Origin of the sequence: Vibrio sp. LB10LO1 (assembly GCF_010092875.1) — a bacterium.
Lineage (GTDB): Bacteria > Pseudomonadota > Gammaproteobacteria > Enterobacterales > Vibrionaceae > Vibrio > Vibrio campbellii.
This window is the reverse complement of record NZ_JAADJW010000001.1, coordinates 115,343-173,013: the sequence shown is the minus strand read 5'-3', so window position 1 is coordinate 173,013 and position 57,671 is coordinate 115,343. Positions and strand designations below refer to the sequence as shown.

Sequence of the window (57,671 nt, the reverse complement as noted above, 5' to 3'; positions counted from 1 at the left end):
TGATTGGCGATGTTCATCACTGAAACGGCGCCATCGTATCGTGCTGCACTAAGCGTGAACCCCGCAGCACGATGGAAATTGGTAAGAACTAAGATTGGCTCTTTCACTTTGATAGGGCGAACTTCAGTCAGCCCCCGAGCCTCATCGTCAAGTAAGATAGCGCGAATAACGGCATCAAGATCGCCTTTCGTGCCGTGGCCATTGTTATTGAACACGGTTGCTACTCGGGCTACGTATCCCGGCGTAGGGTTTGACGTCACAAAGCGTTGGATGAGCAGCTTAGAGACAAAAGGAGCAATATTATCGTGGCTCATTAAAATATCGATCACTCGCTCAAGCTCTTCCTCCGCGGTTAGACCTGCAGGAATGGTAGTGCCCAGTACCGTTTTTTCATTCGTATCATGGCGGTTCTTAATTACCCGCATCGGCAAAACGAACGCAGTATCCGATTTATTCCAACCAGTTAGCGCACGAGCTAGCTCTTGGATGTCGGTTTGCGTGTAAGTTGCGAGAGCATGCCCCGTTTTTTGATCGTATTTAATGCTCCCGTCTAGGTTGAGCTGATACAAACCAATACTGAAAAGCTGCATGAGTTCGCGAGCAAAGTTCTCGTCTGGAAGCGCACCAGTGTTTACGTTTTCTTTGGCGCTGCCCATCATCGACAAATAGTTCCCCATAACAGGGTGCTTTGCCGTTTTTAGCAGTAACTCTCGGTAGTTCCCAAACGCGTTTTCAACCAGTAGATCATAATAATTCACGAGACCTTCAGGCTTGCTGCTCAGAATACCACCATGCTTAGAAACAACCAGGATTTGGCTAAGGGCAAAGGCCATGCGTTGTCTGAGTTGATCCTCTGCGGTGAGGGCGATTTGATACCAAGCGTTTTCACGGTTTGCTTGAGCCCCTTTACTAAAGGGCGTGAAGTAAAGATCACTGTGATAAGTCGGTGGGAGAAGAATTTGTTCTGAAATCCAGTCCGAGTAATTGGTCTGGTTGACTTGGTCGATTAAAGCAGGAGTAGGACCAAATGTGGTTTGATATAAAAAGCGTGCAGTAGGTAGATCTGGATCGTCTTCGTCAGCCGATACTGGCCCAACAAAGAAAAGCAGCATGGCAACAAAGCCTAATACCCAGCAAGAAATCTCATTCTGTTTCTGACGTCTCATAGTTAACTCGCTTACCCAAAGGAACGACTTAAATCCATTTAACGGGAGTAATGAAGCTCATGGTGAGCTAATTAATAAATTTAGTGAAATCAAGCAGCTGCAGAACGGATTATAGACGGTAAAATTTGCTATCAAAGTTGTTAATTACAGAAAATAGTCGCGCGAAAGCTTAATTGTTTACAAGAAATAATGATAAGTACTTGAATCGTAATCGAGTATTTTGATGTGAGTTGGCTCAAATAAAATATGAAACTTTTTTGAATTCATACTTTGGTGGCGAGAACGTTTTCGTCAAGTTTGAGTAAGGTACGTTAAATGATATAACGCTTAGTTGTCTTGGTGTGAGCTTTTAAAGGAATTTTGAATAAGGAATGACTCAACCCAGTGTTACTGAGGGAATACTGCTCGCCAAAGGCGGAATGTTCGTGGTTTCTGGTTTTTTATACAGTATTTAATTAAGTCTATTAGGTATGTAATAAAAGAAGCCACTCAATGAATGACAAAGAGTGGCTTCCCTAGATTTCAGGCTGTTACTTTCTTGCTAGCTTATGATGGGCACGAGAGAAATGATCGGCACAGAATGCACCAACAATTGAAAGCTCTCCTGCCAAACACAGACCAGCAGCGACTTCTGCTAACGCCTTTGCTTTGCCATTGCCGTGCAAGCCAAGGATATCCAAACACGCTTTTTGAGTTGGCAAGCCAGTACCACCGCCTACAGTACCAACCATGATGTTTGGCAAAGTTACGGAGGCATATAGATTGCCGTTAGAGTCCACGTCCATTCGAGTAATTCCAACCGCAGATTCCGCTACGCAAGCCGCGTCTTGGCCGCATGCGATGTACAAAGCGGTGAGGGCATTGGCGTAGTGTGCGTTAATACCTATGGTGCCACTTAGTAAGCCACCAACCGTATTCATCTTGCCAAATTTGACCATAGCTTCTGGCGTGGTGTGCAAGTATTTCTCAACCAAAGCCGCAGGAATCGTCACTTCAGCGGATACTTTTTTACCGCGAACGGAGCGCAAGGTGTGAGCGTTGGCCTTCTTATCACCAGACAAGTTGCCGTCAAGGTAAGCATCAACCGGAGCGATAGGGCTGTGTTCGAGAATGTAGTGGAATACCTTGTGTGTCGCGATGGTCACCATGTTCTGACCGGACGCATCGCCCGTCACGTATTCAAACACCAAGTAAACATGATTACCTTCAATATTCACGTTGATGTCTTTTAGCTTGCCGTGCGTGGTGGTGGATTCTGCTTCTTTACGGAAGATATCGTATTGAGTCACCACCCAACTTACGAACTGCGCGGCTTCTGCAAGAGATTGAAAACCAAACACAGGTGTACGGCTAACACCTTCGCTGATCAAGAGGGTACTTGCACCACCGGCGGCAGTAATTAAGTTTGCACCGCGGTTGTAAGAAGCTACCAATGCAGCTTCTGTTGTTGCGAGAGGGACTAAGTAGTCGTCGTTCGCGTAAAGGCCGTTAATACGCAGAGGGCCGGCAACACCAACAGGAACATTAACGGTACCAATAAAGTGTTCGATGTTGTTGGCGTATTGGTCGTAATGCGATTGAGTAAAAGGATCCAGAATAAGATCTTTGTCCGTCATGGATTCTAGCACCTTCCAACGGCGCGCAATGTGCTTTTCCGTCAGACCTGCACTGAGGCAAAGTTTCTTTTCTGGCTTGTGGTATTTCGGTTCTAATGCCGATTGTACTTTTTCGCAGGTTCCATTCTCAGAGAGTGCAGAGCTATTCCTTGCGCTGTCTAAATTTAATTTCGGCATACAAACGTTTCTTTATTCATTTGGTTTGGAATTGTAGTGATACAAAACGTGATTACAATCCCGCGTATACGTTTTGCAACAAAAGGTTGCTCAGCTTCAAAGGGATAAGCATTCATCTTGAACCGAAGATTACGAGCTATCGGCGTGACAAAAAACAAACAATACAATTGCGATCTAGATTAACTAATTGAAAATATTAACTTTAAATATGGCTTGGTACGGGTGGTTAATGAGTAAGAAATGAGCGGCAGTCTAAATTCTTATTATTGTTAAAATTGCGCAAGGTGGGTGAATTACTCTAATTTTGAACATCAAAATGATGGGGTTGAAATGTTCGGGCATGGCGTAAAATGGTAAATAACTTGGTTTGCGCCACGGCATAATAGCCCCACGTTTTCAATTGAGGGTAACGTATGATTGTTTACTTTCGAGTTCAGGACGTAGAAGTGCTGTGTGATGAAATAGACCTCGCAACACTGATGCAAACCAAGCTCAAGCAATTAACTAATACCAAGCCTCAAATGGACTGAGCAGTATAACGTCACGAAGTGCTGGATGCGTTCAGCGCAATAGACTGTTTATACACTTTAGGAGATAACCCGGACACTCTTTTAAATGCGCGTGAAAAGTGCGAAATGCTGGTGTAGCCAAGTTGATTGGATATATAGGTAAGAGAGTGTCCTTCTTCCATAAGCTCGCAAGAAACAGAGAACATCAATGACTCTTTAATATGTCGAAAAGAAGTCCCTTCATTCTTTAACTTTCTTTGAAAGGTTCGAACAGAATAGCTCAGCAACTGAGCCGCTTCTTCTATCGACAAATTACGCTCTCTTACATAGGGGCGAAGGAGTTCAAACACGCTATCGGTGAAACTCGTATGCCACTGGAGCTGACTAGGTTTAGCGCCTAATTGCGAGTCTGATATTTGGATTGGCACGTTAAGAATTTCATCGGGGATATAAACACCAGCTTTGTCTTGACCCACGAAGATCTGGCACTGGCTAGGCACGACACTTTTTACGATATCGCTGTTGCTGCCCTGCAGACGTACTTTGCTCGGGTACCAAGTAGTTTTGGTCAGTATGCTGATGAGTTCTGTGATGTAAATGATCGCGAATGCTTCTGACCAGTCGGCGATTTGCGTGTCTTTTTGTTCGGAGAAACGACAAAACCAAGCATGACCATGATGGGTTTCGAAAGAAACGTTACTGCCTGGCGAGTCTAAATGGAATATCTCGTCAATGTGCTGCATTGATTCACCAATGGTTTGAAATGGCAAAAACTGATGCAAGACATTGGGTATAACGCGGCGACGAAAGACCAACACCAATAAGTCGGTGAATTTCGTCACGCCAAGTTGAGATGAAGTTAAGTGAATCAAACGTTTTACCGATTCAGACGGAATGTAGTCGCTCTCGGTTTGGAACAAGTCTGCAGGTAAACCAGCATCACTGAGTAATTTGTGTTTATCCAACCCATAGTCGGCAAAGACTTCGACCAAGATACGCGCGTAGTTGGTCTGGATGACAGGTAAGTGGAACGTTTGATTCGGCATTGCTTTGATACTCCTTTATCAAGGATCCATCTTAGCGCATAACGCACGGTTTTTGATATAGCTCGCTAATTATTCTTCAATTAATGGCAGATTGGACAGAACGATATATTCTTAAAATGTTCAATCTATTCAATGGTAAGGGGATAACATGTCCGAGAGCGAAAAAGAAAAACAGCCAACGGAAGTGTCGGAAAACAAAGAGACAAACAAAAAAGACAAAGTGAAGACGGTCACCAACTATTTGCTTTTGTTTATTGTCGTCATGCTCGGGTTCAGCATTGTGTCAGACCGTATTATTCCAGTGACCGATAATGCGCGTGTTAAAGGCTACATTGTGCCGATTAAGCCGCAGGTCTCTGGCAACGTTTTAGATATTAAGGTTCGTCCGAACCAACTTGTTGAAGAGGGTGATGAGCTCGCCGTTCTCGACAAGTCAGATTATGAAATTGCCGTGAAGCAAGCCGAAGAGAATCTGGAAATTGCTGGGCAGAACGTTGGTGCGCAAACCGCGTCCATCGCTTCGGCTCAAGCAAGATTAACTTCTGCGATTGTTGAACGCCAAAACACTGAAGCGCAAGCCAACCGTGTTCTTGCCATGGCAGAGAAAGGCGTAGTGTCGAAATCAGACGCTGACAAAGCGAGAGCATCATTGGCAACCGCGAGAGCGAATGTAGTAAATGCAGAAGCGGATCTTGAAAAAGCAAAACAACAACTTGGCGCAGAAGGTGAAGAAAACAGCCAAGTCAAAGCAGCATTGCTGGCTCTTGAGCAAGCTCAACTGAACCTAGAACGTACCGTGATTCGTGCGCCCACTCAAGGCGGCGTATCAAACTTTAGCTTAACCGAAGGTTTCTACGCTTCAGCAGGTCAGCCAATCATGACGTTTGTGTCGACAGAAGATATCTGGATTGAGGCTTACTTCCGTGAAAACAGCCTAGGTAATGTCAGCATTGGCGATGAAGTAGAAATCGCCCTCGATTTTGTGCCGGGCAAGGTCATCAAAGGCAAAGTGAGCAGTATCGATTGGGGTATTGATTGGGGACAAAACCAGCAGGCAGGCAAACTGGCTCAAGCAAACCAGCAGACGGGGTGGTTGCGCCAGACGCAAATGCTACCAATCGCTATCGAGTTTGATCGTGAAGAGGTAACGGGAATGCTACGTGTTGGCGGTCAAGCAGACGTGATTGTTTACAGCGGTGACAACTTCGTGTTCAACACCCTTGGCAAACTTTGGATTCGTCTACTGAGCGTATTGTCTTATGTCCGATAACCTGAGCATTGATAACGCAACTCAACGCCGGATTCTGCGCTTCACCATTGGTGTAGGTCTGGCGGTGTTTCTCGCTGCTTGGATTAATTGGCAACTGGCGTTTGTCGCGCCAGTGTTTACTGCGAAGTTCTTGGTCGATAAACCAAATCTTCATAGAGAAACGATTTACGAGTTGCTGCTGGCATTGATTGCCACCATGGGATTGGGGCTGCTTCTTTCAGGAGGCATTACTCAATACCCAATTGTTCTGCTGATTGCTGTCGGTTTGATGATGGCATGGGGTTACTACTTGTTTACTGACCCCAAATGGAATCTGTTCGCGACCATTTTGTTGATTGCGGTATTGATGTTGCCATTTATGGCAATAAATAACCCTGCGATTTCCTTGGTTCTCGCGAGTGGCTTGGCGATTTCTGGAGCGGTATCGGTAGCGATTTTTACTCTGGTCCATATTTATCTACCAGAGCCAGATAGCGAGTTCGCTGGCTATGCAGATCCACCAATTGGCAAGGAACAGCGTTGGCATGCGTCATTTCGAGCCATGCTGATTTCGTTTCCTGTGGTGTGCTTCTTCTTTGTCTTTCAGGTTTCAGAAGCACTGCTCACCATGATGTTTGTCGCGCTGCTGTCTTTGATGATAACCGCAGAGAAGTCAGTGAAATTAAGCGCGTTCTTAATCATCAGTAACGGTATCGGCGGGATGCTCGCCATCTCGGCGTTCTCGATACTCGCCATAGTGCCAAACATTTTCTTTTATACCGCTTTTATCGCGTTATTGGCGGTATGGATAGGGAAGAAAATTTATACCGTGCCAGAAAAGGCTCCGATATTCGCCACCGCGTTCAGTACGTTGCTTGTTTTAATTGGCAGCACGCTTATGAGTTCGGGCGATATCGACAGCAACACATTTATCCGAATCTTCCAATTGGTATTGGTCGGGACGTACATGATTCTCGCGTCGTTATTCTTAGAAACACGGCAATGGAAGTTTTTGCAAACATAACCGCTTAAATACGAAAAGGTAACGCTATGATAGCTTCAAATGATTTCTCTAAACAGGCGATAGACGCCGCAATCAAGATCGGAGCAGTAGCGTTACTGATCTGGTGGTGTTTTTCAATCCTCAGTCCATTCATCATGCTAGTGGTGTGGGGTGGCATTATTGCTATTGCTCTCTATCCAGTCATGATGACGCTTCATAACCGCTTAGGCATTTCAAAAGGCAAGGCGAGTGCGCTCCTCAGTACCATCGGTGTGCTGTTACTTTTAGTTCCCCTTATTGCACTTTCATCCGGTCTATATACCAGTGGCACTGAGGTCGTCACCGGGTTACAGGATGGCACCTTAGTTGTACCTAAGCCACAAGAAAGCTTAAAAGAGATCCCTGTCGTGGGGGACAAACTGTTCGTTGCGATTAACTACGCATCGACCAACATGGAAGGCTTCTTAGTTAAGTATGGCGAACAAGTGAAAGGCTTTATTTCTCAAGCTGCCTCAATTGTTGGCTCGGTAAGTGGTGGTTTTGTTCAATTCATTATTTCTACCATGATTGCTGGGGCGTTCATGAGTAATGCAGAAGCTTGCCAGAAAGGTTTTACCAAGTTGGCTGACCGCCTCACCAACAATAAAGGCGAAGCGTTGATTGATCTTTCAAAATCGACCGTTCGCAGCGTGGTGCAAGGCGTAATCGGTGTCGCACTGATTCAATCTGTTATGGCGGGTGTTGGTATGGTCGCGGTTGGCGTTCCTGCTGCTGCGCTTTGGATGGTTGCCGTTATTCTGATTGCGATTGTTCAGTTGCCGCCGATTCTGGCATTAATTCCTGCGATTATTTACGTGTTTAGCGTCGAATCAACACTGGTTGCTGGCATCTTCCTAGTTTGGTGTATTTTGGTGAGTGCGAGTGATGCGGTACTGAAACCAGTACTTCTAAGCCGTGGCTCTGACACACCGATGCTTGTGACACTGTTAGGTGCACTGGGTGGTATGGCAATGTCTGGCATCGTTGGTCTGTTTGTTGGTGCCGTAGTACTGAGCCTGACTTACCAGTTGATGGTGAACTGGTTAGATGAAGATGACACTGAAGCAAACAAAGCACTGAACATTGACCAAAAAGCGAAGGAGGAAGACAAAGTAGAGGTGGCATCATGAAACCGATGACCAGGGAAGATAACTTTTACTTTTTGTTTTTCGCGCTCATTGCGCTGTTCTTCGGCTGTGCTGTGATGCATCAGTTTTATCCAGATGGGCAGGAATTTGTTCTTGCTCTTTTGGTGGTGACATTAGGAGCTTCGATTGCAGGTATCAACAAGAAGAACAAATCCAACCGAACATGGTATGGCGTGTTACTGATTGTGGCCGTCATCTCCTATGGGATGTCTTTCTTAGAGCATTTAGATCTGTCCATTTTAACGCTAGGTGCATTACTGGTTTTCTTGTTTTCACATATATACTCGGCGCTAAAGCAGGTGGTGTTAACCAAGTCGGTCACGACAAACCACATCATCGGTTCGATTTGTATCTATCTGCTACTGGGGCTTGCGTGGGCGGTGATTTACTTGTTGGTGTTGGAGTTTTTCCCAAGCTCTTTCACTGGATTAGAAGCAAAACCTTGGCTGTCGAACTTGTTTAATGCTTTGTACTTTAGCTTTATCACATTAACGACAGTGGGCTATGGTGACATTTCACCAACGGTTCCAGTGGCTCAGTTCTTCGTTTTCTTTGAAGCGATAGTCGGGAGCTTTTACTTGGCCATCATGGTGGCAAGTTTGGTGAGTATTCGTTTGGCCCAAGCACAGAGTTAGCAAACAAATGAATGGTTTAAATGGCGGAGCTGAAAAGTCTCCGCCATTTTTGTTTTAAGATGAAATGAACTTAGCCATTAAATGCACGAGCAACACGACCTTCACAACTGATCGTGTAGTTTCCTACATAAGCAGGGATGAAAGCCGATTGCCCTTTGCCAAGTACTAATGTTTCGCCACTTTCTGCAAGTAGCGTTACGTCTGCATCAATTGGCATCAAAATTTCCGCACTGCTCATCTCGACTTGTTGATCTTTTGGCTCTTGGAATACAGAGAACTTGAAGTCTTGAACAGGGACAGGGAAGTGATGCTCACAGCCTTTGATTTCTGCTTTAGTTAGCAGCGTGTTCATTGGCTTTGGAACGAAGTCGGTACACTTAACCAGTTCTTCCACATCCATGTGTTTTGGTGTCAAACCAGCGCGAAGAACGTTATCTGAGTTCGCCATGATTTCCAGCCCCGTACCTTTGATGTAAGCATGAGGCGTTCTTGCGCTTAAGAACATAGCTTCACCGGGTTTAAGCGTAATAACGTTTAGTAGCAAGGGCGCAAACAAACCCACATCATCCGGGTATTGCTCAGCAAGGTCTAAAATCAAGTCACACACAGGGCGCGCTTGGTTCATTGCTGCATAGCTTAATAGATGATCCACCGCGTTTACTTTGCGAACTTGTTCCATGGACAGAATTTCAACGAAGAAGTGGCACAATCCGTCTTGGTTAGGGTTACGCTCAAACTGTTCTAGGTAGCCGTTAATCTCAGGAATGTCACACAGGCGGAACTCAGCGATGATTTCATCAAAGGGACGAAAGCCGTTCATCGCTTGATATTCCGTTAGGGCGTAAACCAGTTCTGGCTTGTGGTTGGCATCTTTGTAATTACGATTAAATGCATTCAGCGGTACACCTAGCTGTTGTTCTTTTGTATAACCAAGCTCTGCATCTTGCTTGTTTGGATGCACTTGAATCGACAACGCTTTATCTGCGGCAAGAATCTTGAAGAGGAAAGGTAAGTCACCAAAGGCTTCAGCCGTGCTTTGGGATAGAAATGCTGACGGATCCTGCTTGATCAATTCCGATAACGAAACAGTTGTACTCGAAGCAGCACTTCCTTGTTTAACGATAGAGCAACCATTTGGATGCGTGCCCATCCAAACTTCGGCTTGAGGTTGTTGAGCTTCGTTAGCAAAGCCAAACAAATCGTGGATTGCAGTGCGGCTTCCCCAGTCGTAGTTTTGGATCTTATTGTCCATTTTGAAGAAGCATTTTGATGAAATAGTGTTCGAATTCATGAATTTTACCCGTAGAAAACCCTCCGAACTGAATCGGAAGCAAAAAATAGTGGAGATTGGGCGGGTGAGTGGTTAACTCACCCTAAGAGGTGTAGAAGTCGCTTCTACAATCAGGTGTCTACAACCTAAGCTTGGGAGCGAGCGGCTTTCTTGAAGGTTGAGCCTGCAAGAACGGTAACAACAGCAAGCCAATAACGGCTGCGCATACCGAGATGGTGATAAAGAATCCAGTCCAGCTGTATTCTTCAAGAATCAATGCCAATGGGTAGCCAGAAAGTGCGGCACCCATGTAGGCAAACAAACCAACAAAGCCCGTTGCTGCACCAGCGGAATCTTTGTGTGAACATTCCGCTGCTGCCATTCCAATCAACATTTGTGGACCAAATACGAAGAAACCAATCGAGAATAGCCCAGCAGCTTGGAATGCGAAGTTGGTTAATGGCATCAACCACAGTGCTGCGACAGATAGGAATATGCCTGCGGCAAACAAGAGGTTCATTGGACCTCGGTTACCACCGAACAGTTTATCCGATCCCCAACCAGCCACTAGAGAACCAACAAAGCCACCGATTTCAAACATCGACAATGCTGCGTTGGCATTGATTAGACTGTAGTGGTGTTGTTCTGTCAGGTACAAATTCCCCCAGTCATTGATGGCGGTGCGCACGATGTAAACCAGTACATAGCTAAATGCGAGCAACCAAATGTACTTGTTGTTGAACACGTATTGTTTGAGGATTTCTTTATAACTCAGGCCTTGCCCGTGATTTTCTTGCGCCAGTTCTAACTTGTCATCACGCCATTGACCAACCGTTGGCAGTCCTTGAGTGGTCGGTTTATCGCGCAAGCGCCAACAAACAACCACACCAAGAATGACACCGATAACGCCCGGTACGATAAAGCCTTCTCGCCAGCTGTAATGGAATGTGAGAAAACCAACGAGTAGGGGAATTAACGCGCCACCTACGTTATGGGCGGTGTTCCAAATTGCCCACAAGAAACCACGTTCTGAGCGCGAATACCAAGTCGTAAGTAACTTAGAGCACGAAGGCCAACCCCAACCTTGGAACCAAGCGTTCATCACCCACAGGGCTGCGAGTGCAACCAAAGAGCTAGAGAAGCCAAACGCGATATTGATAAGGCCCGTCGCGATTAAACCGACACCCATGAAAAAGCGAGGGTTAGAACGGTCAGAAATGGTGCCCGAGATAAACTTCGATAAACCATAGGTGATGTAGAAAAGCGTACCAATCATCCCGATATCGGCTTTATCTAAACCTAAATCAGCAATCATCGCGGGCGCAGCGTAGTTGAAGGTTTTACGAGTGAAGTAAAAGCCCGCATAACCAAGATACATGCCCAGCATGATGTGCAGACGCCAATAACGATAACGTTCATCCACTTGGTCTTTGCTAAGGGGAGCTTGGTTGTAGCTCGGAGACTGAAATAATCCAAACATGCTCGTTACACCTTAGGTAATGTGATGGCGATTTGCGTGCCATCCACATGATCGTTCAATGAGTAGATATACATTTTGCCGCCGAGTGCTTGCACGCGTTCTTGCATGCCGCGAACGCCCATGCCTTTCATGCAGTCTTCGGTTTTGAAACCAATGCCGTTGTCAGCGATGTTCAACGAAATGTTCTCGTCAATAGACAGCTCGATTACGATAGACGTCGCATTCGCATATTTGGCTGCGTTGTTTAACGCTTCTTGGCACAAACGGAATAGGGTGACTTTTAGCGTGTCGCCCAAAGACTCATAGTCACCTTGCCAATCAAGTACAACGCGAGTGCCATGATTGTCGAACTCCATTTCACGGGTTAACTGGTGAACGGAATCTTTCAAATCCAGATCGTCGAGCATTTTTGGACGAAGTTTGCTCAGCAAATGTTTAGTGGTGTCATAAACATTAAGTGAGAGGTTTTCGATCATGTCGGCACAACGTGTGTTTATTTCTGCGTTATCAACGCGCTTAATGATGCTCGCTTGGGTACGAATAGCCGTGATGTTCTGACCAATCTCATCGTGCAGTTCTCTTGCCACGTCACGGCGCACTGACTCTTCTGCTTGAATGAGCTGTCGGGACAAGGTTTGGTTTCTCGACAATTCGCCACGAAGCTTTTGGTTAAGATCTTTTTGTTTCTGCACCGCTAAACCGAGCATGATGCCCGTTAAGGTTTGTGCTGAAAGGGACAAAAGTAGGTCAGTGATTTCTAGATTCGAAACACCACTTCGCGCGGCAATCAAAGCAATACTGTTTAACATGGTTGCAAGCAGAGCACCTTGCCAGCCGTAGCGCAGTGCCAAGACGATGATTGGGATCGCCATACAGAAAGGTGCAAATCGAGCCAGTTCATCCGGCAAGCTGGTTTGAACCAAAATGCTGGCAATCAACAGCACGCTATAAAGCAGGATATGACGAACTTTGAATTGAACTTCGTTGGCTAACAAATTTGAGGTCAGTGGCGACCAAGGGCTTTGGAAGAGGTAGTTCCAAAGCAAGTAACACATTGGCAGAACCAACAAACCGCCAGCAATGCTCGCTAACCATGCCATGTAGACAGATTGAACGTGATAACCAACCGCAAGTACGTTAATGCAAGATGTGACGAGCAACACGACGGCCATCACCGCTAAGTGCTGATTCTGATCGCCTTTGTAATACCGCTTGGCAAAGTAAACTACAGGAATGCTTAATACGCTGGCTACCAACACCATTAACCATTGCGGCTGTTCAAGCTGCAGAGCCAGTGCAACGGTCAATCCCCATTCGGCGAGATAAATCGTTGCCCAATACTTTGTGCGCGTGTGCAGTGTTAGACCCAAACGCAACGCGAAGGGAAACAACAAGATCGCCAGTTCGGCATCGTTTACAAAGTAATAAGCGATCACCCACAGACAGAACCACGAGCATCCTGTCATGAATAAACCGCAAATGGAGGTGATGGTGTAGCTACGCATTAAAACGACTCTTGCGAGAACAGTTTGGCGAGCTCAACGTTGTTCTTCACGCCAAGCTTATCCATGGCGTTTGCACGGTGAACGTGAACGGTTTTATGGCTTAAGCCAAGCTCAGTGGCGATTGATTTTACATCCAAACCACGAGCCAATAATTGGCACACTTCGTTTTCACGGCGAGTCAGTTGAGTTAGCGTCGCCGCTTTGTCACTTGGTGTCGCGAGCTTCAATGCAATATCCGGCGTTAAGTAACAACCGCCCGATGCACTGGTTCTTACGGCTTGAATCAACTCGTCAGGGCTACAACGTTTGCTTAGGTAACCTTTCGCACCGAGTTTAAGTGACTTTTCAACCATCGCGGGTGAGTCATGCACACTTAGCATGATACAAGCAATACCTGAGGGGATTTCGGAGAGTAGGGTAAGCCCACTTTCGTCTGCCATCGAGATATCTAGGATAACCACATCTGGCTTGCACGCAGGTAATCCCACTCGAGCTTCTGCTACCGAGCTAAATTCACCTACAACATTCATGTCTGTTTCAAGGCTCAACAACTGAGCAAATCCAGAACGAACAATGACATGGTCATCGACAAGCGCTACGTTAATCATCTTAAATACCAAACTTCAGCAATACACAAACGAAAATGAGCTCAATACCAATTGGCGCAAGATAGGAGACAATCCTTTGGCACCTTTGATATAGAGAGCTCAATAAAAACCTACAATGATACTAAATTGACCCAGTTTATTTAATGATCTCGCGCGCTTTGACTGGCAAAGCGCGCTGGTTGATTAAGCTTGGTTTTCTGCCATTTCAAGCCTCTTCTTGTTTTGACGAATCTTTTTCTCTTCTGCGATAGCAACGAAGGCAAGCAAAACAATACAAATCATTGCTGAGGTATCTAGGGCAGCGAACGTGCCTTTCCAACCCGTTAGACCAAAGATTGGTGTACCGTCTGCAATCATACCTAGACCCAACTTCGCGAAGCTGTCACCAATTAGGTAAGCGAATGTGCCTTTTACGCCATCTGCCACACTGATTGCTTTTTTAGGAACAAAGCCAACCGCAGCAACACCGATAAGTAGTTGAGGACCAAACACAAGGAAGCCAAGAACAAATAGTGACGCTAGGTACATGAACTCGCTGGTTGCGTGTTGGTAGAATTCAAGAGACACGATGATCAAACCCAAAGAAACACAAGCCACTAGCGCACGGCGACCATTCGCAAGGTCAGATAAGTAACCCCACATCAACGTACCCACAAGCGCACCCACTTCGAATAGGGTAAAGCCAGAGATTGCTGCTTCTTTTGATAGACCAAGTTCTTGGTATGCGTAAACCGTTGACCATTGGTCGATACCGATACGCACGATGTAAAGGAAGATGTTTGCGAAGCAAAGTAGCCAGATCACTTTGTTTTTCAGAACGTACTCAACAAAGATCTCTTTCTTAGTCATTTGATTGCCTTCAGCCGCTTCGTCTTCTTCGCTGACTGCTTCATCAAATAGCTCTTCTACTTTACCTAGACCATAGGCTTCTGGAGAGTCGTTACCATAGCGCATGCCAATGAAACCAACGATGATCGCAATGATAGAAGGGAACACGAACATGCCGATCACGTGACCGTCGAACAAGTAGTTTGCACCAAACAGAGCCACACCAGCAGCACCCGCGCCACCTACGTTGTGAGACATGTTCCAAAGACCTAGGTAAGAACCACGCTTGTTACGAGGCGTCCACTTAGTAATGGTCGAGTAACTAGAAGGACCACCAGTACTTTGGAAGAAACCACTTAGTGCGTAGAACGCCACCATCATGAACAAGCTCGCGCTGCCACCACCCATGCTGAAACTGAAACCAAGCATTGCCAGACCAGAAAGGATAAGCATGAAAGGAAGGAACTGCTTAGTGTTTTTACCATCGGCATAGTAGGAAACCACGGTCTTACCAATACCGTAAGTAATTGAGAAACCGAGACCAATCAAACCTAGATCGGTCATCGACAAACCGTAAGTAGAAATCATGTCGTTTTGTGCGACGTTGAAGTTTTTACGGATCAGGTACATGGTCAAGTAGCCAATGAATACCACTAGGTAAGATTGGATAAATGGTTTGAACCACATTTTTCTACGTACTTCGACAGGAAGATCGAGGGTAGGCTTCCGGACTTGTTCAAGGAATTTTAACATCGTGAACTCTCTTGTATTAGTGTGATGCACTTGCGTGCTCGCTTTCTTTTAACTGTCGGCAATTGTAGATAGTCCTATTTTGAACCACATGAGAGGAGGGCTTAGATCGACTAGGAAAAATTCCTATAAAACGATTGCTGATTAAGAAAGCGTGAAAATCATCACATTCATAAAAGTATAAATAGCGCTTTAAATAGTGCTTAAAACGCATCTGTGGCGTGAATTGGCAAGTATTTGAACAGGCAATGATCTATGTTGAAGACCAATGTGTGTTGGCTCTTCTGCTCAGAGTGAGTCGCCTCTCATTATCAAATTGCACTTGGATTGTGACTAATGACAGCCCGGAAGTTTGTGCTTAAACTAAAATAATCCTTGGTATTTTAAGATGATAGCTTGCATGCCCAACACTGATATTCCTTTGGTTCATTCGGAAGAAGTAAAGTTGTTCGCCACTATGCTCAATGAGCTGGATGGCGATATCCATTCCTTACTTGAATCCGCACGTATGCCACAGGATATCTTATCCACCCAATCCCCTGATGCGTTTGTGCCAGAGAGTGCATTAAAATCGGTATTCCAAACCTTAGGTGAACGAGCATCACCAGAGAAGTTTGCTTTGCTTACTTGGACGCTTTGCCACGATATCTACGTTCCTAGGTTTGCCAATCAAATTACCCAAACGCACTCACTTAAAGCGGCATTGGAAGAAGTCTCCCAACTGCTAAAACAGATATCAGATAATGTCAGTCTTTCGATCGTATCGCGGGGCGGCAAATGGTGGCTCGTCAGAGAAAAGCAGGACGCAGAAAGAGAATGGTTCCGCTACGCAGAAATGTTCTCCGCGATGTTTATGAATGAGTTGCTCAAAAAGCTTGTTGGCTCCCAATGGCGATTGGCAGAAGTCGGGATTCAAGATGTAGAAGCCGAGCCATTCAATCTATTACCGGGTATGAAGAGTGCGCAGTTCTTTACTGGTAGACCGGTTACTGCCATCTCGATTCCTAATAATTGGATTAACCAGCCGATTGCTTTCACGCCATCTCAGACGGCGCCAAGTACAAGTTTTCGTGGTGAGGATGATAAGTTCAGTGACGCATTAGCAAGGGCACTCACGCCTTATCTCTCGATGGGCAAGATCTCTATCCAGTTCGCCGGCGAGTTGATTGACATGAATGCTCGTACCATACAAAGGCGGCTAGCAAATGAGGATACGACGTATAGAGAAGTGATCGAAGGCTTGGTGCTTAAACAAACGCTGGAACTGTTAGCGGACCGAGACCTCAGTATTACGCACATTGCACTTAAAACTGGCTATTCAGACTCAGCTCACTTCACCCGCGCGTTTAAGCGAATGATGAATCTTACGCCTAAAGCTTACCGCCAATCTTTGTCTTAATTAGTTACACATAAAACCTCTGAATAATCGGAGGTTTTCGTCTCAACTCGCATTTCTTTCACAATATCCGCATGTTGTCGTGTAAAGGCAATTAAACCACCTTGAAAGTCGTCATTATTACTTCTATGTTTTTAACGTAAGTCGTCTGTTTCATAAGTGTTTTGATCTGATCAGTTGTTTTTGGTGATCACTGAAATGGATGCCCTCATAACGCCACTGTTTAAACAGGGAGGTTATAGGAAATGGACCCCAACTATCCAAAAACATAGGTGTAATAATGACAATTTCTAAGAAGAACCTTTCTTTCGTTGCGCTATCTTGTGCGTTTGCCCTCAATGCCAATGCAGCCTCAACGCTGATTACCAACGTCGATGTTTTCAATGGCACGGATGAAAAGCTACTGCAAAACCAGAACGTATTGGTTGTCGATAACTTAATCAAAGAGATTTCGGCTAAACCGATAAAAACCGACAAGCAAACCACAACGATTAATGGCGAAGGCTTAACCATGATTCCTGGCTTGATCGACATGCACTCACACATGTGTATTCAAGAAGGCATGTTGGTAGGTCGAGATGGTTACGACCAAATGGCGATGGGTGCACGTGCTCACGTTTCTATGATGCAGTACCTCGACCAAGGCTTTACCACAGCTCGTGACGCTGGTTGTAATATTCTTGGTATGGCAAAAGCCATCAACAATGGTTTGCTAGAAGGGCCGCGATTGTTCCCTGCTGGCGGTTTCTTGAGCCAGACTGGTGGTCACGCGGATACCGGTAGCTTTAACGATGTTCCAGGACGCGTTGACGATCTTGAACGCCACGGCTTCGGCTATATCGTCGATGGCGAAACAGAAGCTCGTCGTGCTGCACGTCAGAACCTACGTTCGGGCGCGACGCAGATTAAAATCATGGCTGGCGGTGGTGTTGCGAGTGAGTTCGATCCAATTCACATGACGCAATTCTCTAAACAAGAGATGGAAGCGATTGTAGGCGTAGCCGAAGATTACGGTACCTACGTCATGGCGCACGCTTATCATGATCGTTCGGTTAACCGTGCCATTGATGCTGGCGTAAAAGTGATTGAGCATAACTTCCTTATCTCTGAGGAAACCATTAAGCGGATGAAAGAAAAGGGGGTGGCACTTTCTGCACAAGCAGTGATGTCTCTCGAAGCCTTTGCCGAACCTGAAAAGATCACCTTCTTCAGTCCGGATCAAAAAGCCAAAGCGACCAAAGTAAACGAAGGCGCGAAACAGATGTTTGAATGGGCTCGTAAATACGACCTTTTGATTGTTACGGGCGGCGATATGTTCGGTCCGGCTTACAACACACGCCAAGCAGACAACATGGTTTGGATGGAGAAAGTCGGATTTACACCATATGAGATCATGAAGATGGGCACATCGAACGCAGCAGAAGTATTGAGTTGGTCGGGCGGCATGAACCCATATAAATACGGTAAACTTGGCGTTGTGGAGCCTGGTGCTTACGCTGATGTGGTGCTGGTGGACGGAAATCCTCTGCAAGACATCACAATTCTTAACGATTACCAAGATAAATTCAAAGTAATTATGAAAGACGGCAAGATCCACAAGAATACCTTGTAGTAAACTCTTTCGACTATTTGGGGACGCTGGATGTCCCCAAATTTTTCTCTAAAAGACAAAAAACTATTCAAGGGAACGTATGAAGAAGTACCTATTGGCTGGCTTAGTTTTGCTGGCTTCATCAAATGTATCCGCCGATCAATTAAGCTGGGAGCAATTGTTGCCAGTGAATGTTCCTCAGATTGAAGACCCATTTGTAAAACTCACAGACCAACAACTTTTTGAACTGGGCTCTCTTGCAAGATATCGCGATTCTCAAAATCTTAATGAGCAACAAAAGCAAACCATGAAAGAGTTAGAAGACAGTTTAAAGGCTGACGACTTAGACATTGAATGGTTATTCAAAAAGCGCGAAGAGATTACTGAGCATCGTCGCATGCTTGCATCGATGCCAAACGCAACGCTAACAGAAGACACTTATGAAATTCCTGGCTTTGTAACGCCAGTAGAATTTAACAATGACGTTGTCACAAAATTTTTCCTTGTTCCAACCATGGGGGCGTGCATCCATACGCCACCGCCACCTGCAAACCAAATTGTTTTAGTCGATTATCCAAAAGGTTTAAAGCTAACTTCTCTTTACGAGCCAATTTGGGTGAAAGGGGATCTGCATGTGAAAAAGACCAAAGCAGATGTTTCATACTCTGATGGTGCTGCGAACGTAGAAACCATCTACCAAATGGACGAGGTTTCAATTCGACCTTACCGATAAGAGTACACCACCGAAAATACAAAAAGCAGTGAGCTGTCGCTTAATGGCAATTTTCAAAACGTTGAATCATTAAACTCTTTTTCTAGAAATCAATTTAATGAGAAACCAGACATGAAAGTAACTGTTCCAAAGCTTAGTTTTATCGCTCTTTCACTCGTAATGGCGTCATCGGTTAACGCCGCAAATTTCGGTAGCCCTGATACGGTAGACAATACCATTGCTGAAAATGCTCGTGAAAAACGCACTTGGCGAGAGTCATTAGCGGAAGATAATAACTTAACGTTTGGTTTGGATTACCAAGCGCTTGGCTTAACGGCTTCTGACCCACAAAGTGGTGGTGAAGATACCGCAAGCGCTGGTGTTGCTCGCTTTTATGGTAGCTGGAATCTGGTTGGTCTTGAATCTGGTAATACGGGCGGATTGGTTTGGAAAGTCGAACATCGCCATGCTTACAGTGATTTGTCACCGAAAGAATTTAGCTTTATCGGTAACGGTTTAGGTTACGCGGGCATGATTGGTCCTGCATACAGTGATCAAGGTGCTCGTCTAACTAACCTATATTGGAAGCAAAAGCTTAATGGTGGCAAAACCGCGTTCATGGTGGGTTTCTTAGATACCACTGACTATGTTGATACATACGCTTTAGCCAGTCCGTGGACCGGATTCAGTAACCTTGCATTCAGTACTGGTGGTGGTTCCATTGGTCTACCGGATGATGGGATTCTAGGTTTAGCCGTCGGTCACATGCTGACTGATAACTTCTATATGGTTGCTGGTGTGGCCGATGGCAAAGGGCGTTCAGATGAACCATTTGATGGCTTTGATACCTTATTCAACGATCATAAGCTGTTTACCACGTTCGAACTGGGTTGGACGGCGTCACAAGATCAAATCTATACCGATAATGTTCACCTAACCGCTTGGCATTTGGATGGTGGCACGCAGCATAACTTAACGAATAAAGACAGCGGGCAGGGTATTAACTTTTCAGCAAGCTACTTTGCTACAGAGCAATTAATGCCATTTGTTCGCGGCGGCTTTTCGGAGGGTGATGTGGCGCTTTATGAGCGCTCCCTAACGGTGGGGATTGGTTACTTTGGTTTAGGTAAACCAACCAATAACCTAGGCTTCGCGGTCAACTGGAGCCATGTTAACGATAACCTAGAGCACGCTTATGGTGTGGACGACTCTGAACAGTTCACTGCCGAGCTTTACTACAACATGCAGTTGAACGACTACATCCAAATCACACCGGATATTCAATACATCAAAGACCCAGCATTTTCGAACAAAAGCAGCACTTGGGTATTAGGTCTTCGTGCGAGAATATTCATCTAGATGATTATGTTTATTTGCCTTACCAAGAATAACTGTATATAAATACAGTTATTCTTGTTTTGGGTTAATTTTGCTATCGCAAAGAGAAAGGGAAAGGCAATGAACATCGTGTTAAGAGACAAAATCATTCAGGTGTGTAAGAAGAAAATAGAGCAGAAAGGCGACAATGTTGGCGTGTCCTTTTATGCCTTTTTCGCTAATAAGAATGACAACCCTGCGTTACTGATGGAAGCGGCGACTTGGTGGATTCAAACTCATCAACTCGATCACTTCGAAAAAGCGACCAAGATTATTCATTTAGTCGAATCCGAAATGTAGAAAGGGGCACATAATGTGCCCCTTTTTTCAGCCCTAAACTTAGATATTTATAATCAGAGATTAAGCTCTTGCGAACTTATAGGTACGATAACCGCCAAGTAGGTTACGTGCTTTAAACCCGGAGTTGACCAGTTGACGATAAGCGACGTTACCGCGCAAACCGACCTGACAGTAAATCACGATCTCTTTGTCTTTCGGCAGTTCATTCATGCGTTGGCGAAGTTGGTCGACAGGAATATTGATCGCGCCTTCAATGAAGCCGACAGATTCCAATTCTCCCGGATTACGAACATCAAGCAGCACTTGATCTTCTGACAGGTTGTCGATTTCATCAAAATGAATCGCTGTTGCGTCACCGTTAATGATGTTATTCGCAACGAAAGCCGCTTGGTTAATCACATCTTTCGCTGAACCATACGGCGGCGCGTAAGTGAGTTCAAGGTGTTGCAGTTGTTCTACCGTCATACCAGCACGCTGTGCAACTGCCATTACGTCGATACGTTTATCAACGCCATCTTTACCTACGGCTTGTGCACCTAAAATTTTGCCGGTTGCTGGATCAAACAGCATTTTGAACGACACAGTTTCTGCGCCAGGGTAGTAACTCGCATGGCTGGCTGTGTGGACATACACTTTTTCGTAAGCGATGTTTTCACGTTTAAGCTGTTTCTCGTTTTTACCAGTAGAAGCAACGGCCAAATCAAAGATCTTGCAGATCGCCGTGCCTTGCGTACCTTGGTAAGTTTCTTGGCGGCCAAGCATGTTGTCTGCTGCCATACGTCCTTGACGGTTTGCTGGACCAGCCAAAGGAACAAGAGTTTGTTCGCCAGTGACAAAGTCTTTCTCTTCAACCGCATCACCAACGGCATAGATTGAAGGATCGCTGGTTTGCATGTACTCGTTGGTGTAGATACCGCCTAACGCACCAATTTGAAGACCGGCTTCTTGTGCGAGCTTTATCTCAGGGCGAACACCAATCGCCATGATCAGGATATCGGTTTCAAGCTGGTCACCATTGTTTAGAGACAGCGTCAGTTTTCCTTGAAGGTGTTGGTGTGCGTCATCTTCACCCGCTTCTATGTTTGCGATAGATTGGTTCGCCACATATTCAACAGAAGATAGAGCAACGCCTAAACGTAGGTCGATACCTTTCTCTCGGATTTCGGCATGAGCAAAGCCTGCCATTTCTCGGTCAACGGGCGTCATCACTTGATCCGCCATTTCAACCAATGTTGTTTTTACGCCAAGCTGGTGGAACGCTTCCATCATTTCTAGACCTATGAAACCACCGCCAACGACCGTAGCGTGTTCAACTTTGTTGGTTTCGATCGTTTTAATGATGCGATCCATATCTGGAATATTGCGCAGCGAGTGCGTTAACGGGTTATCAATACCCGGAATAGGCGGCACTACTGGACCTGCACCAGGACTGAGTAGAAGAAAGTCGTAGCTCTCTTGGTATTCTGAACCATCAAGCAGGTTCTTAACCGTAACCGATTTGTCTTGGCGGTTAATTGAAACCACTTCGTTCATCACACGGACATCAACATTGAAACGCGCTAAAAAGCTTTCAGGCGTTTGAAGAAGCAGTTTGCTGCGTTCTTGGATATCGCCACCAATGTGGTACGGCAAGCCACAGTTTGCAAATGATACAAATGGACCGCGTTCAAACATGATGATTTCTGCGTCTTCACTAAGACGACGAGCGCGAGCTGCTGCAGATGCACCGCCAGCAACACCACCAATAATCACGATTTTGCTCATGGATTTCTCCTACTGAATGATCGAAAACGCCTACACCTTACTTAATTGAATTAGCTATGTCTAATGTTATTTGTTCTACATTAGTATTGACTTAATAATATTAATTAGTAATATCTAATAAAAGTTAACGTATTGATGAAGGGGCATAAGAATGGGCGACAGTATGCTACAAAGCGCGACCGAAGCGAGTGAGCTACTTAAAATAATGGCTCATCCAGAGCGCTTAATCGTGATGTGCAAGCTGATTGAAGGTGAAAAAGGGGTCGGTGAGCTGTTTGAAGGCTCAACATTAAGCCAATCTGCCTTTTCACAACACCTCACCGTATTGAGAAAACACAACATCATCAAAGCACGAAAGGTTTCTCAGCAGGTGTTCTATTCGATTTCTGATGGAAGAGTCGCTCCGCTGATCGAAGCGTTTAACCAAGTTTTCTGTAAGCAGTAATTCAAAACTTTATACAGGTGGTTGTTATGTTTGAAGTTCCTTGGGTGTCGCTTTTGGGCGGGGTCATGGTTGGCGCATCAGCGGTAGTATTGATGCTTTTCAATGGCAAGACCGCGGGAATCAGCGGGATCTTAAATGGTGCCGTTGAGAATGCCGACAGAGTTTGGCGAATTGTGTTTTTAATTACGATGGCATTGGGCGGTGTGTTTGCCGTTTATGTTCTTGGCGGGCATGTACCAACTGAGTACAGCGGCAATCTTGGTTTGGTTGTAGTAGCTGGTTTGTTTGTTGGGGTGGGTACGCGTATTGGTAATGGTTGCACAAGTGGTCATGGCATTTGTGGGATGGGGCGTTTCTCTGTCCGTTCCGTCGTTGCGACGTGTACTTTTATGGCCACAGCCATGTTAACCGTCTTACTGGTATCGTGAGGAATAGTGTCGTTATGAAAACTCACGTAATGAAAAGTATTAAGCAAATTTCCATTGTCGCATTTTCTGGTGCGCTTTTTGGCATTGGTATGGTGATTTCCGGTATGGCTGATCCGGCAAAAGTGATTGGCTTCCTTGATATTACCGGAGAATGGGATCCAAGCTTAGCCTTCGTCATGGGGGGAGCACTTGCGGTGTTCGTTCCTGCTTATCTGTTATTAATAAAGCCAAGAAGTGAATCTGTGTTTGGTAATGAGATTATTTGTCCAACTTCTAAAGCGATAGACAAAAGGTTAGTTGGCGGTGCGGCAATGTTTGGTATTGGTTGGGGCTTACTTGGCGTGTGTCCTGGTCCTGCGGTTGCCAGCCTCTTTACTGGCAACACACAAGTTCTGCTCTTTATAGCGGCAATGTTGGTTGGTTCGTTCACCGCTAAAAGAATGGTTCGCGGCTAAAGAGTTGTTTGATGCAAAAAAGAGAATCTCAACGTTAAAAAGAGATCTTAAACGCTAAAAAGAGAGCGTCGTTGAAACCGGGCAATGATCACTCAGCTTATAGTCGAGCACATCTTGTGTTTTGAAAACGGTTTGAACACCAGGCGACGCCTTTAAGTCACCACTCACAATGATATGATCGATCACAGAACGGAATTGGTGGGTTTTCTTCGGATTACGATTAGAACGTACTTTACATTCCGCTTTGGTATTTTTGGTCACTAGCTTTGCATCGGTATTGTCCGATAGCACTTCCCATAACCAATCTCCTCGATAACCCAAATTGTGGTTAAAGTCGCCAAGTACCACATATTGTTGTTTGTTGTCCTCACGCGCTTTTATCCACTTGGCTAGAGCCTGTCCTTGTTGTTTCACTATCTTACAATCGCGGTTATTGCGATATGCGCCACTGCAACCCGCCTTTAGGTGCACAGAGAGTAGGTGAGTTTCGTTATCTTGGTCTGGATTCAAAACAAGGTAGCTGGCGAAGCGGAGCTTGCTGTTGCCTCGTGTGATAGAAAAGTCTGGCTTGTCCAACACGCTCACACCATTACGTACCGCAAAACCTGTATATTGATTGGTGTCATTGAACTGAAGGTGTCGGTTAGAGGCGTTTGAACGATCGGAAAGATAAATAGTGAAGTCATTGCCAACGGCTTCTTGGACAGCAGCGGCACTCTCGACTTCTTGAAAAGCGAGAATGTCGGCTTGCGTTTTATCCACATAGTGGTTCAGCTTTTCAAAATCTTGTGGTGTTCTCGACACTTTTCCACCATCTATAGATAACCATTCAATATTCCAGCTGGTTAAGTTGACGGAATTTTGAGCAAATGAAAAAGAACTAAAAAGTAATATCGTCGTAACAAAAAGTGATCGCATTTTGGTCTGTTGCACTCCTATTATTTAGCGCATTCCTTTCCATCCTTTATCCTATAAGACCTCGAAAAAAAGCAAGTGGATTTCGCTCCAATTTTGCAATTTTCACAGTTTTCTTCGCAACTGAGATCAACGCCAATAAGATCGATTTGTTCTTGTTCGCTACCCATTTTTTATTGATCAAAATCAATGTTTTCAATTGGTGCTTCTCGTTAAATACGCCACAATATATTGTGTCATCAGAATAAGAAACAACCCCATATAGTGTATTTGTGGATAAGTCTGTGAGTATTTTGGGGTAAGGAGAAAAAGTGAAACCAATCGTAATCAAGCGTGACGGCTCAAGAGCTCCGTTCAACAGGGATCGTATCCAAGCAGCAGTAGAAGCCGCAGCGGAAAACAAAGACAAAGATGTCGCCATTTATGCACTAAATGTTGCTCTGGCAGTTGAGTTACAGCTTCAGGATCACGATGAAGTTCACATTCATGAAATTCAAGACTTAGTCGAAAATGAACTCATGCAAGGTCCTTACAAAGCCCTAGCACGTTCTTACATTGAATACCGCCACGATCGCGACATCGCTCGTGAGAAGCAAAGCGCACTCACTCGCGAAATCGAAGGTCTGATTGAAGAAAGTAACCTAGACCTAATCAACGAGAACGCGAACAAAGACGGTAAAGTAATCCCGACTCAACGTGACTTGTTGGCTGGTATCGTAGCGAAACACTACGCGAAGACACACATCCTTCCACGCGATGTGGTTCAAGCGCACGAAGTAGGTGACATTCACTACCACGATTTGGATTACGCTCCGTTCTTCCCAATGTTTAACTGTATGCTTATCGATCTTAAAGGCATGCTAACGCACGGCTTTAAAATGGGTAACGCCGAGATTGATACTCCAAAATCAATCTCGACTGCAACAGCAGTAACGGCACAAATCATTGCTCAAGTAGCGAGCCACATTTACGGCGGTACAACCATCAACCGTATTGATGAAGTTCTAGAACCGTACGTAATCACAAGTTACGAGAAACACCTAGAGATCGCAAAAGAGTGGAACATTGCTGAGCCAGAAGAGTTCGCAAAAGCACGCACTGAGAAAGAGTGTTACGACGCGTTCCAATCTCTAGAATACGAAGTAAACACGCTACACACAGCGAACGGTCAAACACCATTCGTTACGTTCGGTTTTGGTCTTGGTACAAGCTGGGCATCACGCCTTATCCAGAAATCGATTCTGAAGAACCGCATTGCAGGTCTAGGTAAGAACCGTAAAACAGCGGTATTCCCTAAATTGGTATTCGGCATCAAAGATGGCTTGAACCACAAATCAGAAGATCCAAACTACGACATCAAGCAACTTGCGCTTGAGTGTGCGTCTAAGCGTATGTACCCAGACATTCTTAACTACGACAAAGTAGTAGAAGTAACGGGTTCATTCAAAACGCCAATGGGCTGTCGTAGCTTCCTTGGTACTTACGAAGAAAACGGCGAGTTGATTCACGAAGGTCGTAACAACCTTGGCGTAGTAAGCTTGAACCTTCCTCGTATCGCTATTCGTGCAAACGGCAGTGAAGAGAAATTCTACGAGCTTCTAAACGATCGCCTACGTCTTGCACGTAAAGCACTAGAAACACGTATCTCTCGTCTAGAAAACGTGAAAGCACGTGTTGCTCCGATCCTTTACATGGAAGGTGCGTGTGGTGTTCGTCTGAAAGCAGACGACTCAATCGCAGATATCTTCAAGAACGGTCGTGCGTCTATTTCTCTTGGCTACATCGGTGTACACGAGACAATTAACGCGCTATTCGGTACAGAAGCGCACGTTTACGATGACGCTGTTCTGCGTGAAAAAGCAGTAGCAATCATCAAGCACCTGAAAGACACAGTAAACGGTTGGGCAGAAGATACTGGTTACGGTTTCAGCCTATACGCAACGCCAAGTGAAAACCTATGTAGCCGTTTCTGCCGCATCGACGCGAAAGAGTTCGGCGTAATTAAAGGCGTAACAGACAAAGGTTACTACACCAACAGCTTCCACCTAGATGTTGAGAAGAAGGTGAACCCGTACGACAAGATCGACTTTGAGATGCCTTACCCAGAAATCTCAAGCGGCGGCTTTATCTGTTACGGTGAGTTCCCGAACATGCAACGTAACGTTGAAGCGCTAGAAAACGTATGGGATTACAGTTACACCCGCGTACCTTACTACGGTACAAACACACCAATCGATGAGTGTTACGAGTGTGGCTACAACGGTGAGTTTGACTGTACAAGTAAAGGCTTCACTTGCCCAAGTTGTGGCAACCATGACTCAACCAAAGTGTCAGTAACACGCCGCGTTTGTGGCTACCTAGGCAGCCCAGATGCGCGTCCGTTTAACTTCGGTAAGCAAGAAGAAGTGAAGCGTCGAGTTAAGCACCTGTAAGGTTTACTTAAGCTCAAACCCAATAATGAAAATCAACCTGTCGTGGGTTGATTTTCTTTTCTAGCCAGCAAAACAAGGCACGATTATGAACTACCACCAATACTATCCAATTGACGTTGTTAACGGACCAGGTACACGCTGCACGCTATTTGTGTCGGGCTGTGTACACCAGTGCCGCGGCTGTTATAACCAGTCGACGCAACGTTTGGATTCTGGTGTGTTTTTCACGCAAGAAGCGGAAGACAAAATCATTACAGACCTAAACGACACGCGTATAAAACGTCGTGGTTTATCTCTGTCTGGCGGTGACCCTCTGCATCCGGCGAACGTGCCGCACATTCTTAAGCTTGTAAAACGCGTAAGAGAAGAGTGCCCAGGCAAAGATATTTGGGTTTGGACAGGTTACACGCTTGAAGAGCTCGACGATGCACAGCGCGAAGTGACGCAATACATCGACACATTAATCGATGGGAAATACGAGCAAGATAAACGAGACCTCAACCTAGAATGGCGAGGAAGCTCAAATCAAATCATCCATCGATTTACTGAGCTTTAAAGGTTCCAACTCAAGAAAAACCAAATATAAAAAGGGCACATTCGGATATTTCGAATGTGCCCTTTTGGTGTGAGTTCTTTAAAGCTATTTATTAAAAACAGAGAGTTATTATCTTAGCTCTTACTTGTATAAACATAGCACAACTTTATAGTTACGCCGTCACTCCAGAGTCATCTTCAACCATGTTGTTAATCCAACGCCTAGATTGGATTCGGTGTGTGGTCAGAATGCCTTTTACCAACTCTTCGATCAGTAGGGACATCAACACCCAGTGCAGCGGTAAACCTAACACCATCCCGGTGTAGTAAGTGAGCGGAATGCCAATCGCCCATTGACCAAATGTGTCAATGAAGATGCTATAGCGAATATCAGCGCCACTTTTCAACACGCCGCCAATACCGACCATGTTGAATACTCGAAGAATCATACCCAGTGCTAACACCAAGCATACATTCAGTGCCATTTGCTTATCGGTAAGCGGAGTCATCTCCAGCAAGTTCAAAATCAATGGTGAACATGCCCAAACAACTAAGAATAATATCGTTGCGAGTACAGCACTGGTAAACACATACCACCAAGCGGTTTTCTCTACACGGTCATATTCTTGAGCGCCAATGTCATTACCCAAAAGTACAGAGGCTGCAACAGCAAATCCCATAAAGGTTGAAATCAACACACCTTCAATTGGTGATAGGAACGAGATAATCGCCAGTTCAGTTACACCTAATTGACCATAAATGATGCTGTAGACAATCAAGCCGCCAGTCCACAACGCATCATGGATAAGCATTGGCATTGAGACTCTGAAATATTTGTTTCGGTACTTCTTTACTGTGCCTTCAAGCCAGTCTGAGCGAGTAGGGAGCAGATGTGAATATCGGCGACAAAAGAAGTAAACCAGCACCGCAGTTTGGAAAAAGCGTGAGATAAAAGTACCGACAGCAGCCCCAAACACACCCCATTGTGGAAATCCGAGTAAGCCAAAGATCAAAACGGCATTGAGGAAGACATTCACAACGATGGCGGCAATACTGACGTAAGTTGGCATCTTCGCTTCACCGACGGATCTCAATACCGACTCAATGGGAACAACGACAGCGGTACCTATGAGACTCAAGCCAGTCACTACTAAGTATTCTCTCGCATAGCCGACATACTCAGGATCGTCCGCCATAAAAGAGACGATCTCTTTGTCATAAACCACGTACAGCCAAATAAATGGCAAAGTCACCACTAGCGAAATAAACCAAGATTGCGCTAACGTTCTGCGTATACCAGAGAGGTTTCCAGAGCCATAATACTGAGAAGCTAAAACCGTCACTGCGCCGCACAATCCAAACACTACTGCGAGGTTAAAGAAAAAGATTCGGTTACCAACGCCAACCGCGGCTGTTGCAGATTCACCAAGTTGGCTCACCATAAAAATGTCCACCGCGCCGAGCAGTGAAAACAGCATGGATTGCAGTGATACAGGGACGCCGATCGCAATCAGTTTTTTCCAAAATGCTTTGTCTATGTATTGACGTGTTAAGAGCATCGCATTTCTCCTCTAAGAACAATGCGAGTAGTTTATCCGTATGATTTGGCGGTGTATTTTTCGAAGACATCCAAAAGTTTTGTCAAACTATCCAGTCTTTATCGGTGGTTTGGTAGAACACGTTTGCCGTGAGTGCATTTGTGAGCCATCGAATCATGGAAGAAAAGCAAGAACGTTACACCATTTCAGAAAAGACCTATCAAGAGTTCATCGACCACACTCGCGTACTTGCTCTTGAAGAAAGGGGGATCGTCCAATGCGGTATTGCCACTTGCCGAGATTTCTTTTCCGTTTATCGCAAAAACCAGAAAAAACACATGTTGCTCTATACAGTTCGCGGTAAAGGTTGGCTGGAGAGTGGCGCTTGCCGTTATGAACTGGAGCCAGGATCGTTGGTGATCGTGCCAGCAGGTATTGAAAATGGCTTTGGAATGGAAGACGAAACGTGGCAAATCGCGTGGGTGTTTCTTTCACAAGATAAAGAATGGCCGATGGTGAATGAAGAGATTGAGTATCAACTTACACCGGCACCAGAAGTGATGTATTTCTGCATTCAGACTCTATTGCGAAGTATCAATCTACCTATCGATTACGGCGGTGAAGTCGGTGCACACAGCGTTGCTCAGTTAGAGCTCATGCTGAATATGCCGCACTCAGATTCCATATCACGCAACCAGTTAAAGTTGCGCCGCGTGTTTGATTTGGTTCAGAGACAACTCCATAAAGAATGGACGGTAGAACAACTTGCAGCCTTGTACCCATGCTCCGAACCCCACTTGCATCGTTTGACCCAACAACAGTTTGGACGAAGCCCAATGGCACACCTAACTCGGATGCGAATGGAGTATGCTGCGCGTTTGTTGCGCTCAACAGAATGGTCAATTCAGCACATCGGTGAAATAGTAGGGTACCCAACGGGCGCCAACTTCAGTACACGATTTAAAGCTTGGTCGAGCATGACGCCACGTGAATTTAGGAAAAACGGCAAGCTAGATTCAAACTTCAATGAGTGAATCGTTCTTTTTATGACCGATTGAGCTCATAAAATTCCCCAGTCACCAGAATTTTGTACTCTAATTGGCGAAATGTGTGAAAAATCGTTTCGCCATTTATAACGAAAGTGTTACCGTGAGGTTCGATACTTGAATTTCAAAGGGTTATGACTTTCATGTTTTCTAATCTACCAACTCCCGTATTAGATCCTATTTTATCTCTTTCCGTCGCATACCGCGGCGATGAACGTCCAAACAAGGTTGACCTTGGTATTGGCGTGTACAAAAACAGCGCTGGTGAAACGCCAATCATGAAAGCCATTCATATGGCACAAGAAGTGGTTGTCGAAAACCAAAAGACCAAATCCTACGTTGGGCTTGCAGGCTGTGAAGAATTCAACCAAAGCATGATCGATCTACTTCTGACGGGCACGTCAGCAACAGATCGTGTGGCAGCGATTCAAACGCCTGGTGCAAGTGGTGCGTTGCGTATGCTGGGTGACCTAATGAAGGTTGCACAACCAGATACGACGGTTTGGATTTCAAACCCAAGCTACGTAAACCACAAGCCAGTGATGGAAGCGGCTGGGCTTAAGGTGAAGTTCTACCATTACTTCTCACCAGAAACGAAACAAGTTGATACGGCGAAAATGCTAGAAGACCTATCTAAAGCAGGTCCTTCTGACGTCGTGCTTCTGCATGGCTGTTGCCACAACCCAACGGGTGCAGATATTGATTTTTCTGCGTGGCAAGCGATTACAGAGCTTTCACAAAAGAACGGTTTTACCCCATTTGTGGATATTGCTTACCAAGGTTTTGGTGACGGTCTAGAGGAAGACGCAAAAGGTCTCCGCTTTATGGCTGACAACGTTGAAGAAATGCTGATTACAACCTCATGTTCTAAGAACTTTGGTTTGTACCGTGAACGTACTGGTGCTGCAATTGTGATCGGTAAAAACACGCAAGACGTGGCAAATGCAAAAGGTAAGCTTCTTACATTAGCTCGTTCAACTTACACTATGCCGCCAGATCACGGTGCTGCATTGGTGAAAACCATTCTTCAAGATGCCAACCTTACTTCAGTTTGGAAACAAGAATTGAACGAAATGCAGCAACGCTTGCTGAATCTTCGTCAAACTTTGTGTAACGAATTGAGAAACAACCATAATACAGATCAATTTGATTTCATTGAGAGTCACAAAGGCATGTTTACTGTGCTAGGCTTTAGTGAAAACCAAATGGCGCAACTGCGTGAAGATTATGGCATTTATGGTGTCGGTGATGGTCGTATCAACATCGCTGGTTTGACCGAAACTCATATTCCTTACGTTGCTGACGCGATCCAAAAAGTATCTCAACGTTAATTGGGAGAGTTAATGAAGAACTGGAAACTGATTCTGCCGCTAATGATGAGCGGTGGTCTTATTGCTTGTACGTCGACACCGACGACCACTGAGCCTGTTGAGCCAGAAAAACCAGTCGTGGAGCAACCGGTTGAAAAGCCGGAAGTAAAACCTGAAGTAGAGTCAAAGCCTGAGGTGAAGCCGGAACCAAAACCGGAAACGAAACCTGAGAAGAAGCCAGAGCCTAAACCAGAAAAGCCAGCTAAGGTACAGAAAACACCTGATGGCATGCTGATTCTAGGTGCGGAAGAGTGGGTGCACATTCCTGCTATTAACCAGACTTTCAAAGGTCGTGTTGATACCGGTGCAACAACATCTTCAATCAGTGCGACTGAAGTGGTTCCATTTGAGCGTGACGGTAAAGATTGGGTTCAGTTCAAAATTGACATCAACGGTAAGGCGAGCAAAGAGTTCAAGCTACCTGTTGAGCGCTGGGCTAAAATTCGTCAGTCTTCTTCAGAAGATGTCGACAAGCGCCCAGTTGTGGTTGCCTACATTCAAGTTGGCGACTTAAAAGAACAAACCGAGTTTACGTTAACAGAGCGTGGTCATATGAAGTTCCCAATCTTGTTGGGTCGTAGCTTCTTCCGTGACGTTGCGGTTGTGGATGTATCTAAGAAATACGTTCAGAACAAACCAAGCGGTAAGTAATCCAATACTCGGACGCTAAATATCGTATCGAATAACAAAAAGCCTCTCAACTGAGAGGCTTTTTTAGTTTATTCAATTGGTTAGCTCAGTATTAGTGCATGAGCTTGCCCAGTTAAACTTAGTAAGCGAAACGCGCTGACAACACAAGTTGCTGACCGTAAGTACCGTTGTTTTTAAAATCGGCACCAAGTGACAACTGCTGTGTCGAGTGGAAGCGGGCGCCAAGGTTATAGACGGTCTCAGAGTCATCATTATCGATTAACTGACCAATACGGCCGTGCAATTCAATGTTCTGCATGAACCAAATACGAGTACCGATATTTACTTCGGTTTTCCACTCGTCACCTTCACCATTGTCTTTTTTGATGTTGTGAACCAGCATTTGGCCGTAAATATCGGCAAACTGTCCAGCAGGTCCGTTAAAACCAATACCACCGGCAAGGTCCCAATCTCCGCTAAATTCACTGTCGGCACGACCAATGAAATGGGTGTTTTCGGTGAAGTAGGTTGTGACTTCACCACCAAACGTACCAGGGCTGGTACCCATGCGGAATTCCATCATGTTGTAGTTGAAGTTGTTTGCATGTGCAGAAAGCGGCAAAACAGCGCACAAACCAAAGGCTGCAACCTTTAGAGCTTTACCTAGCATGGGGGTCTCCGGGCAAGAAAATAATACGAACGAAAAAAAGGTCTGCAAAATGCAGACCAAGATTTACAAAATATCATTTTAGGCGTTTATAGTCACCCAATGCACTAGGACAAAGTGCTAACTGATCAATGTTTTGCTGCTCAATTGAGCGGCTAAGAAGTCAGGTTACATAACAACGAGGTGTTCTACTTCAATTTCAGGCTTGCTGCCGCCTTCAAACTCGCCAAATAGACGTACTTTTGTCGTTTGGTCGATTGGCGTCGTTAGTCGAATATCATCATCTAGCTCTACTATGATTTCACCAGAGCCGTCGCTGAAGATAAATTGATCCGCGCGCGTTTGACGAAGTAGGTTGCCTTCTACAACCACGTCTTTTTCGGTGAACATACTTGAGTCTTTAATCAGTGCATCGACTTTCTCAACCGTAACAGGGCCATTAAATTGAATGCTTGATTGGTCATGGTTGTGGTCTTTCGCCATTGCAACAGTAGGAGCGATAGCAAGTGCAGCGATAGTAGCGATAACAGTGTTTTTCATAATTTGGTTTCTCTATATAGGTGTTCGTTTTTGATGGTGCTATTAAAACAAACCTTATTTGAACCATTACTGATTCGAACATTCATATTCGATTCATTTTCTTGAGTCCTATGCTGAGATAACGTTATGATTGTTCACCTTCTTTTTTCTCTTATTAAACGTTCATGAAATCACCAATCCCATCATTAATGGTTCAAGGCACCACCTCAGATGCCGGAAAAAGCGTCCTTGTGGCAGGTTTATGCCGTGTCTTAGCCCGAAAAGGGATAAAGGTTGCCCCATTCAAGCCACAGAATATGGCCCTCAATAGTGCAGTAACCAAAGATGGCGGAGAGATTGGGCGTGCTCAAGCCGTTCAGGCACAAGCTTGCAATGTTGAGCCTACGGTTCACATGAATCCTGTTCTGATTAAGCCTAACAGCGATACAGGTGCTCAGATCATCTTACAAGGCAAAGCATTGTCGAATATGGACGCTGTCGGGTTTCATGATTACAAGAAAGTGGCAATGGGAACGGTGCTGGATTCATTTGCAAAACTGACGGATGAATACGAATCCGTCATGATTGAAGGCGCAGGTAGTCCTGCGGAAATCAACTTAAGAGAAAATGACATCGCAAATATGGGCTTTGCAGAAGAAGCCGACGTTCCGGTCATTATTATTGCGGATATCGACCGTGGTGGTGTGTTTGCGCACTTGTATGGCACTTTGGCGTTATTATCCGAATCAGAACAAGCACGTGTTAAAGGCTTCGTGATCAACCGCTTCCGTGGTGACATCGGCTTACTTGAATCTGGCCTTGATTGGTTAGAAGAAAAGACAGGTAAACCTGTGTTGGGCGTATTGCCTTTCTTGCACGGTTTAAACCTAGAGGCAGAAGACGCCATAACGGCAGAGCAAGAGCTGTCTTCACAAGTGAAACTCAATGTTGTAGTACCAGTACTAACGCGCATCAGTAATCATACCGATTTTGATGTGTTACGTCTTAACCCAGACATTAACCTTCGCTACGTTGGCAAAGGCGAAAAGATCGACAAAGCCGATCTGGTGATCCTGCCGGGAACCAAATCAGTTCGTGATGACTTAGATTATTTGCGCAGCCAAGGCTGGGATAAAGACATTCAACGTCACATTCGTCTGGGCGGCAAAGTCATTGGCATCTGTGGAGGTTACCAGATGCTTGGCAAATTAATTGACGACCCTAATGGTGTGGAAGGCAGTCCAGGGAAGAGTGAAGGACTTGGGTTGCTAGACATTACTACGACGCTAACCGACAGCAAACAACTGACCAACACACAAGCGCAGCTTTGTTTAAACGGTAAAACAGCAAATGTGAAAGGTTACGAAATCCATGTTGGACGAAGTGAAGTGCAAGACGCTCAACCTTTAAAGTTAAGTTCTGGCGAAGCAGAGGGTGCGATCAGTGAATGTGGCCAAATTATGGGAACCTACCTACACGGGTTCTTCGATGAGGCCGATGTATTAAGCCTCGTGTCTGAATGGGTAAACGGCACTCAAATCAAACAGCAAGATTTTGAACAGCTCAAAGAACAGGGCATTAATCGCATTGCAGATGCGATAGAACAACATATGAATCTTGACTTTCTGTTCAAATAAAACCAGTTTTTAACTGTTTGAAGCATAAATAAAAGTAGGCATTGTGCTCTACATTTTCTTTTTCTGCCTGTCTAGCACTGGAGTGTTTTTATGAAAGCATGGAAGATTCATGCTTGCCTAGCGGCAATATTGAGCGTTTCATCAGCAGCAAACGCAACGACTGATATTAAAGTCTACGCGGCCTCGTCAATGACTAACGCGATTGATGATATCGCGCAAAAGTTTGAGCAACGGTATGACGTAAAAGTCACGCCGGTTTACGGAGGCTCCTCATCCATCGCTCGCCAAATTCTAAACGGCGCACCAGCTGATGTGTTTATCTCTGCAAACACTAAGTGGATGAACTATCTAGTAAAATCAAAAGCAGTAAAGAGTGACAATGTCACTGAATTAGTTCACAACAGTCTCGTTCTTATTGCACCACAAGCTTCAACGGTTACTTCTTTCAACTTTTCAGATGCCAATGCATGGAGTCAAGCATTAGCAGGTAATCGCCTTGCGCTTGGCAACCCGGTCTCGGTGCCTGCTGGTATGTATGCTCGTGAATCTCTTACCAACCTTGGCGTTTGGAAGCAGCTTGAGCGACAAGTGGCGCCAGCAAAAAATGTTCGTCTTGCATTAGCGTTAGTTGAACGCGGTGAGGCACCACTTGGCGTTGTCTACAAAACCGATGCACTCTTAACGAATAAAGTAAAAGTGGTCGGCGAGTTTGCCAATAACACCCACGCGGACATTGTTTATCCAGCAGCAATCGTAAAAGACTCAACGCAATCTAAGCAGTTTTTTGAATACTTGAAATCCGACGATGCCAAACAAGTATTTGTGCAATACGGATTTCAATAAAAAGGGCACAGAGTGACAGAACTTGAATACCAAGCCTTAATACTAAGCCTAAAAGTCGGCGCCTATGCCGTTGTTTGGTTAATACCACTCGGCATTGCTCTGGCTTGGTTACTTTCTCGAAAACAGTTTATCGGTAAATCTATTCTCGACAGTCTGATCCATTTACCATTGGTATTGCCGCCTGTGGTGATTGGTTATCTATTGCTGATCTCATTAGGCCGACAGGGGGTTCTTGGCAGTTGGCTTTATGAACACTTTGGTTTGGTGTTCAGCTTCAACTGGAAGGGGGCGGTTATCGCTTGTATCGTTGTTGCGCTGCCTTTGATGGTGCGTTCCGTTCGCCTTAGCTTAGATAATGTTGATCCTAAACTAGAACACGCAGCTTCAACGTTAGGCGCATCACCTTTAAAAGTATTCCTTACTATCACGCTGCCTTTAACTATCCCAGGCATTATCACTGGTACAATGCTTTCTTTCGCTCGCAGCTTGGGCGAGTTTGGAGCAACGATCAGTTTTGTTTCTAACATTCCCGGCGAGACCCAAACCATTCCTTTGGCGATGTACAACTTCATCGAAACGCCGGGAGCAGAGATGGAAGCCGCGCGCTTGTGCATCATTTCCATTGCTTTGGCTCTCTCGACATTAATGATATCAGAATGGTTAAATCGCAAAGCTTCAGCGCGTCTAGGAGCTAAACGATGAGCATAGAAATTCAATTTAAACAATCACTTGGTGAAACTGATTTTGACATCGCTTTATCGTTACCGGGTAACGGAATAAGCGCGTTATTTGGCCGTTCTGGTGCCGGAAAGACCACACTAATCAATGTTATCAGCGGGTTGGTGACGCCAAAGCAAGGTAAAGTGTCGATTGGTGAACACGTTCTTTTCGATAGTGATGCCGGAATTAATTTACCGACACACAAGCGCAAGATTGGCTATGTATTCCAAGACTCTCGTTTGTTCCCGCATTACTCCGTGAAAGGCAACTTACTCTACGGCGTAGTCGAAAAAGATGATGATTATTTCGATAAAGTGACAGAGCTACTCGCTATTAAACCGCTACTGAAACGCTTTCCAATCTCTTTATCCGGTGGTGAGAAACAACGTGTTGCCATCGCTCGAGCATTGCTTTCAAAACCTAATCTGCTATTGATGGATGAACCATTGGCATCATTAGATATGCCACGTAAGCGCGAAGTGATGCCATTTTTGGAGGAGTTGTCTGAGCAGGTCAACATTCCAATCGTCTACGTTACCCATAGCTTGCAAGAGATCCTTCGTCTGGCACAGCACCTGTCGATTCTTGATAAAGGCAGAATCATGACGTCAGGTAAATTAGAAGAGGTGTGGGCTTCTCATGCCATGCGCCCTTGGCAGTCATTCTCGGACCACAGCAGCTTGTTTGAAGGAAAGATCGCGACTCACCACGAGAAATACGCGTTGACGTGTGTGAAGCTCGCACCAAGTGCTTGTCTGTGGGTGCAAAAAGTCGATGGCGAGCCAGGTACGCCAATCCGACTTCAAGTACGTGCAAACGATGTTTCTATCGCGTTAGAAAAACCAGTGTCTACGTCGATTCGTAACGTGCTACCAGCGACCGTTGCATCTATAGAAGAGCTGACTACGGGCGACGACAAGCAAAGTATCACCGTTTCACTTAAGTTAGATGAAGAATGCCACTTATGGGCAACGATAACGCCGTGGGCATTGGATGACCTGAACTTAAAAGTCGGTGATAAGGTTTATGCTCAAGTTAAAGGTGTGAGTGTCACGCAACGCGATATTGCTTTGGCGCACCATTAAATTGACTAAACCGCAGATACGCAAAAGACCACAGATACAAAAAAGGCCGCAAGTGCGGCCTTTATTATTACAGAGAGTGTCGGAATTACTTCACGAATACTTCTTTGAATTCACGCTTAAGAAGAGGGTCACGACGTGCTTTCTTAAGTTGCTTAACCATGTCTTTCACGCAGTTGTGTAGAACATTGTCTAGCAGTTGAGCACGGTAGTCTTCTTTATCTTCATCTGTCATGTTTTCTGGCAGGTTTAGAGTCGGGAATTCTTCCATTACGTTTAGACCAGCGAAAGCTTGGCCTACAGATACTAGAGCGTGGAATTGCTCGAAGTTGTCCAGAATGTTTTGTGCACTTGCTGGCATTTCATTCCAAGATTCACGAACAGCTTCTTCAGACACTTCATGGATAGAGGTAACCATCTCAAACATTTGCTCAGGAACTTCGTCAAATTCGATAACTTTACGTAGTTCTGGAGAAATAGTTTCTAGATCGATTTTTTTGCTTTCGTTGTTAGTTGCTTCTGACATGGTGAGTCCTGTTAGTACATAAAAGCGCACATTATTTATAGTGCATGTTGTAACGAGATTCGAGTGGCTCTTGCTACAAAAGGCGGGAATATTAATACCAAATGCATCAAATAGCTACCATAAGAACTATTTGATTACGTGACCGTTCAACAAAAAAATATAGCACGAAATTTGTCGCGTAATGCAACAACCGCGTGTGTATGATATATGTTTAATAAAGACTGATAAAAAGAATGGAACGCGCTATGCAACCGACAGGGACCTCTATGCGCATTCTCCTGGTTGATGATGTACAACTAGATCGAATGCAGTTGGCTATCCGATTAAAACAGCAAGGTCACATTGTAAAAGCCGTTGGCAACGGGATAGAAGCACTGAACACTTATGAAAGCTTCGACCCAGAGCTCGTGCTGCTGGATATCGCGATGCCAGACATGAATGGCTTCGAAGTGTCACTTCATATCAGAGAAACCTTCCCAGATTGGATCCCAATCATCTTCTTGAGTAGTCACGAAGAGCCCGAAATGATCGCAAAAGCAATAGAAGCGGGTGGCGATGACTACTTGATCAAACCTGTCGACAAACTTGTTCTCAACTCTAAGCTTATGGCAATGCAGCGTATTGCACATATGCGTCGTGAGCTCAAACAAGCGACCGCTAAGTTAGAAGAAGTGAACTCTTTATTACAACAACAAGCCAACGAAGATGGTTTGACCAAGCTCTATAACCGTCGCTATATAGACCAGAAGTTAGAAACCATGATTGCGTGGCACGGGCGTCATCATATGCCAATGGCGTTGATTCTTTTGGATGTCGACTTCTTTAAGCCATTTAATGACAACTACGGCCATATAGAAGGGGATCGCTGCCTACAAGCCATCGCAAATCAACTTAAAGCAACCTTCTGCCGTTCTGGAGAATATGTCGGCCGTTATGGTGGTGAAGAATTTGTCATCCTTCTAAATAGTACCGACACGCAAACCGCAGAAAGAGAAGCGGAGAGGATTCAAGAAGCATTGTACTTCTTAGATTACCCACATGCATATTCAAGCGTGGCAAATAGAGTGACAGTGTCGCAGGGTGTGTTTGCGCTCCAACCAACGGGGAAAGATAAAGTCGCCGATTTGTACGCAACAGCAGACAGGGCGTTATATACGTCTAAATCCTTGGGAAGAAATACTTACACTGTAGTAAATGCTAGTTAAATCAGAAGGATAGAAACCAATAAAGTATAGTGACACTGTCACTTATTTGAAGTGTTTTTTCTAAGGTAAGGCTTGAGAAATCTTAGAACCAAAAAACAAGCTTTAAAGAATTGGGAAGAAAGAATTAAGCGTGGCAGTATTTCACACAGTTACGGCCCGCTTTTTTTGCTTTATATAGAGCATCATCTGCCAGCTTAATCACATCAGCAGGGTTACGCGCGCTGCGGCTATCCGCAACACCAAAACTGGCTGTTACAGATACCGTTTTCTGCTTCGATTCCGCGTTACCGCGTTTTTTGCGTCCTTGTTTATTGTCGTCAGGACGGTTGTCTTGGTCACGTAGAATCATTTCATACTGAGCAATAAGCTCACGAACTTCTTCTAAATGCGCTTCGCAATCTTCGGTGTATTTACCTTTAAACACAATGGTGAACTCTTCACCACCAAATCGGTAAACCTTTGCACCGCCTTGTGTCTTCATCAATCGAGAAGCGACCATTTTGAGCACATCATCACCGGTATCGTGGCCATAGGTATCGTTGAACTTCTTAAAGTGGTCAACATCTAGCATCGCAATAGTAAACTTGCGTCCCATATGCTTAAGGTCGAGATCCAATGCGCGACGGCTAGGGATGAGCGTCAAACTGTCGGTGAAAGCCAGTTGGTGGCTGGCTGATGTCGAGTAGATGATGATCAGCAAGCCCGTAAGGGTAAACATGGTGCTCGAAATGTATTGAACATCGAAGAAGATAAACGTCGCTGATGCCAATACCATGGCTGAGTATGTCATGGCATGAATGATCTTGTTTTTCTTTAAGACCAAAATGCCCAAAAAGCACACAATGCCGATGCAATACAGCACTAAAACCAATGGTAACTTTGAAACGGTTGGAACAATAAACAAGATGCCATTGGTCCACTCCTCAAACCCACCTTCAACATAGTAGGTCAAGGTTACGTAAGACCAGAACACAAACATACTCAACATAAGTACATAAGTGAGTGTCGCTTTGGAATCGAAGCCCTCTTTATTGAAGAGGAACACGGCCAAGAACGAAACGGGAAGGAGGCTTGCTAAAATAGTGAGCTCTAAAAGTGCCGTGCCAGTTTGTAGTGGTACCTGTAAACGATGTTGAATCACAAAGTAGGCGAGCAACATGGCAATACATACCATGGACTCTCGTCCTTGCTTGAACGAGTAACACATCAACAACGCACAACCGAGCAAAATGTAGGGCAAGTTTGCCGCAATTCCCCAGTTAGATTGGGTCATCTGAATGATGTTATCCATACCCAAACTGACCATGCCCAATAACAAGACTGGGAATAGGAAGCGGAAGCCTGGGGAGGTCATTAAAGATGATGCCATCTACTACAAATTACCTGAAAATAGTTGAATATATCTAGAGGGTTACATTAAGCATTCAATTAATACCGTGCGTAAACAGTATAATTTCAGACGCTTTCAAAACTAACAAGAATACGTGTATTTCGGAATTTTCCAAGTGTTTTACAGCGAACGCTGACAAAAAGAGAGAGGTTGATTAAATTAAGAGCAATCAACGAGTTGCAGAGCGAGTTCGACTGCTATAATTTCAAGGTGTTGAACAAAGGAGAAAAATCGATGCAGATCAGTTCAGACGTACACAATTACATGGAAACCTTGGTTGGACAGGTGCTCGCTTCAGACCAATACGTAGATCAATTCGACAACGAACAACTGGCGGATATCGCGTGTTTAGCTCTGATCCAGCTGAAGCCTGTTTATATTCGTCATGACATCGATTTTCTGTCGGCACTCCCAGAACGCAGATTGGCACAGTTCAAACAAAGTGTTGATGTCGCTGTTGAGAATGCAGCGACAATGATTCAAGAAGACAGACGCAAAAATCGTAACAATGATGTGCCTGTAATTTTGTCGCATACCAGTTATGATGAAGACAAAGAACTGGATTGGTTCGAAAAACCGATCCTCAACGTCAACATAAAGTAAATGACGTTCGCTACCGTATATAACAATCAATATACAGGAGAGTGGGCGTACCCAAGGAGGAACCGTGGGATTCTTTTCGCGCTTGTTTGGTGGCAGTGATAAAACTGCTGAAGTAAAAACCGTCGAACCAGTCGAGTACAAAGGCTACCTGATCTATCAAGAAAGCCTTTCAGAAGGCGGTCAGTACCGCATTGCTGGACGCATCGAAAAAGACTTCGACGGAGAAGTGAAATTACACCGTTTTATCCGATCGGATTTGTTGGGGTCAGAGCAAGATGCCAATGAGTTGATGTTGAAAAAATCGCAGATGTTTATCGATCAAATGGGTGAAAAGATCTTCGATTAAGAAATCACTGCAACTTGATACGAATCATCTTAAAGAGAGCCATTAGTGTATATGCTGATGGCTCTCTTTCTTTTTTAGGCTTAAATATTTGTAAAACAAGCAATTAACACTCACCTGGTTAGACCTCTGCTGAGTAGCGCTAATCGTAGTTATTTTTCAGCGCGAAGTAGACAAATATTCATTACTTAGCGTTATATGTAATGAAATTTAGTATTTTTATTACAAAATACTTGAAGTCACGATAGACGTTCGATAAAAACAGAAGAATAACAGGGCTGTTAGTCAAGATGTGGCTGTGCAAATGGGTGACCCCAAACACCATCATTCGTTTGTGTTTTCTTGCGTAGTAAACAGATAGAAATAAAAAAGAATTAGAGTAGAGCGACGCTCTGTTTTGGGACTAATTATTGATATGTATACAAGGAGTATGCGTTTTGCAAATCGGTGTACCTAAGGAAATACTCGCAGGTGAATCGCGAGTAGCTGCCTCACCTAAATCGGTTGAGCAGTTAATTAAGTTGGGGTTCGATGTCGCAATCGAATCACAAGCGGGGGTGCTAGCCAGTTTCGATGATGCCGCTTATGAAGCAGCAGGGGCGAAAATTGTATCTAGTGAAGAAGTATGGACGTCAGGTTTAATCCTTAAAGTGAACGCGCCACTCGTAGATGAAGAAAAAGGCATCGACGAAATCGCATTACTGCAAGATGGCGCAACATTAGTGAGCTTTATCTGGCCAGCTCAAAATGCTGAGTTAATGGAACGACTCTCTAGCAAGAACATCAACGTTCTCGCAATGGACGCGGTTCCTCGTATCTCTCGTGCGCAAGCATTAGACGCGCTCTCTTCTATGGCGAACATTGCCGGTTACCGTGCAGTGGTTGAAGCCGCTCATGAATTCGGTCGATTCTTTACTGGTCAAATTACCGCAGCAGGTAAAGTACCGCCAGCGAAAGTACTGGTTGCAGGTGCAGGTGTAGCAGGTCTTGCTGCTATCGGCGCTGCTGGTAGCCTTGGCGCTATCGTTCGCTCTTTCGACGTTCGTCCTGAAGTAAAAGAGCAAGTTGAATCGATGGGCGCGGAGTTCCTAACCGTAGACTTCAAAGAAGATTCCGGTTCAGGTGACGGCTACGCGAAAGAAATGTCGGATGAATTCAACAAAAAAGCCGCTGAGCTATACGCTGAGCAAGCGAAAGACGTTGATATCATCATCACAACGGCTCTGATTCCTGGTAAACCTGCGCCAACGCTTATCACCAAAGAAATGGTGGATAGCATGAAAGCGGGCAGCGTGATCGTCGACCTTGCTGCTGCAAACGGTGGTAACTGTGAATACACAGTAAAAGATCAAGTAATCACCACGGCGAACGGCGTAAAAATCGTTGGCTACACCGACATGGTAGGTCGCCTGCCTACGCAATCTTCTCAGCTTTACGCAACCAACCTTGTAAACCTTCTAAAACTGCTTTGCAAAGAGAAAGATGGCAACATCGATATCGACTTCGAAGACGTTGTACTTCGTGGCGTAACAGTAGTAAAAGAAGGCGAAGTGACATGGCCTGCGCCACCAATTCAGGTGTCGGCACAGCCACAAGCTAAACCGCAAGAACCCGTTAAGCCTCAGCCTAAAGTTGAAGAGCCAACGTCACCAGTGAAGAAATTCGGTGCACTCGCTGTCGGTTTAGGTGCCTTTGCTTGGGTTGCTTCTGTTGCTCCGGCTGCGTTCTTATCTCACTTCACCGTATTCGTACTGGCGTGTGTGGTAGGTTACTACGTAGTTTGGAACGTAACACATGCACTGCATACTCCACTTATGTCTGTAACCAACGCGATTTCAGGCATCATCGTAGTAGGTGCACTGCTGCAAATTGGTCAGGGTAATGGCGTCGTTACCTTCCTATCATTCATTGCTGTACTCATTGCAAGCATAAACATCTTTGGTGGCTTTACCGTGACCAAACGTATGCTTGAAATGTTCCGCAAAGATAAATAATAGGAGTGACCAATGTCTGCAGGATTAGTACAAGCGGCATACATTATTGCTGCGCTATTTTTCATATTAAGTCTCGCGGGACTTTCTAAACAAGAATCGGCAAGAAAGGGTAACTACTACGGTATTGCGGGTATGGCGATTGCGCTTATTGCGACAATCTTTAGCCCGAATGCAGAAGGGTTCGTTTGGGTCATCATCGCAATGGTAATCGGTGGTAGCATCGGTATCCACTACGCGAAGAAAGTAGAAATGACTCAAATGCCAGAACTGGTTGCGATCCTACACAGCTTTGTAGGTATGGCTGCAGTTTTGGTAGGTTACAACAGCTACCTTGAGCCACCAGCACCAGTTTCAACTGACCTTGCTGGTATTCACGCTGAGCACGTGATTCACCTAGTGGAAGTATTCCTTGGTGTGTTCATCGGTGCGGTAACCTTTACGGGTTCAGTCGTTGCTTTCGGTAAGCTACGCGGCACGATCTCATCTTCGCCACTTAACTTGCCTCACAAGCACAAAATGAACCTTGCGGCGATCGTCGTTTCTACGCTTCTTATGATTTACTTCGTAAAAGCGGACGGCAGCATGTTCGCACTGATCGTAATGACGCTGATTGCATTCGCATTCGGTTACCACTTAGTGGCGTCTATCGGTGGTGCAGATATGCCAGTTGTGGTTTCAATGCTGAACTCATACTCAGGTTGGGCAGCGGCGGCGGCAGGTTTCATGCTTGCAAACGACCTACTGATCGTAACGGGTGCACTAGTTGGTTCTTCGGGTGCGATCCTTTCTTACATCATGTGTAAAGCGATGAACCGCTCGTTCATCAGCGTTATCGCTGGCGGCTTCGGTCAAGAAGTTGTGATTTCAAGTGATGAAGAGCAGGGCGAACACCGCGAAACGTCAGCTGAAGAAGTGGCAGAAATGCTGAAGAACTCAAAATCAGTGATCATCACACCGGGATACGGCATGGCAGTAGCTCAAGCACAATACCCAGTGCACGAGATCACGGAGACATTGCGTAATCAGGGCATTGAAGTTCGCTTTGGTATTCACCCTGTTGCTGGCCGTTTACCAGGTCACATGAACGTTCTACTGGCAGAAGCAAAAGTGCCTTACGATATCGTACTAGAGATGGACGAGATCAACGATGACTTCCCAGAGACAGATACCGTTCTGGTTATCGGCGCGAACGATACAGTGAACCCAGCAGCGCTTGAAGATCCAAACAGCCCAATCGCAGGCATGCCTGTATTAGAAGTTTGGAACGCGCAAAACGTAGTCGTATTCAAGCGTTCAATGAATACCGGTTACGCAGGCGTACAAAACCCACTGTTCTTTAAAGAAAACACTTCAATGCTATTCGGTGATGCGAAAGAAAGCGTCGAGGCAATTTTCAAAGCATTGTAAAATATTTGCTCTAAAACTAACCAAGGCCAGCATTCGCTGGCCTTTTTTTGTGGGGCTTCAATGTTATAGTACTGCAAATCCTTGAGCCGCCTAATGTCATTCGCTTGTTTATTGATGTATAGTTCTGGCTAATATAACAAGTAACGGTAACAGTTTGATTAAACAGTTTTTGCTCCGTTCTGCTTTAATGCTGCCAATTTTCTCGGCACCCGCATTTGCAGATTCATTACCAGAACGAATAGATACGTTTACAGAGCTATTTAATTACGAAGTAGCTCTTAAATCGTATGATATACGCATACTGCAATCTAACTACCCAACCAAATTGCTCTCGCCGGACTCAATGTTGCCGCAAACGGCAGACTACCCGCTGAAAGATATTCAGCAGTTGTACCGTTTAGCCAACACGTGTCGCGGAAAGTTACCGTTAAGCCCTTTAATTACTGAACCTTTAGTCTTTACGCGTGCCATATGTAAGGGGACGCAACTGACACCGCGTTGGTTCTCGCGCAGCGGTTTGATCCACCCAGGTGGGGGAACCTATGCAGCGCGTTATGCAGAAAAGTATCCAGAGCTTCGTCCTAAACTTGCTCAATACATGCATATCAAAGAGCGAACTAACGATGAAGGGGACGAACTACTCGCAAGCCTGCAAAATATGGATGACGATGCGATCAACGCACTCATCGCCGGCGCGAGCATGTTTATTGAAGACAAAGAGCTGTGGCTACGCCGTGGCGACCATTACTTTGTATTCGCCAAAAACGTATGGCAGGAAAACGTCGCAAACGCGGGTCTGTCTTACGGATTAGCATCAGAAAGCCGAAGCTGTTTCGTAAAACGCGGCAATATCTGCTGGGATGTAGAAGATCACTCACAAGTGTTGCGGATCAGTATGATCATCCTTGTGATAGCCAACATCTTGCTGGTAATAGGCTGGGCAGTGTATCGTTGGAACAGCAAGCGTGAAGAAATGCGCAGCCGTATGCTGGTACTGCAGATTCTAACGCACGAGCTAAGAACGCCAATTGCATCGTTGTCTTTAACCGTTGAGGGATTCCGTCGCGAGTTTGAACATCTTCCTGAAAGTGTTTACGACGAATTTCGCCGATTGTGTGAAGATACGCGCCGATTACGCCAGTTAGCGGAGGCAAGTAAAGATTATTTGCAATCTGATAACCAAATGCTTGCAACAGACTGGGTTCCATCGGTTGCAGAATGGCTAGAATATAAGATTGAAGAAGAATTTGATAACGCTGTACTATTCAAAATAAACGAAGATGTAGCTGCTAAAGTTAACGTGTACTGGCTTGGTACCTGTATCGACAACTTGCTACGAAACGCACTGAAGTATGGTGAAGCACCGGTAGAACTACGTGTAGAAACCAGTGCAGATAAGATCATTATCCAAGTCATAGATGCCGGCAGCTTGACTGCAAAAGATTGGGCAAACCTAAGAAAACCGTTCGTAAGTAAGAGCGGACTAGGGCTTGGATTAACAATAGTTGAATCAATGGTAGGCCGCATGGGCGGAAAAATGTCCCTAATGGGACCACCTACAACCTTTATATTGGAGATACCTTGTGAAACAGACACTGCTTCTCGTTGAGGACGATAAAAACTTGGCTGACGGCCTGTTAGTAAGCCTGGAACAAGCAGGATATGAGTGTTTACATGTGGAGCGTATTTCAGACGTTGAGCCACAATGGAAAAAGGCTGACTTAGTCATTCTGGACCGCCAACTACCAGATGGCGATTCAGTACAATCTCTTCCTGAATGGAAAAAAATTAAAGATGTTCCAGTAATTCTGCTTACTGCACTTGTTACTGTTAAAGATAAAGTTGCTGGTCTAGATTCTGGCGCGAACGACTACTTAACGAAACCTTTTGCTGAAGCCGAGCTATTTGCTCGTATTCGTGCACAACTTCGTGCACCAGATGCAGCAGAACAGGGCAACGCTGACAAAGTGATGACCAAAGACCTAGAAATCGACCGCGCGACACGCGAAGTTGTATTCAAAGGCGAAATGATAACACTGACTCGTACTGAGTTTGATCTGCTGTTGTTCTTGGCATCAAACCTTGGCCGCGTGTTTACGCGTGATGAACTACTCGACCACGTTTGGGGTTACAACCATTTCCCTACAACTCGTACAGTAGACACACACGTACTGCAGCTTCGTCAAAAACTGCCAGGTCTTGAAATCGAAACGCTTCGTGGCGTTGGCTACAAGATGAAAGCGTAATCGCAAGAATGAAAACACTACTTCCTGTAGTTCTATCATTACTGTTAGTGAAACCAGTCCATGCAACGGACTGGTTTCAATCCAATACGCCTTTAACTCAAGCACACCAACATCTGCTAGAGGATGACCTTGGTGGCATGTTCAATTCCCTTGTTGAACTTTGGCAAAGCGAACCCAACAAAGAAACCAGACCACATCTTAATGACTTGCTCGCTCAATCATTATCAAAAGACTGTGGTAAGTCTCTCACAGGCGTTACGCTTCCAGATTGGATTAGCGGTATTAACGTTATCCGTCAAACTATTCAAAGCCCAGGGCGAGATACCTATCGACTCGTGGTTAAGCTGCGCGCGACAACCGATATCGAAGACATCTCATTTCGTCGTTGGGTTGATAGCTCAATCTCTGCTGATAGCTCCTTCAATTATGAAGAGCCGCAAGAGGGAACGGAGTTGGCTAACGAACGCAACTTCCTTAAACGCTATAACTTAACCGGTAAGTTAGATGCGGGGTTGTACCATCTCTCTATCACCACAAAAGACAAGCGTACTTATCGCACTTGGGTGATTTTGGGGGATTCAAACTCATCGCAATACGTTCGTTGGACATCAAAAGAGAATTGGAAAGTAGAAAAGAGCGCACTTCGTAATCCGCACTGTCCTTTACCGCAATTGGAAGTAGGCCTATACGACTACATCGAAGGCCAATACGATCAAGTGTGGAAAAAGACCTACGAATCGAACTACCCAAATGCACTCGAACTCGAAGGTATTCCAAACGATCGCTACGTTCTAGCTGTCAGCATCAACAGTCGCCGTTGGCAAGGGGACATTATTGTGGAGCAAGCTCAAACTATTAGCCGAACTTATGATGTTTCTCTCGAAGAATAGCTAAAGAAATTACACTTGTGCCGATATAAGTTCAGGAAGAACGAAAACACAAGTGTAGTATGAAGACACAATACAAAATTTTAGCCACCACGATGACTGCAGCGCTATTCTCAGGCGCTGCTTCTGCTGCCACTTACGCAATTGAAGCTCGCAGTGATGCAATGGGTGGCGTGGGCACCGTATCTGCCTCTTATCTAACCGCACCATTCTTTAACCCAGCGCTTACCGCCATTTACCGACGTAACGACGACGCAGGTATGATTGTGCCGAGCTTTGGTATCAACTATAACGACCAAAACGGTTTAATCGATGAGATTGAGCGAATAGGCAAGCTCACGGACCCAACCGAAATCGTAAATTCATTAAATGCCATTGATGGCCAGAAAATGGACTTCGATTTAGGCGGTGTGGTTGCAGTTGGTATCCCAAACAAGTTCTTATCTGCAACCGCATACGGCAAACTGTATACTGAATCTTTCGTTGAGCCGACCATCGATACAGTAAGCGGCGATCCATTAAATGACAGTTACGTGCGCGGTGTATCCATTGGCGTAGCGGAAGCGGGTATTTCACTGGCGAAGTACACCAACTTCATGAACCAGCACCTGTCATTTGGTATCACACCAAAACTGCAACGCATCTACACCTATTCATACGCGACCAGCTTTGCCGCATTTGACACTAAAGACCTGCGTGAAAATGAAACCGCAGAAACCATGTTCAACTTAGATGCTGGCGCACTTTGGTTCTTTGGACCATATCGCTTGGGTATCTCTGCCAAGAACTTGATTGGCCGCGACGTGAAAACTAAATCATTCACATACAACGGCGACACGATCCAATCCTATGAGTATAGCATGCGACCAGTTTACACCGTTGGTGCGGGTTACGTAGCGGATTACTTTAGCTTTAGTGTCGATTACGATTTAAACGAAGAGAAGAAGTTCTCCACTTTTGACGACAACACACAAATGCTACGCGCCGGTTTTGAGATTGATGTCCTTCGCCAGCTTGCACTTCGTGGCGGTTATATGACAAACCTAGCTCGTTCAGATGACGAGGGGACAATAACAGCTGGTCTTGGCTTATCGCCACTTAACTTAATTGAAATAGACATTGCTGCCCGATACACCAACGCAGATGCAATGGGCGCTTCAATTAATTTCCTTGCGACCTATTAAGCGAATCGTTATAGTCAGCTCCTCACATTGAGGAGCTTTTTTATGTTTGACGATTTACCACCTCTGTCCCATCAAGAACAGCAACAAGCTGTAGAACGTATTCAAGAACTAATGCAAAAGGGCACGAGTACCGCAGAAGCGATTAAGATCGTTGCAGAGCAAATTCGAGCAGAATACGCCGCAAAGAAACAAGACTAAGAAATTACAAAGAGCAGGGCACAGACCCTGCTTTTTTACGCCCGTTGTATAGCCCTCGAAAACAAACAACTCACCACCTTTCCGCCACGTTCATCTGACAAAACATTTAGTTACCGCGTCACACTAATAGACCCAAAGTAGAGTGGAAAACACTGCCATAATGCATTGGTAAAATTTTACTAATTACAATTAACTGTCACCTTTTCCAAGCAGTCGAAAACACTACAACAAATCCATTTTGAACGCTAAGTTGTTTAAATACAGTAATTTAACTCAATATAAAGAACTGACGCACACTTACTTGCCACCTAAAATTGTAATTAAATTACAAAGCCAAATTAAAAGGCATTTCTGAGTAGTGGAATATCCTGTAAAAATCTAAAAGAGACACCGTCACTTTGAAGATTGATAATTTAAGTTAGTTGTATAGCGACTTCTGAAAGCAGTAAGTACTTGCGGACTAAATTCCATCGAATCAGAAATACTCGAGTGAAACAGAAAATCTAAAAGCCTAAATCGTACGAATTGAGATTGGTTGGACGTCCAGTTAGAACCGTTATGTGAGAGAAAATGATCACTGGGCTACATAGCGAGCCATAGCACTTTAGAGAGCAGTTTTACTTGCGTGTTACATCGTAACTTTTGGTCTAATAAAAAGGGAGAAGACCAGACGCTCGTGCCTTTGATAATAAATACAGAGAGCAAACATTGGCAGCGAACATTAATTACTGCTTGGAGGGGCGCTTCCTTTCTTCACTTGATTTTGCTTCAAGATAGAAACTCAGTGTCGGGCTCCGAAAGGAAACATAAGCTTGTCGGCAGGGAGAGTTATGTAGAGTGTGTCTAAACATTGTGTAATGTGGATCTTCAAAACGTTTAAACCTTTCGAGTGAGTTCAGAACCGTACTAATGATGATTTACACAGCGTAATCCGAACCGATACCTTGGGCATGTCTATTGACCTAGACGGGCTTCGAAAATGTTAATACTTACGTTTCCATGATCAGTGAGAAGCCTACTAAAAAGCCGAACCCTTGGCGATGGGGTTCGGCTTTTTGCTCTTCATAGTAGTCTGACTCACTTCGTTCCCAACCACACCGGTAACACACCAGAGTGTTGATGAAAGGTTTACCGCGTTGGTTCGAAGACAAGGCCAAACTAATCTTCAGTATCAATCCATTTGGGCATTCATAGGAAAGCTTCTTGAGTTACTGTATTGGATATCCTTGTAGTTACCCTTCATTGCACCATTCGAAACAGACAGATAGTTGATCGTCACAGCAGGGTTGCCACCATATCCGTTAATATTAATTTCTATCTTACCATCTTGTTTGGTTGCCACACCGACACCGGACTTAAACACATTGCCATTATGCTCATAGGTCATGCGCACTCGGATGTCGGTACTAGGGTAAGCTTGATCTAAGAACTGGAGCTTCCAGTTATCAGTCAGGCTCCACCTGGTATTTGTTAGCATGTTGATTGAACTTGGGTTCGCGAAGTTTCTGGCGATTTTCATGGTGCCATATTGGTCAAGAAAAATGATCTCATCTCTGCCATCTCCATCCGTGTCACCCAAAGCAAACTGAGACACTTGATGACCACTTAGGATAGTTTCTACAGAGAAATCGCTTTCAGCCACTGCATTGTAAGATAGGAAAAGTAGGGGTAGGCATAACGCTTTTGATTTTGTAATTAGCACAACATATTGACTCTTATTATGAATTTGCGAGCAATATATATTCTCTGGTGTAACTCTGTGCAATGATTAATTTTATAAAATCATGAGAGTCTATCGAGGATCCCACAAACGGCCAGATTTAACTTTAGTTCTCTTTCTAAATAGAACTATCGTTTGGCTTAATAAACCGTCAGGTAGGGAAGAATGATTCTGCCTAGATAGCATGTTGGTTCTAAAAGCTTCGCGCAACGCTGACGCATAAAGGATGAAAACGTGCGCCAGACTTCGAACCCACAATAATGACGATTTACACAGGGGGCAGGGAGCCAATACCTTTGGCAGGTCGATTGACCTCGACAGGCTTCCAATTCGTTTTCATCGACGTCCACCAAAATCAAGAAGCCTACAGAAAAGCCGAACCTTAGCGATGGGGTTCGGCTTTTTATATGAAACAGCTTCTTGTTTGCTTGCCAAGTAAGCGTTAACATCCTGCGAGAAAGTCAGTAGATAAGGCTATATTAAGTTTAAGAGGGCAATTGTGCGCAAGTCTGAATTTACCGTTATTTATCAGGCAACGTTAGTTTTTATAGCGTTTTTAGTTTTAATTTCTTCTATTTTTGGTGTCGAAAATGAAAATATTAAAGTCATATCATTGGTGTTAGGGGGAATAGGTTTTTTATTTGTTGCAACAATCCTTTTGCGTAATATCAACAAAAACAAACCAGTAAATAGTGAAGAGACCAAAGCATCAAACAAAGAAGACATTGCCTTCTTTATATTAATATCACTAGTCATTTCAATAGTTTTAGGGGTATTTTTATTAAGGTTTGATTTGGACTTCTATCAACCGTTGGACAAATGGGAAAAGGCATCTTCATTCTTCAACAATATATTCTCTCCGATATTTCTAATCATAAGTGTAGTATTAATATACTCTACTTATAGAGTTAACAAGACAGAATTAAAGCAAACACAGGAAGCACTTAGGCGTCAGAATCTCATCGACTTGAACGCACAAAAAGAAGCATCCTTAATCCGAATGTGCAAAGAAATTTCTGGAATAATTCACACAGAAGACCACCTAATAGATAAGGATAGTGAAACGTACAAGCCAATATCTGAATGGGGATTCAAAGTGGCTAATAACTGCGACGATGCGCCTGACATTATAAAAATGTATATAGAAGCAACGGAAGATAAGAATGAAATTGCAAAAGAGTGCTTAGAAAAAATACACGATAAATTTATAAGTATATTCTCAGATGACTTTGATGGAACTTATAACAAAAGATCATATAGTCATTACTTCGAAAGGTACATTGAATACCTTGAAGGTGATATTAATTCATTTTTCAAAGACGTAGAAGTAATAGAAATAAATCACGTCATTTCTAAGCTCACAGAAAGAAAAGTACAAACAGAGTTTTTCTCTAGAATGGCTACAGTTTGCTATATATTTAATGAAATTGCCCCTGAAAACAAAAAAATATCAGCTCTTATAATTGACTGTGAAATTGGTTGGGAGTCTATAGCGATGTATTACTTGTACTCTAAACATTGCACCTGTAAAGGTCACTACGCTGTAGACCATGAGGTTATAGAAAAAAGCATCGCCGAGATTGCAAGCCTAACGAACTTCCAACCAAGCTTTATCGACTTAGATAAGAAGTATACAGATTTATTTTAGTTTACTCGGTGTCCACTCGGCGGCTTTCATTCGATGGCCGCCACGAAACGGTAAGACGTTTTCTTTTGCAGGATAGACCTTGGGTTGGTCTATGTGCCCAAACTTTTCGACAAGCTGGCGGTGTTCATCACGCCAGAACACAAAACTTTCCAATTCTTTCGGGCTGAACTCACGACCAGATGGTGTGATGATTATGGCGCGTTTCTCACACACACGAAAACCAGACCAACGTAAATCATTAGGCAAGTAACCAATCGACTTAATCAGCATGAGTTTTTCTGCCATTGGATTGATTGGAACCGTGCCATCAAGCCAACGGGTAATCGTCGGTTTAGACACATGAAAATATTCAGCGCCTTGCTTGATGGATTTAAACTCTCGCCAAAAGAGTGTGCGGAATGACTCGTGAAACATGACAACGCTCGCATATTGGATAACTGACTAAAATTAATTTTCTTGTTGTTTTTGCCGATACAGAACGCTTCATAATGTTGCGGTCGGGGATTTCGGCGTTTTTCGTAGATTGCACAAAACAATCGCCAGAGATAGTACAAGTAACTTGAGTTATGGAAACTCACAAAATTAAAAATTACAGCTTGGTTATCAGACACTTATGAAACGCTTAATCAAATAGTTAGCCTTTGTTAACAAAACTCGATTCAGTGCGCATTATGTATATTATGTTAAATGATATATCAACGTACGCCAAATCTTCTCTAGATTGGTCTCCTATCCCTCTCAGATTTTAAAATACGGCGCTTTTTGATAGTGTCATTAAACATAACCGTTATTTACCATAAAATAGCTAATATGGATCTATCAATCTACGATTGCTTGCTCTGCTATTAGCTGGGTTTCTTTCAATAGCTGTTTTGTGTGTAGTGCTTCGCAGATGTTTATCTGGATTAAGTTCTGCAAGCTTGTCCAAACTGCAGATACAAAAAGAGCGTCATACTCGACGCTCTTTAAAATCTTTTGCTCAGCTTGAATTAACCACCGGCTAATTTTACTGTCATACCTTTCTTTTCAAGATGTGCTTTGATCTTGTCACGAGCATCACCTTGGATTTCGATGTTGCCATCTTTTACAGAGCCACCACAGCCGCAAACTTTCTTAAGTTCAGCTGCTAGTAATTTCAGTGGCGCGTCATCCAAATCCAAACCTGTCACGATGCAAACACCTTTGCCTTTACGGCCTTTAGTTTGTCGTTGAATACGAACAATGCCGTCGCCTTTAGGACGTTCGACTTTTTCTTCTTCTGGTTTGATGCGACCAGTCTCTGTTGAATATACGAGTGTCATATTCTTATTTCTTTTGTTGTTGTGCTTGTAGCGCTTTTTGTTTTGCAATCAAATACGCTTCGATATGGCGTTGAATGGCAGGTTTGGCACCTTTTATCAACTTGCCGTTGAACATACAGTACCAAGCATTTGCCTCACCTGTATCGTTCTTTATCGTGTAGCCGTTAAATACTTCAGATTGTGGACTGCTGGTGCTTTGCGCTCTCTGACCAAGAGTCGCAAACTCTTTAGGGTCAATGATAGATGCCGTGTCACACCACCAATCTATGCTCTTTTTTACGGCCGTTAAACTGCCTTGTAGAACGTGGTTCTTGATCTTGACCTTCCAAACGGCACCGTCAGGTCCGCCTGATTGCAGGTTAAAACCTCTATAATTTGAAATTGCCATACCACTGAGCCATCTATTTAATGCTTTGATACAATCATAAATGCAACCGAGAAATAGTCAAAGTTTAGCACTGTGCCATTACTCAGTTATGCTTAGGTTTACCACAAAATGAACGACGGTAACGTTAGTTAGATTGAAGTATTAATACAATCTGCTAAGAACTCATGGAACTTGTGACCGTTGTTTTGTAGCATTTTCGGGAACATCGAGATTGGCGTCATTCCTGGGAAGGTGTTGACTTCGTTAAGGTAAATCTCACCATCTTCTGTTAGGAAGAAGTCGATGCGCGATAAATGACGTAAATTCATTTGCTTAAAGACGGTTTCCGAAGCAACTCGAATCGCTTCCACCTGCTCTTCTGTCAGGTTCTTCGCTTCTACTTCAGTCAGTGAATGGCTAGACGTGCTGTACTTCTCATCGTAAGAATAGAAGGCACCATCAGGCGCAATCACTTCACCAGGCTTAGTAATGTGTAACTCGCCGTTCATCTCATAAGCGGCAACTTCCAGTTCACGAGGTTTGACTGACTTTTCTACCAAGACTTGCTCTGAGTAACCAAATGCATCGTTCACAGCTTGGGAAACAGATTGTTTCTCAGTGACACTGTAACAACCCACAGAAGAACCTTGACGTGCGGCTTTGACAAATACTTTTCCCCATTTATCAAACGCTTGTAACGCTTGTTCATGAGCTTGCTCATCGTTACGTGTTAAGAATAAGTATGGAGTGTTCGGAATGCCAATCGCATCGTACCAAAGCTTAGATGTGATTTTGTTGAAGCTGTTGCTGCTTGCTTCAGGGCCACAGCCTAGGTAAGGAATGCCCGCGATTTCAAACATAGATTGAATGTCACCGGTTTCGCCGGGGAAACCATGAATACAAGGGACAATGAAATCAACCTCTAGGCTTAGGTTGTCTGAACACAGCTTTTTCTGGTTAAGGTCTAAGTAAACCAATTCACCTTGGTTTGTTACCCAACCTTCATTTTTGATTTCTACGCGTGTAACGCTCACGTTTTCAATCAGATTCAGCTGTTGCTCTACAAAGTTTGCAGAAAGTAGTGAAATCTCGTGCTCTGAAGAGCCGCCACCGCATAGTAAAAGAATATTTTTAATCATGAATCAATCTTTCCGTGATCTCCAAAAGATACTATTCAGTATGATAAACCTTTGAGTAGTAACGTACAGTAATTTTACTGTGAGGAATGCTGTTCGAATAGGATTTGACCAAAGAAAAAAGGGAGCAAAACGCTCCCTTCTCTTGTTCTATTAATTTAGCTTGTTAAGCGTTGGATAAGCCGAGTTCTTAATGGCATCAATGCTTTTCACAAATGGCTTAAGCTGTTGGAAGTGCGTTGGCAATGTCGAGATTGCTTGCTTGGCTTCTGCACTTGTTGCGTAGTCACCGTAAAGTACTGAGAACCACTTAGTTCCATTTACCACTTTGTAGTTTTCCCAAATTGGCTGGCTGTTTTGTGGTAGCTGACGCGCAAACTGGTCGACTTTTGCTTGGCTGCCTACGGCAACAACTTGGATGGTGTAACCAAAGCGCTGAATGCCCGCTTGCTTCTTACTAGGCGGAATGATCTTAACTGGTTTCACCTGATCTTTAGGTGTTAACTTAACGACCTTTTTCTCTTCAGGCTTCGCAGTCATTTTTACGACTGTTGGTTCTACGTCTTTCTCTACCACTGCGTTCTCAGACGACATAATTGGCTTTGAAATAGACTGAGATTGGTAGTCTTCTCGGTAGCTTTCTGACGTTACGTCAGTGATGTAAGATTCCGATGCACAAGCAGAAAGCAGTACTGACAAGCCGATGATTGCGATTTTTTTCATGAAGTAACAAACGCTCTGGATAAATATTACGATAAATCATGCCGATAGCAGGCTATTTTATCAAGCACCAAACACAATAAACTGTGATTTTGGTGTGATGAGCGACACAAACTCTGTACGCATGGTTTAGTTTTGCACCAATGTCTGGCTTGTTCATATTTAAAGAGAAGCTTATTCGTTTATGATTGTATGAGGAATGACCGACCGTTCTCGTCGTCGATGGCAAAGGAGTCACAATGAATAAGCTACAAAAACTCTTCAAACCGAATTCTGTTGCTGTGATTGGCGCATCTCAAAAAGCGCTGCGCGCAGGCCAAATTGTAATGCGTAATTTGCTTCAAAGTGGTTTTGGCGGGGCCATCATGCCCGTGACACCAAAATACAAATCGGTGTCTGGTGTTATTGCTTATCCAAACATTGCTTCCCTGCCCTATACCCCTGATATCGCCATCCTCTGTACTAATGTGGCACGCAATAAGAAGTTACTGAAAGAACTGGATGAGCGAGGGACAGAATTCGCGATTGTTATTTCTGACGATGCCGAAAACATCGATGTTGCTGACTTAAACATCCGAGTCATTGGGCCAAACAGTCTTGGCGTTATTCTCCCTTGGCATAACTTCAATTGCTCGTTTTCTCCTGTTGCTGCGTTACCCGGCAAAATAGCCTTTATCTCTCAATCCGCAGCCGTTTGCACAACGGTATTAGATTGGGCGAATGACAAGAATATCGGCTTCTCCTCTTTTATTTCTATTGGCCAAGGGCAAGATGTCGATTTTGCTGAATTGCTCGATTACTTAAGTATGGATGCAAAAACAGAGGCCATTCTTCTTTACGTGGATACGATTAAAGATGCTCGCCGCTTCATGTCTGCTGCTCGTGCAGCCTCTCGTAACCGACGCATTTTGGTTTTGAAAGCCGGTAAATCGACTCAGGCTAGAACACTGGGTGATCAAGACGTTGATTCGTTGGATGTGATTTATGACTCGGCGATTCGAAGAACCGGTATGCTACGCGTAGGTAACACCCACGAATTGTTTGCTGCTGTAGAAACTCTGACCCATTCTGTTCCACTTCGTGGTGAACGTCTTGCGATCATCACTAACGGTGGCGGACCTGCTGTTATGGCAGTGGATACGTTGCTAGAACGCGGCGGTAAGCTTGCTTCACTTGATGAGGTATCTGCCGAGCAGTTGAGCACGGTATTACCAACCAACTGGCGTGGTGTTAACCCTATCGATCTTGCGGGCGATGCGACTAAAAAGCGCTATGTCGATACGATAAATACACTCATGAATAATGACTGTGCCGATGCGATTTTGATCATGCACAGTCCTTCTGCTGTGTCTGACTCTTTGGAAAC

Annotated in this window: 54 protein-coding genes (2 of these 54 running past the window's edge); 33 read left to right on the top strand and 21 right to left on the bottom strand. The window is 44.5% G+C overall.

Annotation, left to right across the window (positions count from 1 at the left end; all coding sequences use genetic code 11):
- The 3 genes from GXP65_RS00750 to GXP65_RS00740 all read right to left on the bottom strand — a co-directional run.
- Nucleotides 1-1,166, bottom strand: the 5' portion of a protein-coding gene (locus tag GXP65_RS00750; protein WP_162091735.1) for a DUF1800 domain-containing protein. 397 nt of this gene lie to the left of the window's left edge; the window shows 1,166 of its 1,563 coding nt (coding positions 1-1,166); the start codon lies at nt 1,164-1,166; its stop codon lies off the left edge, out of view.
- Nucleotides 1,167-1,696: 530 nt separating this feature from the next.
- Nucleotides 1,697-2,959: a hydroxymethylglutaryl-CoA reductase gene (locus tag GXP65_RS00745; RefSeq protein ID WP_162091734.1), complete on the bottom strand. Its 1,263-nt coding sequence runs from the start codon at nt 2,957-2,959 to the stop codon at nt 1,697-1,699.
- 541 nt (nt 2,960-3,500) lie between these two features.
- Nucleotides 3,501-4,514, bottom strand: coding sequence for an AraC family transcriptional regulator (locus GXP65_RS00740; RefSeq protein WP_162091733.1), 1,014 nt, complete (start codon nt 4,512-4,514; stop codon nt 3,501-3,503).
- Nucleotides 4,515-4,662: 148 nt separating this feature from the next.
- On the opposite strand from GXP65_RS00740, the gene GXP65_RS00735 reads away from it, so the two are divergent.
- From GXP65_RS00735 to GXP65_RS00720, 4 genes are read left to right on the top strand one after another with little or no spacing between them, the layout of a single operon-like run.
- Nucleotides 4,663-5,784: an HlyD family secretion protein gene (locus tag GXP65_RS00735; RefSeq protein WP_162091732.1), complete on the top strand. Its 1,122-nt coding sequence runs from the start codon at nt 4,663-4,665 to the stop codon at nt 5,782-5,784.
- Nucleotides 5,774-6,787: a DUF2955 domain-containing protein gene (locus tag GXP65_RS00730; protein WP_162091731.1), complete on the top strand. Its 1,014-nt coding sequence runs from the start codon at nt 5,774-5,776 to the stop codon at nt 6,785-6,787. Before GXP65_RS00735 ends, GXP65_RS00730 begins: the two co-directional genes overlap by 11 nt.
- A 26-nt stretch (nt 6,788-6,813) precedes the next feature.
- Nucleotides 6,814-7,935, top strand: coding sequence for an AI-2E family transporter (locus tag GXP65_RS00725; protein WP_162091730.1), 1,122 nt, complete (start codon nt 6,814-6,816; stop codon nt 7,933-7,935).
- A complete protein-coding gene (locus GXP65_RS00720) occupies nt 7,932-8,588 on the top strand; it encodes an ion channel (RefSeq protein WP_005446913.1) in 657 nt (218 codons plus the stop codon). The genes GXP65_RS00725 and GXP65_RS00720 overlap by 4 nt, the downstream gene beginning before the upstream one ends.
- Nucleotides 8,589-8,658: 70 nt before the next feature.
- Here GXP65_RS00720 and manA read toward each other — a convergent pair whose 3' ends face one another.
- The 5 genes from manA to uhpT all read right to left on the bottom strand — a co-directional run bounded on the left by manA (nt 8,659) and on the right by uhpT (nt 15,032).
- Nucleotides 8,659-9,879, bottom strand: coding sequence for a mannose-6-phosphate isomerase, class I (gene manA, locus GXP65_RS00715; RefSeq protein ID WP_162091729.1), 1,221 nt, complete (start codon nt 9,877-9,879; stop codon nt 8,659-8,661).
- A 118-nt stretch (nt 9,880-9,997) separates the two neighbouring features.
- Entirely contained in the window at nt 9,998-11,338 is a 1,341-nt protein-coding gene (locus tag GXP65_RS00710) for an MFS transporter (RefSeq protein WP_038877356.1), read from the bottom strand.
- 5 nt (nt 11,339-11,343) lie between these two features.
- Nucleotides 11,344-12,843, bottom strand: coding sequence for a signal transduction histidine-protein kinase/phosphatase UhpB (gene uhpB / locus GXP65_RS00705; RefSeq protein ID WP_162091728.1), 1,500 nt, complete (start codon nt 12,841-12,843; stop codon nt 11,344-11,346).
- Complete coding sequence (gene uhpA, locus GXP65_RS00700) at nt 12,843-13,451, bottom strand: transcriptional regulator UhpA (protein ID WP_088880140.1); 609 nt, start codon at nt 13,449-13,451, stop codon at nt 12,843-12,845. Before uhpA ends, uhpB begins: the two co-directional genes overlap by 1 nt.
- Before the next feature lie 183 nt (nt 13,452-13,634).
- Nucleotides 13,635-15,032: a hexose-6-phosphate:phosphate antiporter gene (gene uhpT / locus GXP65_RS00695; protein ID WP_162091727.1), complete on the bottom strand. Its 1,398-nt coding sequence runs from the start codon at nt 15,030-15,032 to the stop codon at nt 13,635-13,637.
- A gap of 397 nt (nt 15,033-15,429) precedes the next feature.
- On the opposite strand from uhpT, the gene GXP65_RS00690 reads away from it, so the two are divergent.
- The 5 genes from GXP65_RS00690 to GXP65_RS00670 all read left to right on the top strand — a co-directional run bounded on the left by GXP65_RS00690 (nt 15,430) and on the right by GXP65_RS00670 (nt 20,405).
- Nucleotides 15,430-16,428, top strand: coding sequence for a helix-turn-helix transcriptional regulator (locus GXP65_RS00690; RefSeq protein ID WP_162091726.1), 999 nt, complete (start codon nt 15,430-15,432; stop codon nt 16,426-16,428).
- A gap of 277 nt (nt 16,429-16,705) precedes the next feature.
- On the top strand, nt 16,706-18,037 hold the full coding sequence (locus GXP65_RS00685) for an amidohydrolase family protein (protein ID WP_162091725.1): 1,332 nt from the start codon (nt 16,706-16,708) through the stop codon (nt 18,035-18,037).
- Nucleotides 18,038-18,116: 79 nt separating this feature from the next.
- A complete protein-coding gene (locus tag GXP65_RS00680; protein WP_005427168.1) occupies nt 18,117-18,749 on the top strand; it encodes a DUF3299 domain-containing protein in 633 nt (210 codons plus the stop codon).
- Between the two features lie 111 nt (nt 18,750-18,860).
- Nucleotides 18,861-20,087 carry a carbohydrate porin gene (locus GXP65_RS00675; RefSeq protein WP_162091724.1) on the top strand — a complete coding sequence of 409 codons (1,227 nt, stop codon included), beginning with the start codon at nt 18,861-18,863 and terminating at the stop codon, nt 20,085-20,087.
- Between the two features lie 99 nt (nt 20,088-20,186).
- Nucleotides 20,187-20,405 (top strand): DUF6500 family protein, encoded by a 219-nt coding sequence (locus GXP65_RS00670; protein ID WP_005427083.1) that lies wholly within the window; start codon nt 20,187-20,189, stop codon nt 20,403-20,405.
- Between the two features lie 60 nt (nt 20,406-20,465).
- Here GXP65_RS00670 and GXP65_RS00665 read toward each other — a convergent pair whose 3' ends face one another.
- Nucleotides 20,466-22,169, bottom strand: a complete 1,704-nt coding sequence (locus GXP65_RS00665) for an FAD-dependent oxidoreductase (protein ID WP_162091723.1) — start codon at nt 22,167-22,169, stop codon at nt 20,466-20,468.
- Nucleotides 22,170-22,320: 151 nt separating this feature from the next.
- Here GXP65_RS00665 and GXP65_RS00660 point away from each other — a divergent pair, with 151 nt between their 5' ends.
- The 3 genes from GXP65_RS00660 to GXP65_RS00650 are packed head-to-tail and all read left to right on the top strand — an operon-like array spanning nt 22,321 to nt 23,497.
- Nucleotides 22,321-22,614 (top strand): metalloregulator ArsR/SmtB family transcription factor, encoded by a 294-nt coding sequence (locus GXP65_RS00660; protein WP_005536098.1) that lies wholly within the window; start codon nt 22,321-22,323, stop codon nt 22,612-22,614.
- Between the two features lie 26 nt (nt 22,615-22,640).
- Nucleotides 22,641-23,042 carry a membrane protein gene (locus GXP65_RS00655; RefSeq protein WP_012129311.1) on the top strand — a complete coding sequence of 134 codons (402 nt, stop codon included), beginning with the start codon at nt 22,641-22,643 and terminating at the stop codon, nt 23,040-23,042.
- A gap of 14 nt (nt 23,043-23,056) precedes the next feature.
- Nucleotides 23,057-23,497: a YeeE/YedE family protein gene (locus tag GXP65_RS00650; protein WP_162091722.1), complete on the top strand. Its 441-nt coding sequence runs from the start codon at nt 23,057-23,059 to the stop codon at nt 23,495-23,497.
- Nucleotides 23,498-23,551: 54 nt separating this feature from the next.
- Here GXP65_RS00650 and GXP65_RS00645 read toward each other — a convergent pair whose 3' ends face one another.
- Complete coding sequence (locus tag GXP65_RS00645) at nt 23,552-24,415, bottom strand: endonuclease/exonuclease/phosphatase family protein (RefSeq protein ID WP_162091721.1); 864 nt, start codon at nt 24,413-24,415, stop codon at nt 23,552-23,554.
- 308 nt (nt 24,416-24,723) lie between these two features.
- Between GXP65_RS00645 and nrdD the strand changes: the two genes are divergently transcribed.
- Entirely contained in the window at nt 24,724-26,844 is a 2,121-nt protein-coding gene (nrdD, locus tag GXP65_RS00640; RefSeq protein ID WP_045376731.1) for an anaerobic ribonucleoside-triphosphate reductase, read from the top strand.
- Nucleotides 26,845-26,929: 85 nt separating this feature from the next.
- The gene (gene nrdG / locus GXP65_RS00635; RefSeq protein WP_162091720.1) at nt 26,930-27,400 is read left to right on the top strand and encodes an anaerobic ribonucleoside-triphosphate reductase-activating protein; all 471 of its coding nucleotides are present in this window, start codon (nt 26,930-26,932) and stop codon (nt 27,398-27,400) included.
- 151 nt (nt 27,401-27,551) lie between these two features.
- On the opposite strand, the gene GXP65_RS00630 is transcribed toward nrdG, so the two are convergent.
- On the bottom strand, nt 27,552-28,937 hold the full coding sequence (locus GXP65_RS00630; protein WP_162091719.1) for an MATE family efflux transporter: 1,386 nt from the start codon (nt 28,935-28,937) through the stop codon (nt 27,552-27,554).
- Between the two features lie 155 nt (nt 28,938-29,092).
- Here GXP65_RS00630 and GXP65_RS00625 point away from each other — a divergent pair, with 155 nt between their 5' ends.
- From GXP65_RS00625 to GXP65_RS00615, 3 genes are all read left to right on the top strand, one after another.
- Nucleotides 29,093-29,950, top strand: coding sequence for an AraC family transcriptional regulator (locus GXP65_RS00625; protein ID WP_038889617.1), 858 nt, complete (start codon nt 29,093-29,095; stop codon nt 29,948-29,950).
- A gap of 155 nt (nt 29,951-30,105) precedes the next feature.
- Nucleotides 30,106-31,293 (top strand): amino acid aminotransferase, encoded by a 1,188-nt coding sequence (locus GXP65_RS00620; protein ID WP_162091718.1) that lies wholly within the window; start codon nt 30,106-30,108, stop codon nt 31,291-31,293.
- Nucleotides 31,294-31,305: 12 nt separating this feature from the next.
- Nucleotides 31,306-31,983 carry an ATP-dependent zinc protease gene (locus GXP65_RS00615; protein ID WP_162091717.1) on the top strand — a complete coding sequence of 226 codons (678 nt, stop codon included), beginning with the start codon at nt 31,306-31,308 and terminating at the stop codon, nt 31,981-31,983.
- 118 nt (nt 31,984-32,101) lie between these two features.
- Here the strand turns inward: GXP65_RS00615 and GXP65_RS00610 are convergent, their stop codons facing one another.
- Together GXP65_RS00610 and GXP65_RS00605 are read right to left on the bottom strand one after the other, a co-directional pair.
- A complete protein-coding gene (locus GXP65_RS00610; RefSeq protein WP_005427028.1) occupies nt 32,102-32,632 on the bottom strand; it encodes a hypothetical protein in 531 nt (176 codons plus the stop codon).
- Nucleotides 32,633-32,797: 165 nt separating this feature from the next.
- Nucleotides 32,798-33,169: a NirD/YgiW/YdeI family stress tolerance protein gene (locus GXP65_RS00605; RefSeq protein ID WP_162091716.1), complete on the bottom strand. Its 372-nt coding sequence runs from the start codon at nt 33,167-33,169 to the stop codon at nt 32,798-32,800.
- A gap of 164 nt (nt 33,170-33,333) precedes the next feature.
- On the opposite strand from GXP65_RS00605, the gene GXP65_RS00600 reads away from it, so the two are divergent.
- From GXP65_RS00600 to modC, 4 genes are all read left to right on the top strand, one after another.
- Complete coding sequence (locus GXP65_RS00600; RefSeq protein ID WP_045367770.1) at nt 33,334-34,785, top strand: cobyric acid synthase; 1,452 nt, start codon at nt 33,334-33,336, stop codon at nt 34,783-34,785.
- 90 nt (nt 34,786-34,875) lie between these two features.
- Nucleotides 34,876-35,628: a molybdate ABC transporter substrate-binding protein gene (gene modA / locus GXP65_RS00595; RefSeq protein ID WP_162091715.1), complete on the top strand. Its 753-nt coding sequence runs from the start codon at nt 34,876-34,878 to the stop codon at nt 35,626-35,628.
- Between the two features lie 12 nt (nt 35,629-35,640).
- The gene (modB, locus tag GXP65_RS00590) at nt 35,641-36,330 is read left to right on the top strand and encodes a molybdate ABC transporter permease subunit (RefSeq protein ID WP_045367763.1); all 690 of its coding nucleotides are present in this window, start codon (nt 35,641-35,643) and stop codon (nt 36,328-36,330) included.
- Nucleotides 36,327-37,433 carry a molybdenum ABC transporter ATP-binding protein ModC gene (modC, locus tag GXP65_RS00585; protein ID WP_162091714.1) on the top strand — a complete coding sequence of 369 codons (1,107 nt, stop codon included), beginning with the start codon at nt 36,327-36,329 and terminating at the stop codon, nt 37,431-37,433. The genes modB and modC overlap by 4 nt, the downstream gene beginning before the upstream one ends.
- 85 nt (nt 37,434-37,518) lie before the next feature.
- Here the strand turns inward: modC and GXP65_RS00580 are convergent, their stop codons facing one another.
- Nucleotides 37,519-37,956 (bottom strand): DUF3069 domain-containing protein, encoded by a 438-nt coding sequence (locus GXP65_RS00580; RefSeq protein ID WP_005427129.1) that lies wholly within the window; start codon nt 37,954-37,956, stop codon nt 37,519-37,521.
- Between the two features lie 245 nt (nt 37,957-38,201).
- On the opposite strand from GXP65_RS00580, the gene GXP65_RS00575 reads away from it, so the two are divergent.
- Nucleotides 38,202-39,161, top strand: coding sequence for a diguanylate cyclase (locus tag GXP65_RS00575; protein WP_162091713.1), 960 nt, complete (start codon nt 38,202-38,204; stop codon nt 39,159-39,161).
- Nucleotides 39,162-39,285: 124 nt separating this feature from the next.
- On the opposite strand, the gene GXP65_RS00570 is transcribed toward GXP65_RS00575, so the two are convergent.
- On the bottom strand, nt 39,286-40,530 hold the full coding sequence (locus GXP65_RS00570; RefSeq protein ID WP_038889626.1) for a GGDEF domain-containing protein: 1,245 nt from the start codon (nt 40,528-40,530) through the stop codon (nt 39,286-39,288).
- 255 nt (nt 40,531-40,785) lie between these two features.
- Here GXP65_RS00570 and GXP65_RS00565 point away from each other — a divergent pair, with 255 nt between their 5' ends.
- The 9 genes from GXP65_RS00565 (at nt 40,786) to GXP65_RS00525 (ending at nt 49,413) form a co-directional block, all read left to right on the top strand.
- The gene (locus tag GXP65_RS00565; protein WP_045376698.1) at nt 40,786-41,154 is read left to right on the top strand and encodes a late competence development ComFB family protein; all 369 of its coding nucleotides are present in this window, start codon (nt 40,786-40,788) and stop codon (nt 41,152-41,154) included.
- Nucleotides 41,155-41,218: 64 nt separating this feature from the next.
- Complete coding sequence (locus GXP65_RS00560; RefSeq protein WP_162091712.1) at nt 41,219-41,500, top strand: HlyU family transcriptional regulator; 282 nt, start codon at nt 41,219-41,221, stop codon at nt 41,498-41,500.
- Nucleotides 41,501-41,934: 434 nt separating this feature from the next.
- Nucleotides 41,935-43,491, top strand: coding sequence for a Re/Si-specific NAD(P)(+) transhydrogenase subunit alpha (locus GXP65_RS00555; RefSeq protein ID WP_162091711.1), 1,557 nt, complete (start codon nt 41,935-41,937; stop codon nt 43,489-43,491).
- Nucleotides 43,492-43,503: 12 nt separating this feature from the next.
- The gene (pntB, locus tag GXP65_RS00550) at nt 43,504-44,898 is read left to right on the top strand and encodes a Re/Si-specific NAD(P)(+) transhydrogenase subunit beta (RefSeq protein ID WP_005427135.1); all 1,395 of its coding nucleotides are present in this window, start codon (nt 43,504-43,506) and stop codon (nt 44,896-44,898) included.
- A gap of 187 nt (nt 44,899-45,085) precedes the next feature.
- A complete protein-coding gene (vxrA, locus tag GXP65_RS00545; protein ID WP_346265896.1) occupies nt 45,086-46,507 on the top strand; it encodes a sensor histidine kinase VxrA in 1,422 nt (473 codons plus the stop codon).
- Complete coding sequence (vxrB, locus tag GXP65_RS00540) at nt 46,482-47,144, top strand: response regulator transcription factor VxrB (protein WP_005427102.1); 663 nt, start codon at nt 46,482-46,484, stop codon at nt 47,142-47,144. The genes vxrA and vxrB overlap by 26 nt, the downstream gene beginning before the upstream one ends.
- 8 nt (nt 47,145-47,152) lie before the next feature.
- On the top strand, nt 47,153-48,034 hold the full coding sequence (locus tag GXP65_RS00535; protein WP_050909171.1) for a DUF2861 family protein: 882 nt from the start codon (nt 47,153-47,155) through the stop codon (nt 48,032-48,034).
- Nucleotides 48,035-48,093: 59 nt separating this feature from the next.
- A complete protein-coding gene (locus GXP65_RS00530; RefSeq protein WP_045457038.1) occupies nt 48,094-49,215 on the top strand; it encodes a conjugal transfer protein TraF in 1,122 nt (373 codons plus the stop codon).
- Between the two features lie 42 nt (nt 49,216-49,257).
- Nucleotides 49,258-49,413: a YoaH family protein gene (locus GXP65_RS00525; RefSeq protein ID WP_005427041.1), complete on the top strand. Its 156-nt coding sequence runs from the start codon at nt 49,258-49,260 to the stop codon at nt 49,411-49,413.
- 1,171 nt (nt 49,414-50,584) lie between these two features.
- Here the strand turns inward: GXP65_RS00525 and GXP65_RS00520 are convergent.
- Nucleotides 50,585-51,115: a hypothetical protein gene (locus tag GXP65_RS00520; RefSeq protein WP_047477169.1), complete on the bottom strand. Its 531-nt coding sequence runs from the start codon at nt 51,113-51,115 to the stop codon at nt 50,585-50,587.
- Between the two features lie 517 nt (nt 51,116-51,632).
- Between GXP65_RS00520 and GXP65_RS00515 the strand changes: the two genes are divergently transcribed.
- Nucleotides 51,633-52,781, top strand: a complete 1,149-nt coding sequence (locus GXP65_RS00515) for a hypothetical protein (protein ID WP_162091709.1) — start codon at nt 51,633-51,635, stop codon at nt 52,779-52,781.
- On the opposite strand, the gene GXP65_RS00510 is transcribed toward GXP65_RS00515, so the two are convergent.
- The 5 genes from GXP65_RS00510 to GXP65_RS00490 form a co-directional block, all read right to left on the bottom strand.
- Nucleotides 52,773-53,195 carry a phage protein gene (locus GXP65_RS00510; RefSeq protein ID WP_162091708.1) on the bottom strand — a complete coding sequence of 141 codons (423 nt, stop codon included), beginning with the start codon at nt 53,193-53,195 and terminating at the stop codon, nt 52,773-52,775. The two genes, GXP65_RS00515 and GXP65_RS00510, sit on opposite strands and share 9 nt — an antisense overlap.
- A 575-nt stretch (nt 53,196-53,770) precedes the next feature.
- Nucleotides 53,771-54,082, bottom strand: a complete 312-nt coding sequence (gene yciH, locus GXP65_RS00505) for a stress response translation initiation inhibitor YciH (RefSeq protein ID WP_005531338.1) — start codon at nt 54,080-54,082, stop codon at nt 53,771-53,773.
- A 4-nt stretch (nt 54,083-54,086) separates the two neighbouring features.
- A complete protein-coding gene (locus tag GXP65_RS00500) occupies nt 54,087-54,470 on the bottom strand; it encodes a DUF3319 domain-containing protein (protein ID WP_162091707.1) in 384 nt (127 codons plus the stop codon).
- A 128-nt stretch (nt 54,471-54,598) separates the two neighbouring features.
- Nucleotides 54,599-55,588: a D-alanine--D-alanine ligase gene (locus GXP65_RS00495; RefSeq protein ID WP_162091706.1), complete on the bottom strand. Its 990-nt coding sequence runs from the start codon at nt 55,586-55,588 to the stop codon at nt 54,599-54,601.
- 150 nt (nt 55,589-55,738) lie between these two features.
- Complete coding sequence (locus tag GXP65_RS00490; RefSeq protein WP_045376616.1) at nt 55,739-56,308, bottom strand: SPOR domain-containing protein; 570 nt, start codon at nt 56,306-56,308, stop codon at nt 55,739-55,741.
- Between the two features lie 236 nt (nt 56,309-56,544).
- On the opposite strand from GXP65_RS00490, the gene GXP65_RS00485 reads away from it, so the two are divergent.
- Nucleotides 56,545-57,671, top strand: partial view of a bifunctional acetate--CoA ligase family protein/GNAT family N-acetyltransferase gene (locus GXP65_RS00485; protein WP_162091705.1) — the 5' portion only. Its footprint extends 1,507 nt past the window's final position; 1,127 of the gene's 2,634 nt are visible here — the first part of the coding sequence; its start codon is at nt 56,545-56,547; its stop codon lies off the right edge, out of view.

Coding starts and splice junctions, on each gene's coding strand:
- GXP65_RS00745 (WP_162091734.1), bottom strand. CDS start 2,959: ATGCCGAAATTAAATTTAGACAGCGCAAGGAATAGCTCTGCACTCTCT.
- GXP65_RS00740 (WP_162091733.1), bottom strand. CDS start 4,514: ATGCCGAATCAAACGTTCCACTTACCTGTCATCCAGACCAACTACGCG.
- GXP65_RS00735 (WP_162091732.1), top strand. CDS start 4,663: ATGTCCGAGAGCGAAAAAGAAAAACAGCCAACGGAAGTGTCGGAAAAC.
- GXP65_RS00730 (WP_162091731.1), top strand. CDS start 5,774: ATGTCCGATAACCTGAGCATTGATAACGCAACTCAACGCCGGATTCTG.
- GXP65_RS00725 (WP_162091730.1), top strand. CDS start 6,814: ATGATAGCTTCAAATGATTTCTCTAAACAGGCGATAGACGCCGCAATC.
- GXP65_RS00720 (WP_005446913.1), top strand. CDS start 7,932: ATGAAACCGATGACCAGGGAAGATAACTTTTACTTTTTGTTTTTCGCG.
- manA (WP_162091729.1), bottom strand. CDS start 9,879: ATGAATTCGAACACTATTTCATCAAAATGCTTCTTCAAAATGGACAAT.
- GXP65_RS00710 (WP_038877356.1), bottom strand. CDS start 11,338: ATGTTTGGATTATTTCAGTCTCCGAGCTACAACCAAGCTCCCCTTAGC.
- uhpB (WP_162091728.1), bottom strand. CDS start 12,843: ATGCGTAGCTACACCATCACCTCCATTTGCGGTTTATTCATGACAGGA.
- uhpA (WP_088880140.1), bottom strand. CDS start 13,451: ATGATTAACGTAGCGCTTGTCGATGACCATGTCATTGTTCGTTCTGGA.
- uhpT (WP_162091727.1), bottom strand. CDS start 15,032: ATGTTAAAATTCCTTGAACAAGTCCGGAAGCCTACCCTCGATCTTCCT.
- GXP65_RS00690 (WP_162091726.1), top strand. CDS start 15,430: ATGCCCAACACTGATATTCCTTTGGTTCATTCGGAAGAAGTAAAGTTG.
- GXP65_RS00685 (WP_162091725.1), top strand. CDS start 16,706: ATGACAATTTCTAAGAAGAACCTTTCTTTCGTTGCGCTATCTTGTGCG.
- GXP65_RS00680 (WP_005427168.1), top strand. CDS start 18,117: ATGAAGAAGTACCTATTGGCTGGCTTAGTTTTGCTGGCTTCATCAAAT.
- GXP65_RS00675 (WP_162091724.1), top strand. CDS start 18,861: ATGAAAGTAACTGTTCCAAAGCTTAGTTTTATCGCTCTTTCACTCGTA.
- GXP65_RS00670 (WP_005427083.1), top strand. CDS start 20,187: ATGAACATCGTGTTAAGAGACAAAATCATTCAGGTGTGTAAGAAGAAA.
- GXP65_RS00665 (WP_162091723.1), bottom strand. CDS start 22,169: ATGAGCAAAATCGTGATTATTGGTGGTGTTGCTGGCGGTGCATCTGCA.
- GXP65_RS00660 (WP_005536098.1), top strand. CDS start 22,321: ATGGGCGACAGTATGCTACAAAGCGCGACCGAAGCGAGTGAGCTACTT.
- GXP65_RS00655 (WP_012129311.1), top strand. CDS start 22,641: ATGTTTGAAGTTCCTTGGGTGTCGCTTTTGGGCGGGGTCATGGTTGGC.
- GXP65_RS00650 (WP_162091722.1), top strand. CDS start 23,057: ATGAAAACTCACGTAATGAAAAGTATTAAGCAAATTTCCATTGTCGCA.
- GXP65_RS00645 (WP_162091721.1), bottom strand. CDS start 24,415: ATGCGATCACTTTTTGTTACGACGATATTACTTTTTAGTTCTTTTTCA.
- nrdG (WP_162091720.1), top strand. CDS start 26,930: ATGAACTACCACCAATACTATCCAATTGACGTTGTTAACGGACCAGGT.
- GXP65_RS00630 (WP_162091719.1), bottom strand. CDS start 28,937: ATGCTCTTAACACGTCAATACATAGACAAAGCATTTTGGAAAAAACTG.
- GXP65_RS00625 (WP_038889617.1), top strand. CDS start 29,093: ATGGAAGAAAAGCAAGAACGTTACACCATTTCAGAAAAGACCTATCAA.
- GXP65_RS00620 (WP_162091718.1), top strand. CDS start 30,106: ATGTTTTCTAATCTACCAACTCCCGTATTAGATCCTATTTTATCTCTT.
- GXP65_RS00615 (WP_162091717.1), top strand. CDS start 31,306: ATGAAGAACTGGAAACTGATTCTGCCGCTAATGATGAGCGGTGGTCTT.
- GXP65_RS00610 (WP_005427028.1), bottom strand. CDS start 32,632: ATGCTAGGTAAAGCTCTAAAGGTTGCAGCCTTTGGTTTGTGCGCTGTT.
- GXP65_RS00605 (WP_162091716.1), bottom strand. CDS start 33,169: ATGAAAAACACTGTTATCGCTACTATCGCTGCACTTGCTATCGCTCCT.
- GXP65_RS00600 (WP_045367770.1), top strand. CDS start 33,334: ATGAAATCACCAATCCCATCATTAATGGTTCAAGGCACCACCTCAGAT.
- modA (WP_162091715.1), top strand. CDS start 34,876: ATGAAAGCATGGAAGATTCATGCTTGCCTAGCGGCAATATTGAGCGTT.
- modC (WP_162091714.1), top strand. CDS start 36,327: ATGAGCATAGAAATTCAATTTAAACAATCACTTGGTGAAACTGATTTT.
- GXP65_RS00580 (WP_005427129.1), bottom strand. CDS start 37,956: ATGTCAGAAGCAACTAACAACGAAAGCAAAAAAATCGATCTAGAAACT.
- GXP65_RS00575 (WP_162091713.1), top strand. CDS start 38,202: ATGCAACCGACAGGGACCTCTATGCGCATTCTCCTGGTTGATGATGTA.
- GXP65_RS00570 (WP_038889626.1), bottom strand. CDS start 40,530: ATGGCATCATCTTTAATGACCTCCCCAGGCTTCCGCTTCCTATTCCCA.
- GXP65_RS00565 (WP_045376698.1), top strand. CDS start 40,786: ATGCAGATCAGTTCAGACGTACACAATTACATGGAAACCTTGGTTGGA.
- pntB (WP_005427135.1), top strand. CDS start 43,504: ATGTCTGCAGGATTAGTACAAGCGGCATACATTATTGCTGCGCTATTT.
- vxrA (WP_346265896.1), top strand. CDS start 45,086: ATGCTGCCAATTTTCTCGGCACCCGCATTTGCAGATTCATTACCAGAA.
- GXP65_RS00535 (WP_050909171.1), top strand. CDS start 47,153: ATGAAAACACTACTTCCTGTAGTTCTATCATTACTGTTAGTGAAACCA.
- GXP65_RS00530 (WP_045457038.1), top strand. CDS start 48,094: ATGAAGACACAATACAAAATTTTAGCCACCACGATGACTGCAGCGCTA.
- GXP65_RS00525 (WP_005427041.1), top strand. CDS start 49,258: ATGTTTGACGATTTACCACCTCTGTCCCATCAAGAACAGCAACAAGCT.
- GXP65_RS00510 (WP_162091708.1), bottom strand. CDS start 53,195: ATGTTTCACGAGTCATTCCGCACACTCTTTTGGCGAGAGTTTAAATCC.
- yciH (WP_005531338.1), bottom strand. CDS start 54,082: ATGACACTCGTATATTCAACAGAGACTGGTCGCATCAAACCAGAAGAA.
- GXP65_RS00500 (WP_162091707.1), bottom strand. CDS start 54,470: ATGGCAATTTCAAATTATAGAGGTTTTAACCTGCAATCAGGCGGACCT.
- GXP65_RS00495 (WP_162091706.1), bottom strand. CDS start 55,588: ATGATTAAAAATATTCTTTTACTATGCGGTGGCGGCTCTTCAGAGCAC.
- GXP65_RS00490 (WP_045376616.1), bottom strand. CDS start 56,308: ATGAAAAAAATCGCAATCATCGGCTTGTCAGTACTGCTTTCTGCTTGT.